Raw genomic sequence first — 42,115 nt, 5'->3', positions numbered from 1 at the left:
CGTGAGCGCGGCGCGCGTCACTTCGTGAGCAGGAATGGTCGGGTGCGCGCGGGCGACCCGACCGTTTTTGCTCACGAAGCGAGCGCGCGAGCGCGCGGGCGCACGCGCGGGCGCACGGGAGGCGCGGCGCACGTCCGTCAGGTCGGGGTGCCCTCGGCCCGCACGCGCGTCACCAGCGCCGCCCACGGGCCGTCGAGGCGGGTGCCGGGGATCGTGACCGTCGTCCGTTCGACGGTGATCGTCCACGTGAAGTCGTCGCGGACGCCAGCCGCAGGGGCACTCGGGGCGTCGCGGGGCAGGGCACCGACGAGCGCTGACCACCCGCCCGGGTCGTCGCAGGCGTCGGTGTCGACGCGCCAACCCCGGGTGGTGCCGGCGATGCCCCCACTGCGGCGGACGTCGATGTGCATGCCCCCGACGGTACGCCGGCAGCCCGGCTCAGTCGAGCACGCCGACCGTGCGCCAGGCGTCCTGCACCGCGGTGTGCTGCGCCGACCCGTCCCCGAAGCGCGTGCGGGCGGCGTCGACGGTGACGGTGGCGAACCCGGCGAAGTCGATCGAGGCGGTGACGGCGTCGGACGTGAGGGCGTCCCACCAGACGGCTCCGGCGCCTTCCCACGCGTTGCCGCCGATCGCCGTGGCGGCCAGGTAGAAGGCGTGGTTCGGGATGCCGGAGTTCGTGTGCACGCCGCCGGAGTCCTCGGTGGTGTCGACGTACCCGGCCATCGTCGCCGGCTGCGGGTCCTTGCCGAGCACCGGGTCGTCGTAGGCGGTGCCGGGGGCCTGCATCGACCGCAGTGCGACGCCGTGCACGGCCGGGGTGAAGAGCCCCTCGCCGATGAGCCACGACGCCTGGTCGGCGCTCTGGCGACGGGCGTACTGGGCGACGAGCGAGCCGAAGACGTCGCTGATCGACTCGTTCAGCGCCCCGGACTGCCCCTCGTACGTGAGGTCGGCGGTGTACTGGGTCACGCCGTGCGCGAGTTCGTGGCCGATGACGTCGACCGCGATCGTGAAGCGGTTGAAGACCTCGCCGTCGCCGTCGCCGAACACCATCCGGCTGCCGTCCCAGTAGGCGTTGTCGTAGTCCTGCCCGTAGTGCACCGTGGCGTCGAGGGGGAGGCCTGCGCCGTCGATCGACACCCGGCCGAAGACCTCGAGCCAGAAGGCGTGGGTGTCGCCGAGGCCCGTGTACGCCTCGTCCACCGCGGGGTCGCCGGAGTCCGGGTCGCCCTCGCGCCGGACCGGGGTGCCCGGAAGCGTGGTGCTGCCGTGCGCGTCGGAGATGGTCCGCTGCGGCGACCGGTCGACCGCGCCGCTCACGCCCTGCGGACGGACCCGGTGCTCGTGCTTCGGACGCTGGACGGTGTCGAGCGACGCCAGCGCCGTCCGTGCCGCCGAGGCCGCGCGTGGGAAGCCCCGGGCATCGGCGACGGCGCGGAGCAGGTAGGGCGGGACGACGGATCGGATGCGGTCGGTCGGGGTCATGGCGTCATGCAACCACCGGGCACCGACACCGCGGTCAGTCCTGCTTGCGGTTCTCCACGAGCCCGAGGGCGTACGACTCCCACCACTGTCCGGCGGCCGGCCCGCCGTTGCAGGTGCCGTCGCTCAGCCCCGGCGTCTTCACCCACAGCAGCGCGTCGAGCCGGGTGGAACCGCGGGTGACGTGCGGGGCCTGGCCGAGGCCGGCGCCGTCCGGGTTGCACCACGTGCCGCGCCAGCCCTGACCGTTGCGCGAGACGTCGATGACGAAGTGCGGGTCGCCGCCGATCGCGTCCGCGAGCCGGTCGGCGTAGGCGCGTTCCTGGTCGACCCGGTAGAAGTTCGAGACGTTCGTGAAGAAGCCCTGCACCCGGTCGACCCCGGCCTCGCGCAGCCACTTCGCCATCGTCGCCGTCGGCACGCGGTTCTCGTTCCCGCCGTCGAGGTACACGGTGAGGCCGTGGCCGCTGAGCTCGTCGACGGCCTTGCGGATCAGGGGCAGGCGGTCCTGCTCGAGGCGCTTGCACACCTGGATCTGGGCGATGGCGTCCGGCTCGACGAGCACGACGGCCCGGGAGCCCGCCATGGCCCGCACCGCCGACCGGACCCACGGCAGGTACTCGTCCGCGGCGGTCCCGCCCTTGGAGTAGCTGCCGCAGTCGCGGTCCGGGACGTTGTAGAGGACGAACACGGGCGTCTTCCGCTGCCGCTCGGCGCTGCGGACGACGTCCCGGATGGTCTGACGCGTCTCCGACACCGAGGTGTTCGTCAGCCAGGTGGCGATCGGCTCGTCCGCGATGACGGCGATCTTCCGGGCCGTGGTGTCGTCGCCGTCGGCACGCGCCTCGGACTCCCGCTTGCCGGGCTGGTTCTCGGCCTCGGGCTGCTCCGCGAGGCCGCCCGGGAACGCCTCGGACGCCGTCTTCCGCTCGGCGATCTGCCTGCCGGTGGGCTCGGTGCCGCGGGGGAGCACCATCACGAGCGTCACGACGAGCGCGGCGACGACGACCGCGGCGAGCCCGATCCACGTCCACTGACGACGGCCGGGGCTGCGGCGTGCACGGGTTCCCTCGAGACTCGGCATGCGCCCATGCTCGCAGGTGCGACCCCGGCGTGCCCAGGCCCGGCCCGTCCCGCCGGGCGTTCACCCAGCGTCGCCGCCGCTTCTTGCCAGGACCGTGTCCCAGACTGGCCGGATGTTCCGGAAGCTCCTCCTCCTCGCCCTGACCGCGGCGTACGCCTGGGTGATCTGGCGGATGACGCTGACCCCGCAGGTCTTCTCGGCGGCGCAGAACTCCCTCGTCCTGCACGCGATCGCCTGGGTGCAGCAGCTCCCGCACGGCACGTGGTTCAGCTACGACCGCGTGGAGTTCCTCGCCAACATCGCGATGTTCGTGCCCGTGGGGATGCTCGCCGCGCTGTGGCTCCCGCGCCGGTGGTGGATCCTCGGTGCGGTCGTCGCGGTCGTGCTCTCCACCGGCATCGAGTTCGCGCAGGCGACCTACCTGCCCTACCGCGTGGCCGATCCGCGCGACGTCCTGTCGAACGGCCTCGGCGGTCTGCTCGGCGCGACGCTCGTCGGCCTCGTCCGCAGTCTCTTGCCGGCACCGCGTCGGCGTCGCCTGCGCGCCAGGACCGTCTAGCGATCTGGTAGTCTTGCGCGGTTGCCGTCGAACGGCCGCGGACAAAGAGCGCTCGTGCATCAGGCACGGGCACCGCGCAACGGACTGAAAGGGGATCTACGCATGGCACTTGACGCGAAGGTCAAGCAGGAGATCATCGAAGAGTACGCGACCCACCCGGGCGACACCGGTTCCCCCGAGGTCCAGGTCGCCGTTCTGACGCGTCGTATCAACGACCTGAACGAGCACCTCAAGGAGCACAAGCACGACCACCACTCGCGTCGTGGTCTGCTGCTCATGGTCGGTCAGCGTCGCCGTCTCCTCGGTTACCTCTCCGACGTCGACATCGCCCGCTACCGTGCGCTCATCGAGCGTCTCGGCCTGCGTCGCTAGTCGACCGACCCACGGCTTGACCGAACGCCCCGGCCCTCACACGAGGACCGGGGCGTTCTCCGTTCCCCCGGGAATGGTTGCGGGGGACGTGCGGTTGGGTACAATGTTCATGCAAACGCATCGAAAGTCGGGACTCACCATGACCACCATCGCCGTCGTCTCCGCCGGGCTCTCCGAGCCCAGCTCCACCCGCCTGCTCGCCGACCGCCTGGGCGTGGCCACGATCGCGGCGCTCGCCGCACCGAGCCCGTCCGGCCTGCCAGGAGGCGCGGCGCACGTCCTGCACGTCGACCTGCGTCCGCTGGCGCACGAGATCACCGACGCGATGCTCACCGGGTTCGCCGCACCGGCGCTGTCCGCCGCGATGGCGACGGTCGTCGAGGCCGACGCCGTGGTGTTCGTCACGCCGATCTTCACCGCCGGCGTGAGCGGTCTGGCGAAGTCGTTCCTCGACGTGCTCGACAAGGACTCGCTCGCCGACATGCCGGTCCTGCTCGGAGCCACCGGCGGCACCGCACGACACTCGCTCGCGATCGAGCACGCGCTGCGTCCGGTGTTCGCGTACCTCCGCGCCGCGGTCGTCCCGACCGGTGTGTTCGCCGCCACCGACGACTGGGGGAGCGAGGGCGACTCGGCCGCACTGGACGGCCGCATCCGCCGGGCCGGTGAGGACCTTGCCTGGGCGATCCGCGCCTCCCGTCGGACCCCGCAGGAAGCCGACGCGCTCCCCGAGACGGCGGACTTCGCGTCCCTGCTCGGTGGGCTCGGCCACTCGGCCGTGCGCTCTTAGGCCGGCCACAGGGGTCGCCGGGCGGGGGTGCAGCCCCCGCCCGGCCCACTCATCGGTGGGCTCGGGAACCTCGTCGTGACGACGGATCGTGACGACGAGGAGGACCGATGGACACCAGGGGCAACGGCCGGCGACCCGGCTGGACGACGAGTGCGCTCGTCAGCGTGGGCGGGCTCGTGGTCGCGGCGCTGACCGGGGCCGGGGTGTGGTTCGGGCACGAGCAGGCCACGACGGGCTCGGCCGACTCGTCGACGAGTGACGCCGGGACCTCGACGGACTCCGGGACCTCGACGGACTCCGGGACCTCGTCCGACGCCGGGACCGCGACCGACTCCGGGACCTCGTCCGACCAGGGCGTGAGCCAGGGCACGACCGGTGGCTCCGGCTCCTCGGACGCGACCACGACGGGATCGTGACCGTGCGTGCCGCAGCCGAGTGGGACCTCTGGACCACCACCGCCCGCGTCGTCCTCGACCACCGTGACCGCCGCCACCTCGCCGCCGCACGGGCGTGCGTCGTCGAGGTCACCGCCGCCGTCGACGCGGCGTGCAGCCGCTTCCGCAGCGACTCCGAGCTCGTCGCCCGCGCCGCCGACCTGGTGCGCGGCGCCGAGGTCTCCCCGCTCCTCGCCGCACTCGTGCACCACGCGCTCGACGCCGCACGTGCCTCCGACGGCGACGTCGACCCGACCCTCGGCGCCCGCATGGCGTCGCTGGGCTACGACGCCGCGTTCGCCGACGCCCCACCCGTTCCGACGCCCGAGGCCGTGGCCCGAGCGCTCGACGGCCGCCCGGCGTGGCAGCGGGTCCTGCTGTCCGGCACCTTCCTGCGCGTGCCCGAGGGCGTCACGCTCGACCTCGGTGCCACCGCCAAGGCCGCCGCCGCCGACATGGCCGCGGCGAGCATCACCGCCCGCCTCGGCATCGGCGCGCTCGTCTCGCTCGGCGGGGACGTCGCGACCGCCGGGCCCGACCCGTCCGGCGGCTGGCAGGTCCGGGTGCAGGACCTCGACGACGACCCCGCCGACCAGGTGCGGATCGCCTCCGGCTGGTCCGTCGCGACCTCGAGCACCCGGAAGCGGCGGTGGGAGCAGGACGGCCACGCCCGGCACCACATCCTCGACCCGCGGTGGGGGCTGCCGGCCGAACCGGTCTGGCGCTCGGTGACCGTCGTCGCGCCGTCGTGCGTCACGGCGAACACGATGACGACCGCCGCGGTCGTCCGTGGACGCGGTGCCACCGAGATGCTCCGGCGGAGCGGTCGCGCGGCACGCCTGGTCGCTGCGGACGGCACCGTCGTCCGGATCGGGGGCTGGCCCGCCGACGACGGCTGATCAGTACCAGTGCGGGTTGACGCTCATCTCGTGGTTCCACGCCCCGCACGGCGAGCCGTAGGCGTCGTGGATGTAGGCGAGGCCCCAGTTGATCTGGGTCGCCGCGTTCGTCCGCCAGTCCGCGCCGGCGACGGACATCTTCTCCGCCGGCAGCGACTGGGGGATGCCGTACGCCCCGCTCGAGACGTTCAGGGCGTTCGCACGCCAGCCGGACTCCTGCGTCCACAGGGACACCAGGCACGAGAACTGGTCCGACCCCCACCCGTACGACCCGATGGCGCTGCGGGCGTAGGCCTGGGCACCCGCCGGATCGACCACGACGCCGCCCGTGCTCGGGTAGGACGAACCGCCGCCGCTCGTCGACGGGACGGCGGGGCTCGGTGCCGCGTCGGCTGCTGCCGCCGCGGCGGCCTCCTCGCGCTTCCGCTGCTGTTCGGCCTTCTGCGCCGCGACCTGCACACCGAGCTGGTACCGCTGCTCGGTCTTCGCGGTGGTGTCCTTGAGCGACGCCAGCTGGGCGTACAGCTCGTCGCTGTGCTGCTGCGTGTCGTCGACCGCGGCGTCGGCGGCGGCCTCGGCGTCCTTCGCCGCGCTCGCCTTCGTCTCGGCGGCGTCGGCCAGGTCGGCGCGTTCGTCCTCGGCACGGGTGGCCTGGTCGTGCAGCGAGGACGCGGTCCTCGCGGCGACCGAGGCGTCGTCCATCACGCCGGCCCACGTCGACGACAGCTGGTCGAGCGCGCCGAGCTGGTACAGCAGCTGGGAGGGGTCCTTCGCCGTCGCGATGCGCGTGGTCATCTGGCTCGAGCTGCCGTCGCGGTAGAGGTTCGCGGCGAGCTGGCCGGCGCGCTGTTGGGCGCGGTCCGCGGTCTTCGCCGCCTGGTCCGCCTGGGTCTGGAGGCTCGTGGCGGCCTGGGTGGCCGACGCCAGTGCCGACTCGGCCGCGTCCGCACGTTGGGACGCCACGAGCGCGGCCTGCGACTTCACGGCTGCGGCCTGCTGGGCGGACTCCAGCGCCGCCTGGACCCTGGCGACCTCGGCCTTCTTGGTCTGCTCGTTGCCCTTCGCGTGCTCGACGTCCTGCCAGCTCGGGTACTCCGTCGCGTTCGCCGGGACAGCGGTGACGACGGGGGCGACGAGCGCGCCGACGACCACTGCGGCCGCGACGAACCAGCCCCGGGAGGGGGTGAGGCGCATGGCAGCAGGCTAGCGAGGACACTCCGGTTCGCCGTGAGCCTCGCCGCCGAATCCCTGAGGACTGGTAAAGTCCATCACGTCCAGGGACCGTTTCCCCGGGCGTTACGACAAACACTGCGCAGGCCGGGCACGGAGCTGGTCATCGGTGGTGGCTCGCGGGCCGGACGGTTTCCCGAGTGCTTCTACTGCTGGCCAGACATGCGTCCCGATCCCTTCGGCGCGCACGCACCATCGGGTGCCGTGGCCCCAGCCTGCCGAACACATCAAGGAGGCACCCTTTTGGAGGGTCCCGAGATCAAGTTCGCCGAGGCCGTTCTCGACAACGGCAAGTACGGCAAGCGCACCGTCCGGTTCGAGACCGGTCGGCTCGCACAGCAGGCGCAGGGCGCGGTCGCCGCGTACCTCGACGAGGACACCATGCTCCTCTCGGCCACCAGCGCCGGCAAGCACCCGCGTGAAGGGTTCGACTTCTTCCCGCTGACCGTCGACGTCGAGGAGCGCTCGTACGCCGCCGGCAAGATCCCCGGTTCGTTCTTCCGTCGTGAAGGCCGTCCCAGCACCGAGGCGATCCTCGTCTGCCGCCTGATCGACCGGCCGCTGCGCCCGTCGTTCGTCGACGGCCTCCGCAACGAGGTCCAGATCGTCATCACCGTCCTGAGCATCGCTCCGGACGAGTTCTACGACGCGCTCGCGATCAACGCGGCGTCCGCGTCGACGCAGATCTCCGGTCTGCCGTTCTCCGGCCCGATCGCCGGTGTGCGCCTCGCGCTCATCGGTGACCAGTGGGTCGCGTTCCCGAAGGCGTCGCAGCTCGCCGAGGCCGTCTTCGACCTCACCGTCGCGGGACGTGTCGTCACGGACGAGGCCGGCAACGAGGACGTCGCCATCATGATGGTCGAGGCCGAGGCCACCGAGCACAGCTGGGACCTCATCCAGGGCGGCGCGACCAAGCCCGACGAGGCCGTCGTCGCGCAGGGGCTCGAGGCGGCGAAGCCGTTCCTCAAGCAGCTCGTCGAGGCGCAGGCGAAGATGGCCGCCCAGTCGGCCAAGGAGATCCAGGACTACCCGGTCTTCCCGCCGTACGCCCCCGAGGTCTACGACGCGGTCGAGGCCATCGCCCTGTCCGAGCTCGGCGACGTCTACAAGATCGCCGGCAAGCTCGAGCGTCAGGACGCCGACGACGCCCTGAAGGCCCGTGTCAAGGAGGCCATCGCCGCCAAGGTGACGGCCGGCGAGCTCCCCGAGAGCGCCAACGGCCAGGTCAGCGGTGCCTACAAGTCGGTCACGAAGAAGGTCGTCCGCGGCCGGATCCTGACCGAGCAGGTCCGCATGGACGGTCGCGGCCTCGCCGACATCCGTCCGCTCGACGCCGAGGTCGCCGTGATCCCGCGCGTCCACGGTTCGGCGATCTTCCAGCGCGGCGAGACCCAGATCCTGGGCGTCACCACGCTGAACATGCTCAAGATGGAGCAGCAGATCGACTCGCTGTCGCCCGTCACGAAGAAGCGCTACCTGCACCACTACAACTTCCCGCCGTACTCGACGGGTGAGACCGGTCGTGTCGGTTCGCCGAAGCGTCGCGAGATCGGGCACGGCTTCCTCGCCGAGCGCGCCCTCGTGCCGGTGCTGCCGTCGCGCGAGGAGTTCCCCTACGCCATCCGTCAGGTGTCCGAGGCCCTCGGCTCCAACGGTTCGACGTCGATGGGTTCCGTCTGCGCCTCGACCCTGTCGCTCCTCAACGCCGGTGTGCCCCTCAAGGCCCCGGTCGCGGGCATCGCGATGGGCCTCGTCTCCGACACCGTCGACGGCCAGACCCGCTACGCGGCGCTGACCGACATCCTCGGTGCCGAGGACGCGCTCGGCGACATGGACTTCAAGGTCGCCGGCACCTCGGACTTCGTCACGGCCATCCAGCTGGACACGAAGCTCGACGGCATCCCCTCGTCCGTCCTCGACGCCGCGCTCAAGCAGGCCAAGGAGGCCCGCTCGGCCATCCTCGGCGTGCTGAACGAGGCGATCGACGCCCCCGACGAGATGGCGGACACCGCTCCTCGTGTCATCTCGGTGCAGATCCCCGTCGACAAGATCGGCGAGCTGATCGGCCCGAAGGGCAAGACGATCAACGGCATCCAGGACGAGACCGGCGCCGACATCTCGATCGAGGACGACGGCACCGTGTACATCGGCGCCGTCGACGGTCCGTCGGCCGAGGCCGCTCGCGCCCAGGTCAACGCGATCGCGAACCCGACGAACCCGGAGATCGGGGACCAGTTCCTCGGCACGGTCGTCAAGATCGCCACGTTCGGTGCGTTCGTGTCGCTGCTCCCGGGCCGCGACGGTCTGCTCCACGTCTCCGAGGTGCGCAAGCTCGCCGGTGGCAAGCGTGTGGAGAACGTCGAGGACGTCCTCGGCGTCGGCCAGAAGATCCTGGTCGAGGTCACCAAGGTGGACGACCGCGGCAAGCTGTCGCTCGCGCCGGTCGTCGCCGACGAGGTGGACACCGAGGGCGGCAAGGGACACGAGTCCCACGCCGAGGCCCCGGCCGAGGGCTGATCCCTCCCGCGTCCTGACGCACGAACGGCCGCCGTCCCTTCCGGGGCGGCGGCCGTTCGCCGTTGCGGGACTACGCGGCGGGGGTCTCCTGGGTGCCGACGAGCTGCGCGCGGCCGAGCAGGTGCTCGCGGAGCACGAAGCCGACCACCGCGGGCGTCGCGTCCGCGGGCGCTTCGAGGACGGGCACGTCGAGCGCGCTCAGCGTGAAGAAGTACCGGTGCGGCCCGTGCCCGGCGGGCGGTGCCGCGCCGAGGAACGTGTCCGTGCCGAACTCGTTGCGGCGGCGCAGCGCCTCGGCGGGGAGCAGCGCGTCGTCGGTCCCGGCACCGGCCGGCAGCGAGGTCGCCGACGCCGGGACGTCCGTGAGGCTCCAGTGCCAGAACCCGGACCCCGTCGGGGCATCGGGGTCGTACACCGTGAGCACGAAGCTCTGCGTGCCCTCCGGAGCGCCGGACCACTCGAGCGCGGGGGAGCGGTCCTCGCCGCCGGCGTCGGTGCCGCGGGCGGACGTCGGGAGCACGCCGCCGTCGGTGAAGTCGGGGCTGGTCAGGGTGAAGGTCGGGACCTCGGGGAGGTTCCAGTTGGGGTCGTTGGCCATGTCCCCAGCCAACACCCGCGTGCTCGGATGTCGCTCGGTGCCCACCGGCGGACGGGAGGCGCGGTGCGGGGCCGACCCGTGCCTCCAGGCCGACAGACGGTCGCGTTCGTCGACGCGACGTGCGTCGTCAGGCGGCGAGCACGCGCTCGACGACGCGTCCGAGGGCCGCCGTCGCCGCGATCGCGTCACCGGCGTACGCGCCGGACATGGCGCCGTCGCGTGCGAGCATGAGCTCGTCCGCACCGTCGCCCGGCAGGGTGTGGCCGGACTCCTGCAGCAGGTCGGCCAGTCGCTCGGTGTACCAGTCGCGGTGCATCGCGACGACCTCGCGCACGGGGTCGCGAGGGTCGTGGTACTCGGCGGCGGCGTTGAGGAACGCGCAGCCGCGGAACTCGGGGTCGTTGACCTCGTCGGCGAGGGCCGTGACCCAGGCCCGGACGGCTGCCTCGGGCGAGCCGGCATCGGCGATGAGCTGTTCCATCCGCTGCTGCACGCGTTCGTGCTGCGTCCGGATGTAGGCCAGGATCAGGTTGTCCTTCGACCCGTAGTGCTTGTAGAACGTCGCCTTCGTGACGCTCGCCTCGGAGATGAGACGGTCGACGCCGACGCCGTGGATGCCCTCTTCGTAGAAGAGCCGCGTGGCGGTCTCGAGGATCCGGACCTTCGCGCCGCCGGAACGGGGAGCCGGGGGGACGCTCGACCCGTCCGGCGACGCGAGGTTCGTGCTCGGGCCAGGGAGACGCTGGACGGTCGGTTGGGGGGAATCGACCGTCACAGCGTGGCTCTCCTTGGGCTCATCGGCTCCGCGGCGGAGCGGGGGGACTCGTGCCGCGTGAGGACTGATGTCCCGAGCCACCGGATCGGAATATAGGGGGGCTTCCGATCCGGTACGAGAACTGTACCACAAGGAGGACAGACAGACGAGTCTTTCTATCCTCCTTATCTGTACCCCACTTCGAGTGACACCGTGAGCGGCTGTGGAAACTGGGCGACGGGCGCTCCGGGGTCAGTAGGCTCGTCTGCGATGAACCACCCAGTGCCGTTGCCGCTCGAGGCCCCGGACACGTCGTTCCTGACGTCCGGGGGCGCCTTCGTCCGCCGAACCGTCCTCCCGTCCGGCGTGCGGGTCCTGACCGAGGCCATGCCCGGAGCGAGTTCGACGAGCCTCGGCTTCTGGGTCGGGGTCGGCTCCCGCGACGAACGCGACGGCCAGTACGGCTCGACGCACTTCCTCGAACACCTGTTGTTCAAGGGCACCCGGACCCGGTCGGCCCTCGACATCGCGATCTCGTTCGACTCCGTCGGTGGCGAGCACAACGCCGCCACCGCCAAGGAGTACACGTGCTACTACGCACGGGTCCGTGACGCCGACGTCCCGATGGCCGTCTCGGTCATCGGGGACATGGTCACCGGCTCCGTCCTCGACGACGCGGCGTTCGACATCGAGCGCGGGGTCATCCTCGAAGAGCTGGCGATGGCGGCGGACGACCCGGCCGACGTCGCCGGCGAGGCGTTCTTCGCCGCGGCCTTCGACGGGCACGCCCTCGGCCGGCCGATCGGCGGCACGCCGGAGAGCATCCGTGCCGTGCAGCGGGACGAGGTCCTCGCCCACTACCGCGAGCACTACGCGCCGAACGGCATCGTCGTCACCGCCGCCGGGGCGATCGACCACGACCGCTTCTGCGAGCTCGTCGAGGCCGTGTTCCAGGGCGCCCCGAACGCTGCTCCGCTGGCACGGCGCACGCCGCAGCCGGTGGCGGACCCGGCGATCCCCAAGCTCTCGGTCGTGCACCGTCCGACCGAACAGGTCTCGATGCTCCGCGGGTCGCAGGGCCTCGACCTCCGCGACGAACGGCGGCCGGTCCTCAGCGTGCTCAACGCCGTGCTCGGCGGCGGCATGAGCTCCCGACTCTTCCAAGAGGTGCGCGAGCGCCGCGGACTCGCCTACGCGGTGAGCTCCTTCGCGCCCGCGTACCTCGACAACGGTGCCTTCGGCGTCTACGCCGGGTGCGCCCCCGACAACGTCGCCGGGGTCGTCGAGATCGTCGACGCGGAGTTCCGCCGGATGGTCGACGACGGGATCACCAGCGACGAGCTCCGCCGCGCGAAGGGGCAGATCGAGGGGGCGCTCACGCTCTCGCTCGAGGACTCCGACGCCCGGATGACCCGACTCGGCCGGTCCGAGCTCGGCACGGGGGAGTTCACCGACCTGGCCACCGCCCTCGAGCGCGTGGACCGGGTCACCACCGACGACGTCCTCGACCTGGCCCGCGACCTCCTGACCCGGCCCACGATCACCTCGGTGGTCGGGGCGGTGCAACAGGACGAGCTCGCGGCCGCGATCGGGATCGGCGGTTGAGCACCGACATGTCGCACTACCTCTACCTCGTCCGGCACGGCGAACACCAGGACGCCGAACACGGGCTGCGGGACGGCAAGCTGTCCGAGCGCGGCAAGCGGCAGGCGATGCTCGTCGCGGACCGTCTCGGGGGCGTGCCGTTCGACGGCGTCTACCACTCGCCGCTCGAAGCGCCGAGCGAGACCGCGTCGTTCCTGTCGCAGCGGCTCCCGGCGATCGAGCCCGAGCCGTCGACCCTGCTCTTCGACTGCATCCCGTCGGGTCCGACGCCGGACATGCCGCACGCCTACCAGGGGTGGTACGGCGGCATCACGGAAGAGGAGATCGTCGCCGGGCAGGCCCAGATGGGCGATGCGGTGGCGGAGTGGTTCACCCCTGCCCGCGAAGACCGGCACGACCTCCTCATCACGCACAACGCCGTCATCGGCTGGTTCGTGCGCGAGGCGTTCCAGGCACCCGAGTGGCGCTGGATGGGGACGAACGTGGCGCACACGGCGTTGACGATCATCCGGATCCGCTCGGCCAAGCCGGCCGAGGTCGTCGCGCTCAACGACCTGGCGCACCTGCCCGTCGAGCTCAGGACGGGCCTGCCGGTCGGTCAGCCCGTCTGACGGGCCCTGCGCACCCGGAGTGCGGCGACCCGCGCTCGGAGCACCCGGTCCAGCCCGAACGGCCCACCGCCGAGCGCGACCAGCACCACCGCGAGGAGCAGGTACAGCACCTCGGGCAGGTACAGCAGGTCGCTGAACCAGGTCACTGCGTCCGCCGGCCCGAGCTGGTGGACCGCCACGGTCGTGAGCGCGACCGTGCTGATCACGGCGAGGACGGCCGCAGCCGCCCGCGTCACGAGGCCGACGGCGAGCAGCACGCCGAAGACGAGCTCGCAGCCCGCGACCACGGTAGCCGTGACGTCGGGCACCGGCGCGCCGATCGAACGGATCGTCTCCGCCATCGCCGCGCGACCCGGAGCGGTCACGGTCTTGTTCCACCCGGACGCGGCGAAGAACAGTCCGAGCGCGACCCGGACGAGCGAGATCGAGAGGAACGGCAGGCGGGTCGGGGAGTCGAGGGCACGGAGGAGCAGGACCATGCCTGCCGTTCGGAGCGGAGGCGCGGATCGCCTCAGCGCACCGGCTTGCGGTACCAGGCGGTCGCGTTCGGGTTCTCGTTGAACGCCGGTACACGCTCGTAGCCCCGACCGCGGTACATCGCACCGGCGGCGACGAGGGAGTCGTTCGTGTCGAGCACGATCGCCGTCGCGCCGAGCTGCGCACCGCGTGCCTCGAGCGCGTCCATGACCGCCGTCGCCACGCCGCGTCGGCGTCCTTCCGGAGTCACGAAGACGTGCTTCACCTCGAACCGGACGTCGTCGCCGTCGTCGGGGATCCGGCGGAGGCCGCCGCACCCGACCGCGCGACCTCCGTCGTACGCGACGACGAAGGTGCCGACCGGCGGCGTGAACTCGGCCGCCGGGGTGCGCTTCCGCGAGTACGACCCCTGCGCGCTCGGGAACGTGGCCTCGCGCTCGTCGAGGTACGCGTCGAGCAGGGCGTCGACCTCGGGGATGTCTGCCGGCACGGTCCTGACCTCGAGCGTCATGCGTCGATCCTAGGATGGTGGACATGGTCACTCCCGTCGCCGTCGTCGGCGCCACCGGTCGTCTCGGGGGCCTCGTGGCCGCCGTGGTCGAGGAACTGCCCGACTTCGAGCTCGTCGCGAGCCTGTCCTCGAAGGACGGGGCGCACGAGGCCGGTCCCGACGTGTTCGGCGGCGCGGCGATCGTGGTGGACGTGACCGTCCCGGCGCTCAGCCCCGCGATCGTCGACAACGCCCTCGTGAGCGGCGCGAACGTGCTCGTCGGCACGTCCGGGTGGTCCGGCGACCGACTCGCGACGCTCCGCGCGGGCCTCGAGTCGCGTCCGGAGCAGGGCGTCTTCGTGGTCCCGAACTTCTCGATCGGGTCCGTGCTCGGCACCCACCTGGCGACGATCGCCGCCCCCTGGTTCCCCTCGGTCGAGATCGTCGAGACGCACCACGCCGGCAAGATCGACTCCCCGTCGGGCACCGCCGTCCGCACGGCCGAGCTCATCGCCGACGCCCGGCGCGAGGTCGGCCCGGTCGACGCACCCCACGTCGACCAGCGCGCGCGGGGGCAGCAGGTCGCGAGCGTCCCGATCCACTCGCTCCGTCTGCCGGGCGTCAAGGCCGTGCAGGACGTGGTGCTGAGCGGCCCCGGCGAGACCCTGACCATCCGGCACGACACGAACGACGACGTCGCCTACGTCGCCGGCATCCGTGCAGCCCTGTCCGCCGTGGGGTCGATGCGCGGCCTCACGGTCGGCCTCGGCAGCGTCCTCGGCATCGGCTGACCGTCGTGCGCCTGACCCGGTCCCTCCGTTCGCCCTTCTGGGGCGCGGCGCTCATGGCGGTGCTGCTGGCGCTGTACATCGTGCTCGTCGGGCAGCGTGCCGTGGCGTTCATCGCGACGGGCATCCCGATCGGCATCGGCATCGGCGTCGCGCTCTTCGTCGTCGCGGCGATCGGTGCGCTGCTGCTCGTGCTCGAGTTCCGCTTCGGCCTGCGCATCACCCGGCTCGGCGCCCGGCTCGAGCAGGAGGGCGGCGCTCCCTCGGACGTCGTCCCGGTCCGTCCCTCGGGGCGTCCCACGCGCGAGGCCGCCGACGAGCTCTTCCCCGAGTACAAGGCCGCGGTCGAGTCCGACCCGGCGGACTGGCGCGGGTGGTACCGACTCGGCGTCGTCTACGACGCCGCGGGTGACCGCAAGCGGGCGCGGGCCGCGATGCGCGAAGCGCTCACCAGGGCACGCGTGTCCTGACAGGAGGCGCGGTGCGGGCCCGCACCGCGCCTCCTGGCACACAGCCGGTCGCGTCAGAACGCGGCGTCGACCGCGTCCTCGGCGCGCTGGTACCGGAACGCGTAGCCGGACTCGAGCAGCTTCGTCGGCACCATCTGCTGGCTCGACAGGAGCATCTCGTCGGCCGCCTGCTGCAGGAGCAGCCGGAGCGCGAACTCCGGGATCCGGAAGAGGTAGGGCCGGTGCAGGTCCTCGGCGACGCGCTTGGTGATGCGGTCGGCGACGGCGGCCTCGGGGCCGGCGAGGTTCACCGGCCCGACGACGTCCGAGGCGTCGGGGCTCGTCGCGAGGTGCACGATCGCGCCCACCTCGTCCTCGAGGGCGATCCACGGCCAGTGCTGCCCACCGGTGCCGAGGCGGCCGCCGAGCCCGGTCTTCGTGAGCGGGACGAGCGGTGCGAGCGCGCCGCCGCCCTTCCCGACGACGATGCCGGTGCGGAGCGTCACGACGCGGACGCCCTCGGGAGCGGCGTTCGCGGCGGCCTCCCACGCGGTGCAGACCTCGGCGAGGAAGCCGGTGCCGGCGGCCGCGTCGTCCTGCAGGACGTCGGCCGGGCGGTCGCCGTAGACCCCCGAGGCCGAGCCAGAGAGGAACAGCGGCGGCGGGTTCGTCGCGTGGCGCATGGCCTCGACGAGGGTCTCGGTGGCGGACACCCGCGACTGCAGGATCTCCTGCTTGTAGGTCTCGGTCCAGGGGAGCTTGCCGATGTTCGCGCCGGCGAGGTTGATCACGACGTCGGCGCCGTCGAGGATCGCCGGGTCGAGCTTCCGGGTGCCCGGGGACCAGCGGAACTCGCTCGCCGTGCGCGGCTCGCGTCGGACGAGGGTGGTGACGTGGTGCCCGGCCTCGCGCAGGGCGTGGACGAGGGGCGTACCGATGAAGCCGGACGCACCGGCGAGCAGGATCGAGAGCGGCGCTGTCGTCATGTCGCTCACGCTACTCAACTGCCCGTGGATGTCTCCGGCTCGTCGTAGGCTCGTGGTCGTGACCGACAGCGAGACCGTGCAGCCCGACCCCACCGTCGCGACCCCCTACGAGGACCTGCTGCGGCGTGTCCTCACCGAAGGGACTCCGAAGGGCGACCGCACCGGGACGGGGACCCGCAGCCTGTTCGGCGCACAGCTCCGGTACGACCTGTCGAAGGGCTTCCCGCTCGTCACGACGAAGCGGGTGCACTTCAAGTCCGTCGCCTACGAGCTGCTCTGGTTCCTGCGCGGCGACGGCAACGCCCGCTGGCTGCAGGAGCACGGCGTCCGGATCTGGAACGAGTGGGCGGACGAGGACGGCGACCTCGGCCCGGTGTACGGCGTGCAGTGGCGCTCGTGGCCGACGCCGTCGGGGGAGCACGTCGACCAGATCGCCCAGGTCATCGAGCAGATCACGACGAACCCGGACAGCCGCCGCCTGATCGTCTCGGCGTGGAACGTCGCCGACATCCCCGAGATGGCGCTCGCCCCGTGCCACGCGTTCTTCCAGTTCTACGTCAACGACGGCAAGCTCTCGTGCCAGCTCTACCAGCGGAGCGCGGACATGTTCCTCGGCGTCCCGTTCAACATCGCCTCGTACGCGCTGCTCACCCACATGATCGCGGCGCAGACCGGGCTCGAGGTCGGCGAGTTCGTGTGGACCGGCGGCGACTGCCACGTCTACGACAACCACGTCGAGCAGGTGGAGGAGCAGCTGTCCCGGACGGCGTACGCGCTCCCCACGCTCGAGCTCGCGCCGCGCGACTCGATCGACGACTACGAGTACGAGGACTTCACGGTCGTCGGCTACCACCACCACCCGGCGATCAAGGCCACGGTCGCCGTCTGATGTCGTCCTCGTGGACCGAACCCGTCCGTGGTGTCGGGATGGTCTGGGCGCGCTCGACGAACGGCGTGATCGGGGCCGACGGCGGGATGCCGTGGCACGTGCCCGAGGACCTCGCGCACTTCCGGCAGGTCACCGGCGACGCGACCGTCGTGATGGGGCGCCGCACGTGGGAGTCGTTGCCGGAGCGCTTCCGGCCGCTGCCCGGGCGGCGGAACGTCGTGCTGACGCGTGACGGCTCGTGGACGGCCGACGGGGCCGAGGTCGTGCACGACCTGGCGACCGCGCTGGACACCGACGAGCCCGTGTGGATCATCGGCGGCGGGCACGTGTACGCGGCGGGGGTGCCCTTCGCCGACCGGGTCTCCGAGACGGTGATCGACGTCGAGGTGCCGGGGGACACCGTGGCGCCGACGCTCGCCGGGGCGGCCGGGTGGTCGCTCGTCGACGAGGGGCCGTGGCAGGAGTCGCGCGTCGACGGGACGCGCTACCGCTTCCTCGAGTGGCGCCGGCGCGCGTAGCGCCGCCGCCGCGGGCGCCGCACAACCAAAGACACGTCGCGCCACGCCTTTCCGCGGTTCCCCGTGACTTCCGTTGTGCGAACCCCGCGAACGCGGCGGCCGCGGCGGCCGCGGCGGGCGCGCCGCGCCAGCGCCGGCCGGCCACGCGCCGCGCGGCCGCAGCGTGCGGGGCGGGGTCGAGCCGCGCCTCCTGGGCCGCACCGTCCACGCGGACGGCAGCCCTCGCGCGCATCCCCGGTACGCTGGTGCCCGTGTCCCCGCGTGAGAATCCCTTCGGTCAGGTCCTCGTCGCCCTCGTGACCCCGTTCACGGCCGACGGCGAGGTCGACTGGCCCGGTGTCGAGCAGCACATCGACGACTGCATCACCGCCGGCGCCGACGGCATCGTGGTCACCGGCACGACCGGTGAGACGAGCACGCTGACCGACCCCGAGAAGCTCCGGCTGGTCGAGGTCGGCAAGTCCGTCGCTGCGGGGCGCGCGAAGATCATCACCGGTGGCGGGTCGAACGAGACCGCACACGCGATCCACCTCTACAAGCAGAGCGAGAAGGCCGGCGCCGACGGTGTGATGATCGTCACGCCGTACTACAACAAGCCGACGCAGTCCGGTGTGCTCACCCACTTCCGGATGATCGCCGACGCGACCGACCTGCCGGTGATCCTGTACGACATCCCCGGTCGCACGGGCATCCCGATCACGTACGAGACGATCGTGCGGGCCTCGCACCACCCGAACATCCTCGCGGTGAAGGACGCCAAGGGCGACTTCGCCGAGGTGTCCCGGGTGCTCAACAACACCGACCTCATGTACTTCTCGGGCGACGACACGAACGTGCTCCCGCACCTGTCGATCGGCGCGACGGGACTCATCGGCGTCACGGCGAACATCACGTCGACGCCGTACCGCACCATCGTCGACGCCGTGAACCGGGGCGACCTGGCCACCGCGACCGCCGAGCACAAGCGCGTCGAACCCCTCGTCCGTGCCGTGATGACGCACGTGCCGGGTACCGTGGCGGCGAAGTACATCCTGCACGGGCTCGGCCGCATCGGCAGCCCGCGCGTCCGGTTGCCGCTCGTCGGCCCCGAGGACTCCGAGGCGTACGCCATCGAGACCTCGCTCGAAGCCGTCCGGGACATCCCGGGCGCCGACTTCTCCAACTTCCGCCCCGACCGCAACGCAGCGGCCGGCGGTGCTCTTCCGAAGGTGCCAGGCACCACCCGCTAGCGAACACGCGGCGCGCAGGACGCGCGTCGCCCGAATCCGTAGGACCGAATGCCCACACAGATCTCCGAACCGCAGCCGCTCGAAGCCGGCACCCTCCGCGTCATCCCCGTCGGGGGACTCGGCGAGATCGGTCGCAACATGACCGTGTACGAGTACGAGGGCAAGCTGCTCATCGTCGACGCCGGCGTGCTCTTCCCCGAGGAGCACCAGCCCGGGGTCGACCTGATCCTGCCGGACTTCGCGCCGATCCGGGACCGCCTCGACGACGTCCTCGGCGTCGTGCTCACGCACGGCCACGAGGACCACATCGGCGCCGTCCCGTACCTGCTGAAGCTCCGCGACGACATCCCGCTGATCGGCTCCACGCTGACCCTGGCCCTCGTCGAGGCGAAGCTCAAGGAACACCGGATCAAGCCGTACACGCTCGTCGTGGCCGAGGACCAGACCGAGCAGCTCGGCCCGTTCCACCTCGAGTTCGTGGCCGTCAACCACTCCATCCCGGACGCCCTCGCCGTCGCGATCACGACCCCCGCCGGTCGTGTCCTGCACACGGGCGACTTCAAGATGGACCAGCTCCCGCTGGACGACCGCATCACCGACCTCCGTGCCTTCGCACGCCTGGGGGAGCAGGGCGTCGACCTGTTCCTGCCGGACTCGACCAACGCCGACGTGCCGGGCTTCACCGCGCCCGAGCGCGACATCGGACCCGTGCTCGAGAACATCATCACGCGCGCCCGCAAGAAGGTCGTCGTGGCGAGCTTCTCGTCGCACGTGCACCGCGTGCAGCAGGTCCTCGACGCCGCTGCCGCCGCGAACCGCAAGGTCGCGTTCATGGGCCGCTCGATGATCCGCAACATGACGATCGCCGCCGACCTCGGCTACCTCCGGGTGCCCGAGAACGTGCTCATCGACACGAAGAAGGCGAAGAACGTCCCCGACGACCAGATCGTCTACATGTCGACCGGGTCGCAGGGCGAGCCGATGGCCGTGCTCGCGCGCATGGCCAACCTCGAGCACCAGATCGAGATCGGCGAGGGCGACACCGTCATCCTCGCCTCGTCGCTGATCCCGGGCAACGAGAACGCCGTGTACCGCGTCATCGACGGGCTCACCAAGCTCGGCGCGAAGGTCGTGCACAAGGGCAACGCCAAGGTGCACGTCTCCGGACACGCGTCGGCCGGCGAACTGCTCTACTGCTACAACATCCTCCGGCCGAAGAACGTGCTGCCCGTGCACGGCGAGCACCGCCACCTGTACGCCAGCGCGGACCTCGCGATCCAGACCGGTGTGCCGCCGCGGAACGTCATCCTCGGCCAGGACGGCATCGTCGTCGACCTGAAGGACGGCGAGGTCCGGGTCGCCGGCCAGCTCGACATCGGGTACGTCTACGTCGACGGGTCGACCGTGGGCGAGATCACCGACGCCGACCTCAAGGACCGCCGGGTCCTCGCGGAAGAGGGCTTCATCTCGATCTTCGCCGCGGTGGACTTCACCACCGGCCAGTGCGTCGTCGGCCCGGAGATCCAGTCGCGCGGCTTCGCCGAGGACGACTCGGTCTTCGACGACGTCCGTCCGCAGATCGCGAAGGCGCTCGCCGAGGCGGCCGCGAACGGCACGCGCGACGGGCACGCCTTCGGGCAGGTCGTCCGCCGGACCGTGGGTCGCTGGGTGAACACGAAGCACCGTCGTCGACCCATGATCGTGCCGGTGGTCATCGAGGCGTAGTGCTCGTCGCGACCACCGCGCACGTCGCGGTGGTCGCAGTGGCCGTGTCCGGGAGGCGCGGTGCACGTTCCTGACGGACGTGCACCGCGCCTCCTGGCACGTTCCGGCCTGTCGGCTGACCGGCGGGCCGCGCTCGGTTTGTCCTGAGGGGGGATTAGGGTTCTGCCCATGGCCGGAGGCACCAAGTCGACCACGCGCTCGCGCGCGTCCTCGTCGTCCCGTGGAAGCGGGACGCGTGGCTCGTCGCGCACCCAGGCCACGACGAAGAAGCTGCCGCAGGCCGCACCGACCCCGGTCTTCCGCGAACAGAACCCCCTCGTGACGTTCTGGCTGGCGATGGCGCACGGCGTCGGCGCGGTCTTCCGCCTGCTCGGCACGGAGACCCTCGAGAAGGACCAGCGGCGCGACGGGTTCCCGTTCCTGCTCTTCGTGCTGGCGGTCGCCGGCGCGGTGGTCGAGTGGCTCAACCCGTCGAACGCCGTCTCGGTGGCGCTCGACGCGTACACGTTCGGCGGGCTGTTCGGCCGGCTGGCCTTCGCGTTGCCCGTCATCATGGTCGTCTTCGCCGGGTGGCTCTTCCGGCACCCGGCGTCCGTGCACGACAACACCCGGATCGGGATCGGTCTCGGGCTGTTGCTCGTGTCCATCGCGGCGCTCTGCCACGTGTTCGGCGGGCAGCCGAGCGCCTCGGACGGCATGCCCGCGCTGGCGACCGCCGGCGGCGTCATCGGCTGGGTCGTGATCGCCTGGCTCGTCGCGGTCGCCACCGAGTGGGTCGCGGTGCCGGTCGCGGTGCTGCTGCTCGTGCTCTCGCTCTTCATCATCACCAAGACGCCGCCGAACAAGATCGGTCGGCGCCTGCACGAGCTCTACGCGTACCTGTTCGGCGCGCCGGCCCCCGCGACGGAGACGGACGAGCCCGTCGCCGAGGCGCCCGCCGCACGGACCAAGCCGACGAAGAAGCGCGGCGCGAAGGGCGACACCGACTTCCAGTTGTTCGACGACCTCGGCTTCGAGGACGACAAGGCCGCCGAGTCCGACGCCGAGGGTGGGACCATCCCGTGGTGGCGCCGGAACAAGTCCGGTCGCGAAGAGGACCCCGCGTACGACAGCCCCGTGATCAGCGGTGCGACGTCGGCCGTGCCCCCGGCCGCCGCAGCCGCGCCGGCACCCGGCCCGAACGCCGGTGCCGCCGCCGGTCTGGTCGACCACACGCCGGCCGAGCCCGGTTCGGTCAACCTCAACGACTCGGTCGAGCAGGACCTGCAGATCGCCGAACAGGCCCTGCGCGACTTCGGGACCCCGGTGCCGGAACGCCCCGCGCCGGCCGAGGTCGTCCGTCCGGACGCCTCGGTGTCGCCGGTGGTCTCGCCGTCGCTCCCCGCCGAGGACCTCGCGGTCGACGCCGGCGACGACGCGGACGGCCTGCCCCCGGTGGCCGGCCCCGATGAAGACCCGGCCGCGCCCTACCGGCTGCCGGCCGCCACGACGCTGAGCTCCGGCACGCCGTCGGTCGCACGCAGCCAGGCGAACGACGACATCGTCGCCGCGATCACGAGCGTCCTCACCGAGTTCAAGGTGGACGCGAAGGTCACCGGGTTCTCCCGTGGGCCGACGGTGACCCGGTACGAGATCGAGCTCGGCCCCGGCGTGAAGGTCGAGCGCGTCACCGCCCTGTCGAAGAACCTGTCGTACGCGGTCGCCTCGAACGAGGTCCGCATCCTGTCGCCGATCCCGGGCAAGAGCGCGATCGGCGTCGAGATCCCGAACACCGACCGTGAAACCGTCTCCCTCGGTGACGTCCTGCGCTCGAACGCCGCTCGCAAGTCCAAGCACCCGATGACGATCGGCGTCGGCAAGGACGTCGAGGGCGGCTTCGTCGTGGCCAACCTCGCGAAGATGCCGCACCTGCTCGTCGCCGGCTCCACCGGGTCCGGCAAGTCGGTGTTCATCAACTCGATGATCACGTCGCTGCTCATGCGCGCGAAGCCGTCCGAGGTCCGCATGGTCCTCGTCGACCCGAAGCGCGTCGAGCTCTCGATCTACGCCGGCGTCCCGCACCTCATCACGCCCATCATCACGAACCCGAAGAAGGCGGCCGAGGCGCTGCAGTGGGTCGTGAAGGAGATGGACATGCGGTACGACGACCTCGCGTCGTTCGGGTTCCGGCACGTCGACGACTTCAACAAGGCGATCGCGAACAACGAGATCGTCCTGCCGGCCGGCAGCGAGCGGAAGCTCAAGCCGTACCCGTACCTGCTCGTCGTCGTCGACGAGCTCGCCGACCTCATGCTCGTCGCGCCGCGTGACGTCGAGGAGTCGATCGTCCGCATCACCCAGCTCGCCCGTGCCGCCGGTATCCACCTGGTGCTCGCGACGCAGCGTCCGTCGGTCGACGTCATCACCGGGCTCATCAAGGCGAACGTGCCGTCGCGGATCGCCTTCGCGGTGACCAGCGTCACCGACTCCCGGGTCATCCTCGACCAGCCGGGCGCCGACAAGCTCATCGGGCAGGGCGACGCGCTCTTCCTGCCGATGGGGTCCTCGAAGTCGCTCCGCGTCCAGGGTGCCTGGGTGCAGGAGAGCGAGGTCGCCGAGGTCGTCCAGCACGTCACCCGCCAGGCCCGTCCGGAGTACCGCCAGGACGTCCAGGCCGTGGTCGAGCGCAAGGAGATCGACGCGGACATCGGCGACGACCTCGAGCTGCTGCTCGCGGCGGTCGAGCAGGTCGTCTCGACGCAGTTCGGGTCGACCTCGATGCTCCAGCGCAAGCTCCGCGTCGGGTTCGCCAAGGCCGGCCGCCTGATGGACCTCATGGAGTCCCGCGACATCGTGGGGCCGTCCGAGGGCTCGAAGGCGCGCGACGTCCTCGTGACGACCGACCAGCTGCCGGCCGTGCTCGCGAAGCTCCGGGGCGAGGAGCCACCGGCGGGTGCTGCCCCGGCCGCCCCCGCCGCCGGCCCGGGTCCCGCGGCGCCGGCTCCGGCGTCGGCCCCGACCGACGACGGCGACCGCTACGGCGCCGACCCGGTGGCGGACATGACGCGCGGGTACGATGAAGCAGACGACGAGCCCGATGAGGACGCGTGGGGACTGACGGGCAGGGAGTGAGTGCGATGACCGCCTCGGACAGCACGGAGACCACGCACGGCGCACGCTTCCCGTGGCGCGGACGACTCCTGCGCAAGGGCCCCGGCCCGGCGTCGACGGGCAACGTCGCGAACATCATCACGGTCGTGCGCATCCTCATGGCGCCGCTGTTCTTCGTGCTGCTCCTGACGGACGCCGGCACCGACGGGCCGCTGCGCATCTGGGCGGCCGTCGTGTTCGTGGTCGCCATCGTCACGGACAGCGCCGACGGCATCATCGCCCGACGGCAGAACCTCGTCACGGACTTCGGGAAGCTCGTCGACCCGATCGCGGACAAGGTCCTCATCGGCGGCGCCCTCGTCGCGCTGTCGATCCTCGGTGAGCTCCCCTGGTACGTGACCGTGCTGATCATGGTGCGCGAGATCGGCATCACGGTCTTCCGGTTCGCGGTGCTCTCGGACCGGGTGATCCCGGCGAGCCGGGGCGGCAAGATCAAGACCGTGCTGCAGGCCGTCGCGTTGACCGCCGCGCTCTTCCCGTGGTGGAACCTCGTGGGGGACTGGGCGCACTGGGTGAACGGCATCCTGATGACCGCGGCCTTCCTGGCGACCATCCTGAGCGGGATCGACTACCTGTACCAGGCGTGGAAGCACAACCGGACCACCGCGTGACGGCGGCCGACGACGTCACCGGCACCGCGCCTCCAGGACACGACACCGGACCCGACGTCCGGACGTCCGCCCGCGACCTCGTCGCGCGCCTGACCGAACGGGGCGACACCGTCGCCGTGGCGGAGTCGCTCACCGGTGGACTCGTCGTCGCGACCCTCGTCGGCGTGCCGGGTGCCAGCGCCGTGGTGCGCGGGGGAGTCGTGGCCTACGCGACGCCCGTGAAGCACACCGTGCTCGGCGTCTCGTCGGCGCTGCTCGCGTCCAACGGTGCGGTCGACCCGGAGGTGGCTCGGCAGATGGCCTCGGGCGTGCGAGCAGCACTCGCGGTCGACGGAGCACCCGCGACATGGGGCATCAGCACGACCGGTGTCGCCGGACCCGACCCGCAGGACGGTCAGCCGGTGGGGACGGTCTTCGTCGGCATCGCGGACGCCGACGGTGCCCAGGCGTACGAGTTGCACCTCGACGGCGACCGCGATGCAATCCGCTGGGCGACCGTCTCCGAACTCCTGGCACGGATGTCGTCCACGATCCGGGCCCGGGAATAGGTCCCGTTTCCACTGGGTTACATCTCACGCAATCTCCAGCAGTAGAGCAGCCGGCGTGGTTAGCATGCTGCAACCGGCAACGCTACTGTTGCTGAACCCGAACTCGGCCATCAGGACCGAGCGGGCGCGGAGACGACAGAGAGGAGGAGTTCTCATGGTTCTCGTTCGTCAGGAAATCGGCGACGTTCTGCGGGACTTCCGCTTGCAGAAGGGCCGGACCCTCCGTCAGGTCGCGTCCAAGGCCAGCGTGGCTCTCGGGTACCTCAGCGAGGTCGAGCGTGGGCAGAAGGAAGCCAGCTCGGAGATCCTCGCGTCCGTCGCGGACGCGCTGGACACCCCCATCTCGACCATCATGCGTGAGGTCGGCGACCGTCTCGCGGTGGTCGAGGGGCTCACCCCGGTGCCCGACACGCTCCCGGACGACCTCGTCGCCGAGTTCGACAACGACCTCGCGGTGCGCTGACGCCACCGCTTCCCGAACGCCCCCGCTGGTCCGCCAGCGGGGGCGTTCGGCGTTCCAGGGCCGTGCTCTGGCCGCGGGGCGGCGCGGTTACGCTGGGATGATGCGTGTGAGTGAGTTCTGGCGGGCCGTCGACCAGGTGTTCGGCGACGCCTACGGTGCCGTCGTCAGTCGTGACGTGGTGCTCGAGGAACTCGGCGGACGCTCGGCGGCCGAGGCGCTCGACGCGGGCATCGATGCGCGCCGCGTGTGGGAGGCGCTGTGCGAGTCGCAGGACGTCCCGCTCGAGAAGCGGCACGGCAAGGGGCTGGCGGAACCGCGGGACTGACGCGCGGTCTCCGTCCGAAACTCTGTTCGGCGTGTTGCTCGAACGGGTGTTCGATCGGTGGTAGCTTCCTCCACAGCGGCGCTGTCCGGAGAGTTCGTCCACAGATCGCGCGGTCGTCGGCAGTGATGTCGGTGGCCCGCCCTAGGTTCGAGTCAACGGGAACAGCCCGAAGCCTTGTCGCTGAAGCACCGGCCCTGCACCACCGGCCGGGTGGACGCGACAGCCTACAGGCGGCCGACACCGAGCACGAAGGAAGCACATCATGCCCTCACCCCAGGACCGCGAGAAGGCCCTCGAGACCGCTCTCGCCCAGATCGACCGTCAGTTCGGCAAGGGCACGGTCATGCGCCTCGGCTCGGACGAGCGCGCCCCCGTCGCCACCATCCCGACCGGTTCGGTCGCCCTCGACGTCGCGCTCGGCATCGGCGGGCTCCCGCGTGGCCGCATCATCGAGATCTACGGCCCGGAGTCGTCGGGTAAGACGACCCTGACGCTGCACGCCATCGCCAACGCCCAGCGCGCCGGCGGCATCGCGGCCTTCATCGACGCGGAACACGCGCTCGACCCCGAGTACGCGAAGAAGCTCGGCGTCGACATCGACGCGCTGCTCGTCTCCCAGCCGGACACCGGTGAGCAGGCGCTCGAGATCGCCGACATGCTCGTCCGTTCCGGCTCCATCGACCTCGTCGTCATCGACTCCGTCGCGGCGCTCGTGCCCCGTGCCGAGATCGAGGGCGAGATGGGTGACTCGCACGTCGGTCTGCAGGCCCGCCTCATGTCGCAGGCACTCCGCAAGCTCGCCGGTGGCCTGAACCAGACGCAGACCACGATGATCTTCATCAACCAGCTGCGCGAGAAGATCGGTGTGTTCTTCGGCAGCCCCGAGACCACCGCCGGCGGTAAGGCGCTCAAGTTCTACGCGTCGGTCCGCCTCGACATCCGTCGCATCGAGACGCTCAAGAGCGGTACCGACGCGGTCGGCAACCGCACCCGCGTCAAGGTCGTCAAGAACAAGATGGCCCCGCCCTTCAAGCAGGCCGAGTTCGACATCCTGTACGGCACGGGCATCTCGCGCGAGGGCTCGTTGCTCGACTTCGGCGTCGACCACGGCATCGTCAAGAAGTCCGGTGCCTGGTACACGTACGACGGCGACCAGCTCGGGCAGGGCAAGGAGAACTCGCGGTCGTTCCTGATCCAGAACCCCGAGATCGCTGCTGAGATCGAGGGCAAGATCCTCGCCAAGCTCGGTGTCGGCGGTGCGTCGGCCGAGGCGGTCGAGGCTCCCGTCGAGTCGATCGCGCCGAAGATCGCGGAGCGCAAGGGCGCGTGACGACCGACCACGACGGCGACGAGGACCTCGCACCGGTCACCGACCTGTTCGGTGCGCGCGGTGCGCGGTCCCGTCGCCGATCCGCGGCTGGGCCGGACACTGCGGGCGACAGGGATGCCGTGACGGACCACGGCGGAGCCGATGCCGACGCGCCGGTCCCGCTGCCGATCCAGGGTGCCCGGGCGCAGGCGGAGTGGCTCTCGCCCGTCGTCGGGGACGGCAGCGGCCGCAGTGCCCCTGCCGAGCAGGACGGCTACGACGACGACCGGACGGCAGACGCCACGACGGCGTCCGTGTTCGCGATCGACGGCGGTGCCGAACTCGACCCCGCGGACGCCCCACGGCCGATCGACGAACAGCGTGCCGACGCCGAGCGGCTCAGCATGCGGGCGCTCGGTCGCAAGGGCGTCAGCGAGTCCGAGCTGCGCACGATGCTGACCAAGAACGAACTCGACCCGGACGTCGTCGAGCACGAGATCGAGCGGCTCACCCGCGTCGGACTCGTGGACGACGTGGCGCTCGCGACCGACCTCGTCGACCGCCTGCACGACCGCAAGGGTCTGGGGCGCCAGGGCGTCGTCGCCGAACTGCGGCGCCGCGGCATCGACCAGGTCGCGATCGACGCGGCGCTCGAGGCAGCCGCCGATGACGAGGACGACGAGTTCGTCCGTGCGATCGACCTCGCGCAGAAGCGTGCCGGGCAGCTCCGCGGTCTCGACCGAGCGACGGCGGAGCGACGGCTCTCGGGCTTCCTGATGCGGAAGGGCTACAACGGGGGCATCGTGCGGATCGCGGTCGAGCGTGCGCTCGACGGCGGTGGGCGTCCGCCGGCAGGACCTCGCGGCTCCGTCCGCTTCGAGTAGCGTCGCGACGGTTTTACACTGGGACGACCATGGCCACCGTCGCAGCGCGCCCCCGCACCTACCAAGTCCGCACCTACGGGTGCCAGATGAACGTGCACGACTCCGAGCGACTGAGCGGGTCCCTCCAGGCCGCCGGGTACGTCGCTGCCGACGGCGAGCAGGCGGACGTCGTCGTCATCAACACGTGCGCCGTGCGCGAGAACGCCGACAACCGTCTGTACGGCAACCTCGGGCAGCTCGCGGGCATCAAGCGCGAGCACCCCGGCATGCAGATCGCGGTCGGCGGGTGCCTGGCGCAGAAGGACAAGAACGTCATCCTCGAGAAGGCGCCGTGGGTGGACGTCGTCTTCGGGACGCACAACATGGGGTCGCTGCCGACGCTGCTCGAGCGTGCCCGCCACAACGACGAAGCGCAGATCGAGATCCTCGAGTCGCTGGACGTCTTCCCGTCGACCCTCCCGACCAAGCGCGACTCGACGCACAGTGGCTGGGTGTCGATCTCGGTCGGCTGCAACAACACCTGCACGTTCTGCATCGTGCCGTCGCTGCGCGGCAAGGAGAAGGACCGCCGCCCGGGTGACGTGCTCGCCGAGATCCAGGCACTCGTCGACGACGGCGCGATCGAGGTCACCCTGCTCGGGCAGAACGTCAACTCGTACGGCGTCGAGTTCGGGGACCGCCAGGCGTTCGGCAAGCTGCTCCGCGCCGCCGGCCAGATCGAGGGCCTCGAGCGGGTCCGGTTCACCAGCCCGCACCCCGCCGCCTTCACGGACGACGTCATCGACGCGATGGCAGAGACGCCGAACGTGATGCCCCAGCTGCACATGCCGCTCCAGTCCGGGTCGGACCGCGTCCTCAAGGCGATGCGTCGCAGCTACCGGAGCGAACGGTTCCTCGGCATCCTCGACCGCGTCCGGGCGAAGATCCCGCACGCGGCGATCTCGACGGACATCATCGTCGGCTTCCCCGGCGAGACCGACGCGGACTTCGAGGACACCCTGCGCGTCGTGGAGCAGTCGCGGTTCGCCTCGGCGTTCACGTTCCAGTACTCGATCCGGCCGGGGACGCCCGCGGCGACGATGGACGAGCAGCTGCCGAAGCAGGTCGTGCAGGAGCGGTACGAGCGCCTCGTCGCCCTGCAGGAGCACATCACGGCAGAAGAGAACGCGAAGCAGGTCGGGCGCACGGTCCAGGTCCTCGTCGCCACCGGTGAGGGCAAGAAGGACGACGCCACGCACCGGCTGTCGGGCCGCGCCGAGGACTCCCGACTCGTGCACTTCTCGGTGCCGGGCGGATCGGACGTGCCGCGCCCCGGGGACGTCGTCACCGTCGAGGTCACCCGCTCGGCCCCGCACTTCCTGATCGCCGACGGGGACGCACCGTTGCGGATCCGCCGGACCCGCGCGGGCGACGCGTGGGACCGTGCCCAGGCGGAGAGCTGTGGCGTCCCGACGCCGGCACCCGTCGGGGCCGCCGACGGCCCGCGGCCGGTGTCGCTCGGTCTGCCCAGCATCCGTGTCGGCCGCTGACGAGGAGCGCGTCGGCGAGGAGCCCGTGGGCCCCGTGCGCGCCGACCCCGACCCCGGCGGCGACCTGATCGCGGTCGTCGGGGCGACCGGCACCGGCAAGTCCGACCTCGGGATCGCGATCGTCGAACGCCTCCGCGCCGCAGGCCGCCCCGCCGAGATCGTCAACGCCGACGCCATGCAGCTCTACCGCGGCATGGACATCGGCACCGCGAAGCTCGGCGTCGAGGAGCGCCGGGGCATCCCGCACCACCAGCTCGACGTGCTCGACGTCACGGACGAGGCCAGTGTCGCCGCCTACCAGCGTGATGCGCGGGCGGAGATCGAGGCCATCCACGGCCGCGGGAACGTCGCCCTGCTCGTCGGCGGCAGCGGGCTGTACGTCTCGGCCGTGCTCTTCGACCTCGCGTTCCCCGGCACCGATCCCGAACTCCGCGCCCGCCTCGAGCGCGAGCACGAGGAACTCGGGCCGGGCATCCTGCTGAAACGACTCCGCGGTCTGGACCCGGCGGCCGCGGCGACCATCGACGCACGCAACCCGCGGAGGTTGATCCGTGCACTCGAGATCGCGAGCCGATCCGAGGTGGTCACGCCGAGCCTCCCGTCCGCGCCCCGCGCCTGGCGACCCGCTCGGATCCTGCACCTGCACCGCGAACGAGCGCAGCTCGTCGCCGCGCTGCACGAGCGCGCGGCGCGCATGTTCGACGCCGGTCTCGTGGACGAGGTCCGGGGGCTGCGCGAGCAGGGCCTCGAGTCGGGGCGGACCGCGCGGGCGGCGATCGGGTACTCGCAGGCGCTCGAGGTGCTCCGCGGGGACGCGACCGTCGACCAGGCGGTGGAGGCGACGGGCATCGCGACGCGCAAGTACGCCCGCCGGCAGGTGTCGTGGTTCCGGCGGTACGCCGACGCGGAGCTCCTCGACGTCACCGGCGCGGACCGGGCTGCGCTGACAGCGGCTGCCCGTAGGATCGTCCCGTGACCGAGCTGCACTTCACCAAGGGCCAGGGGACCGGCAACGACTTCGTCCTGTTCGCCGACCCCGACGCGTCGGTCGACCTGACCCCCGAGCGGATCCGCGCCATCGCCGACCGCCGGTTCGGTGTCGGCGGCGACGGCGTCATCCGGGCGGTCCGGTCCGAGGCGCTGCCGGAAGGGCAGGCGCTCGTCGCCGAGGACCCCGCGGCGACCTGGTTCATGGACTACCACAACGCCGACGGCACGGTCGCCGAGATGTGCGGGAACGGCATCCGCGTGTTCGCGCGCTACCTTACGGAGTCCGGGCTCGTCGACCTCACCCCCGGCGAGACCCTGACGGTCGGCAGCCGCAAGGGCCTCGTCGACATCCAGCGGACGACCAACGGCTTCTCCGCCGACCTCGGGCGCTGGGGACTCGGCATCGAGGGCGGTGGCGCGGACGACGTGCTCGTGCGGGCGAAGAACCTCGACGGAGCACGCCCCGGGCTCGGCATCGACGTCGGCAACCCCCACGTGGTGGTCGCCGTCGCGACCGAGGACGAACTCGCCGAGGTCGACCTCACGTACGTGCCGGTGCTCGATCCGGTCCCCGCGGCCGGAGCGAACGTCGAGTTCGTGCTGCCGGGCGACCCGCTCGTGCAGGACGGCGTCGGTCAGATCACGATGCGCGTCCACGAGCGCGGCAGCGGCGAGACCCTGTCGTGCGGTACCGGGGCCGTCGCCGCGGCCCTCGCGACGCGGTACTGGGCGGGCAACGGGGCGCCGGACACGTGGCGCGTGCGCGTGCCGGGTGGGGTCGTCACGGTTCGCATCTTCGCGGCGGAGGACGGCGAGCACGTCGCGTTGTCCGGGCCGGCGGAACTCGTCTTCTCGGGTGACCTGACGGTCTGAGCCGGGCGGGGCTCCGGCCAGGAGGCGCGGCTCGGCGGGCCGACGCTCGTCACGTGGGTCGCGCCTCCTGGCCACTGCTGTGGTGCGGACGGGCGGGTCGGTCGCGCTGGCCGACTGCGGCGCGCTGGCCGCGCTGCGCGGTCGAGGCCCGCTGGCCGCGCTGGCCGGTCGCGTGACGTGTCGAACCACGTTCCCGACATCGAACCGCGTGCTCGCGCTGGTTCGATGTCGGAATCGTGGTTCCACTCGGACCGCGCGCCCCGCGCGCCGGCGGCACGGCCCGCGCGCCGGCGGGACGCGGCCCGCGGCGCCTACTCGGCTGCGCGGTGCACCCGCAGCACCCGGAACCCCTTGTCCGTCGACGCCCGCGACACGTGGAACCCCGCGTCGAGCGACTCCCGCAACCACCGCTGCAGCGAATCGCCCCCGAGGTCCTTCGACACGACCAACCACGCGTCCCCACCGACCTCGAGCCGGGGGAGCCACGTCAGCAGGATCTGGTGCAGCTCGTCCTTGCCCACCCGGATCGGCGGGTTCGACCAGATCGTCCGGAACCGCAGGTCGGCCGGTACCTCGTCCGGCAGTGCGACGGTGACGTTGTCGGCCCCCGCAGCAGCAGCGTTCGCCCGGGCGAGACCGAGCACCCGCTCGTTCACGTCGACGCCCCACACCTGGGCGGCGGGGGAGTCGAGGGCCATGGTGATGGCGATCGGACCCCAGCCGCAGCCGACGTCGAGCAGTGCCCCCTCGTGCGCGGGCGGCGGCACCGAGCCGAGCAGCACCCGCGTGCCGCGGTCGAGCCCGTCCGGGCTGAAGACCCCCGCGGCGGTGGTCAGCGTGAGCGGGCGACCGGCGAGGGTGACGTGGATCTGGCGTTCGCGGGTGTCCGACGACGGGTTCGCGGAGAAGTAGTGGTCGTTCGCCATGGATGAACCGTACCGGCAACCCCGTGTGTCCCGAGGCCCCGAGCGGTACCCTGTGGAGAAGATGACGGACACCACGAACCGAGACGCAGAGACCACCGACGACAGCGCTGCTGGTGTCGTCGAGCGGGTCCTGCGCAACGCCGACTCCCGCGCGAGCTCCTCGATCTTCGCCCCCGCGCAGGCGATCCAGACCCGATCGGTCGACGATCACGCCTGGACGGGCGACGGCGACCAGTACGACCGCGAAGACCGGGCTGCCCTCCGCCGCGTCGGCGGCCTCTCCACCGAGCTCGAGGACGTCACCGAGGTCGAGTACCGGCAGCTCCGGCTCGAGCAGGTCGTCCTTATCGGCGTGTACCCGCACGGCGACGCCTCGGACGCCGAGAACTCCCTGCGTGAGCTCGCCGCACTCGCCGAGACCGCGGGTGCCGTGGTGCTCGACGGGCTCCTGCAGCGCCGGCCGAACCCCGACCCCTCCACGTACCTCGGCAAGGGCAAGGCCGAAGAGCTCGCGATGGTCGTCAAGGCCACCGGCGCCGACACGGTCATCGCCGACACCGAACTCGCCCCGTCCCAGCGCCGCGCGCTCGAGGACGTGGTGAAGGTCAAGGTGATCGACCGGACGGCCGTGATCCTCGACATCTTCAGCCAGCACGCCAAGAGCCGCGAGGGCAAGGCGCAGGTCGAACTCGCCCAGCTCGAGTACCTCCTGCCGCGACTCCGTGGTTGGGGTGAGTCGATGTCCCGTCAGGCCGGTGGCCAGGTGTCCGGCGGTGCGGGCATGGGTTCGCGTGGTCCCGGTGAGACGAAGATCGAGCTCGACCGTCGTCGCATCCACACCCGGATGTCCAAGCTCCGTCGCCAGATCGCCGGGTTCCGCCCCGCGCGCGAGGCGAAGCGGGCCGACCGCCACCGCAACGACGTCCCGAGCGTCGCGATCGCCGGCTACACCAACGCGGGCAAGTCCTCGCTGCTGAACCGACTGACGAGCGCCGGCGTGCTCGTCCAGAACCAGCTCTTCGCGACGCTGGACGCCACGGTCCGCCGGACCGAGAGCGCGAAGGGCCGCGAGTTCACCTTCGTCGACACCGTCGGCTTCGTGCGCAACCTGCCGCACCAGCTCGTCGAGGCGTTCCGCTCCACCCTCGAAGAGGTCGGCGAGGCCGACGTCATCGTGCACGTGGTCGACGGCTCGCACCCCGACCCGGCCGCCCAGCTGGCGACCGTGCGCGAGGTCATCGGCGACGTCGGTGCCCGCGAGATCCCGGAGATCGTCGCCTTCAACAAGGCCGACCTCATCGACGAGTCGCAGCGGCTCGTGCTCGTCGGCCTCGTGCCGGACGCGGTGTTCGTCTCGGCGCGCACGGGCGAGGGCATCCAGGACCTCCTCGACGTGATCGAGGCCCGTCTCCCCGAACCCGACGTCGAGCTCACCGTCGTTGTCCCGTACGACCGCGGTGACCTGGTGTCGTCGCTGCACGACGCAGGTGCGGTCGAGACCGTCGACTACGTCGAGGACGGCACACGCCTGCGGGTGCGCGTGTTCCAGCGGCAGGTGGCCGAGCTCGACCCGTTCGTGGTCGCGCCCGTCGCGTCCTGAGGCGCGCCCTGCGCTGACGTGCGGTCGCGCGGTCGCGCGGTCGCGCGCGGTGCGGTCGCGCGCGGTGCGGTCCAGGAGGCGCGGCGTACGCCCGCCCCGCACCCACCGCGGCTGCGCGGTTCCGTTCGGCGCCGCACAACGAAAGCCGGTTCGAACCACGTGATCGTGTGGTTCGAACCGGCTTTGGTTGTGCCAGTGCCAGAGCCAGAGGCAGAGGCAGAGGCACGCGGCGCCTGCGCCGTCAGATCGAGCGGAGGACCGCCACGACCTTGCCGAGCACGGTGGCCGCGTCGCCGAGGATCGGCTCGAACGCGGTGTTGCGGGGGAGCAGCCACGTGTGGCCGTCCCGCTGCCGGAAGACCTTGACGGTCGCTTCCTCGTCGAGCATGGCGGCGACGATGTCACCGTTCTCGGCCGTCTGCTGCGACCGGACGACCACCCAGTCGCCGTCGCAGATCGCGGCGTCGATCATCGACTCGCCCACGACCTTGAGCATGAAGAGGTCACCCGTGCCGACGAGCTGCCGGGGGAGCGGCACGATCTCGTCGACGTGCTGCTCGGCCGTGATCGGCACACCGGCGGCGATCCGACCGACGAGCGGGACGAGCGTCGTCGCGTCGACGTCCGGGCCCTCGACGTCGGGGGTCGGCTCGTCGACGAGGACCTCGAGCGCGCGGGGGCGGTTTGGGTCGCGGCGGATCCACCCGCCGAGCTCGAGCTGGCCGAGCTGGTGCGAGACGCTCGACAGCGAGGACAAGCCCGCGGCGTCACCGATCTCGCGCATGCTCGGCGGGTAACCCCGGCTGGCGATCGACGCACGGATCGCGTCGAGGATCGCCTGCTGCTTCGCCGTCAGCGGCTTCTGGCCCCGCAGTTCGTCCGCCACGTCGTCTCGCCCTTCGTCGGTGCCGGGACCGTGCCCGCGGGAATGTCGGTGGTGCCCGCTTGACTTGTCCCAGTCGATCGAAACAGTATCCGACCGGTCATCGCCGGACAAACACCTGTTCGAGCGTGTCGGCAGAAAACCCCCCAGAAATCTCCGCGCAGGACTTGTGCGGCTCGTCATTCGAAACTATGTTCGGTACAGGACTTCGGTTCATCCGAACGGGAAGGCAAGAACGACATGAGCACCATCGCCATCGCTGACATCCAGCGCACCGCGCCCGCCGTGCGTACGCGCCTGCGCCTCACGCGTCGCGGCCGGGTCGTCCTGACGACGCTCGCCGCGATCCCGCTGCTGATCGGTGTGGCACTCGCCGTGCTGAACGGCGGACAGGCATCGGCCGGCAACACCGAGTCGCACGCCCACTTCGAGACCGTGACCATCCAGCCGGGCGAGACGCTCTGGCAGCTGGCGGAAGAGACCGCCCCGAACGCCGACCCGCGCGACTTCGTGCAGGACGTCGTCAGCCTGAACGCGCTCGACGGCTCCGGGCTGCAGGCCGGGCAGGAGATCTCGATCCCGGCGCAGTACACCGCCGCGCACTAGCACCGTCCGGACGGCCGGTCACCATGCCGTTCGAGCGGCCTACGATGGATCGGTGGCATTCACGCTCGAAGACCTCCCGATCCGAGACGACCTGCGCGGGCAGAGCCCGTACGGCGCCCCGCAGAAGCACGTGCGCGTGCAGCTCAACGTCAACGAGAACACGCATCCGGTGCCAGCCGACGTCGCCGAGGACATCGTGTCGTCGATCCGCCAGGCGCTGACGACCGTGAACCGCTACCCCGACCGTGAGTTCACCGAGCTGCGGCAGTCCCTCGCGGACTACCTCCAGCGCGACCTCGCCTCGGGCCAGGCGCTCGGTCCGGAGCAGATCTGGGCGGCCAACGGCTCGAACGAGGTGCTCCAGCAGCTGCTCCAGGCCTTCGGTGGGCCGGGCCGCACCGTGCTCGGGTTCCCTCCGACCTACTCGATGCACTCGATCCTCGCGTCGGGCACCGGCACGACCTGGATCCCGGCGCAGCGCGACGACGAGTTCCGCATCGCGCCCGAGACGGTCGTGGCCGCCATCCGTGAGCACCAGCCGGACATCGTGTTCCTCTGCGGGCCGAACAACCCCACGGGTACGCCGCTCCCGATCGAGACGATCGAGGCCGCCTACGCCGCGACCGACGGCATCGTGATGGTCGACGAGGCCTACGCCGAGTTCATGCCTGCCGAGGCCCCGAGCGCCCTCACGCTGCTGCCCGGGCGGGAGCGTCTCATCGTGTCCCGCACGATGAGCAAGGCGTTCGCGTTCGCCGGTGCCCGCGTGGGCTACATGGCCGCCCACCCGGCCGTCATCGACGCGATCCGACTCGTCCGGCTGCCGTACCACCTCTCCGCACTGACCCAGGCGGCAGCGGTGGCGGCGCTCCGGCACGCCCCCGCGATGCTCGCGATGGTCGACGACATCACGCAGCAGCGCGACCGCATGGTGACCGAACTCCGGGCGATGGGCTACCGCACCTACGAGACGTGGTCGAACTTCGTCCTGTTCGGCGGCGTCGCCGACCCGCACGCCGCGTTCGAAGCACTGCTCGAGCAGGACGTCATCGTGCGCGACCTCGGCATCCCGAACCACCTGCGGGTCAGCGCAGGCACGGAAGAGGAGACCACCGTGTTCCTCGACGCCATGCGCCGCGTCGCCGCCGATCAGCCGCCGGTTAGGGTTGCAGCATGACCGCGCGCACCGCCACGATCAGCCGGAGCACGAGCGAGTCGAGCATCGAACTCGAACTCGACCTCGACGGCACCGGCACGTCCGACATCTCGACGAGCGTGCCGTTCTTCGACCACATGCTGACGGCGTTCAGCAAGCACTCGCTCATCGACCTCCGCGTGCGGTCGACCGGCGACACCCACATCGACGTCCACCACACCGTCGAGGACACCGGCATCGTGCTCGGCCAGGCGCTCAAGCAGGCCCTCGGCGACCGTGCCGGCATCGGTCGGTACGGGGACGCCCTCGTGCCGCTCGACGAAGCGCTCGCCCAGGCAGTGGTCGACGTCTCCGGCCGGCCGTTCCTCGTGCACTCTGGCGAGCCCGCGGGCTTCGAGTTCCACCGGATCGGCGGCCACTTCACCGGCTCGATGGTCCGCCACGTGTTCGAGGCCATCACCTTCAACGCCGGCATCACGGTGCACGTCCGTGTGCTCGAGGGCCGCGACCCGCACCACATCGCCGAAGCCGAGTTCAAGGCGTTCGCCCGGGCGATGCGCACGGCGGTCGAACTCGACCCCCGCGTGGACGGCATCCCGTCCACCAAGGGCACGCTGTGACCGCCGGGGCGAAGCCGAACGTCGTCGTCCTCGACTACGGGTCGGGCAACGTCCACTCCGCCGCCAAGGCGCTCGAACGCGCCGGCGCCGACGTCACCCTGACGTCGGACAAGCAGGCGGCGCTCCGGGCCGACGGACTGCTGGTCCCCGGCGTCGGGGCGTTCGGAGCCGTGGTCGAGCAGCTCGAGGGTGTCCGGGGCGGCGAGATCGTCGACCACCGTCTCGCCGGCGGCCGTCCGGTCCTCGGGATCTGCGTCGGCATGCAGGTGCTCTTCTCGCGCGGCATCGAGCGCGGTGCCGACGTCGAGGGGCTCGGTCAGTGGCCGGGCACGGTCGAGCAGATCCAGGCCGACGTCCTGCCCCACATGGGGTGGAACACGGTCGACGCTCCTGCGGACTCGGTGTTGTTCGAGGGCCTGCACGACGAGCGCTTCTACTTCGTGCACTCGTACGGCGTGACCGACTTCCCGCTCGAGGCGTACGGGCCGTTCCGCGCACCGCGCCTGACCTGGGCCGAGCACGGGCAGCGGTTCGTCGCCGCGGTCGAGAACGGTCCGCTCACCGCCACCCAGTTCCACCCCGAGAAGTCCGGCGAGCCGGGCATCCGACTGCTCCGCAACTGGGTGCAGTCGCTCTGAGACCCGCGGCGACACGTCGCGAACGACGACGCGCCCGACGACCCCCGCAACGAAGACAGGACCATGACCGAGCTCTCCACCACCCCGCCCCTCGTCCTGCTGCCCGCCGTGGACGTCGTCGACGGCCAGGCGGTGCGCCTCACCCAGGGCGAGGCCGGCAGCGAGACGTCCTACGGCGACCCGGTGTCAGCAGCCCGGACGTGGCGTGACCAGGGTGCCGAGTGGATCCACCTCGTCGACCTCGACGCGGCGTTCGGCCGCGGTGACAACCGCAAGGTCATCGCACACGCCATCCGCGAGGTCGAGGGCGTCGCCGTCGAGCTCTCGGGCGGCATCCGCGACGACGCCTCGCTCGAGGCAGCCCTCGCGACCGGTGCCGCACGCGTGAACCTCGGCACCGCCGCGCTCGAGGACCCGGAGTGGGCGGCCCGCGTGATCCGGACGTACGGCGAGCAGATCGCCGTCGGGCTCGACGTGCGCGGCACGACGCTCGCCAGCCGGGGTTGGACGGAGGACGCCGGCGACCTGTGGGAGGTCCTCGACCGCCTCGAGGAAGCCGGCTGCGCCCGCTACGTCGTGACCGACGTGACGAAGGACGGCACGCTGCAGGGGCCGAACGTCGACCTCCTCCGCGAGGTCTGCGACCGCACCGACCAGCCCGTCGTGGCCTCCGGCGGGATCTCGACGCTCGACGACCTCCGTGCACTGCGTGCGCTCGTGCCGCACGGACTCGAGGGCGCGATCATCGGCAAGGCGCTCTACTCGGGGGCGTTCACGCTCCCGGCCGCGCTCGACATCGCCTCGGAGTAGGCGCGTGGCGGGCATCTCGAACGGTCGCGGCACCGGACCCGACGGGCCCGCGGGCGACGGGCACCCGGACGACGCGCACACCCCCGGTGGGGCTGCGGACTCCGCGGGCTTCGCCTGGGCGGGTCGCACGTTCGACCAGCACAACACGACGTTCGACGACGACGACGGTCTGGCCGACCCGGCCGTCGTCGCCGCGATCACGGCGCTGCCGGACGGGGGGTCGCAGCGGGCGGTCGTCGACGCGCTCCGCACCGCACGGCTGCTCATCCCGCTCATCGCCGAGGCCGGAGACATCGGGCACACCGACGCCGGCAAGCTCGTCGACAAGACGCAGGAGCTCTCCATCGTGACGGTCGCCGGCCCGGACGGTCGCAGCGTCATGCCCGCCTTCACCTCCGTCGAGGCGATGCGCTCCTGGGATCCGGACGCCCGACCGGTCCCCGCGGCCTCCCGCCGCGTGGCCATGGCCGCGGCGAGCGAGGAGACCCAGCTCGTGGTCCTCGACCCGACGGCGCCGACCGAGTTCGTGCTCCGTCGCCCCGCGGTGTGGGCGATCGGGCAGGACCTGCCGTGGACGCCCTGCTTCGAGGACCCGGAAGTGGCCCGGGCCTTCGCCGACTCCGTCGTGGGGGAGCCTGCGGTGGCGCGGGTCGAGCTGGCCCCGGGGGACCCGCTCGGACGGTTCGCCGGTGCGGAACTGACGGTGGGGCTGGCGCTCCACCCCGGACTCGACCAGACGCAGGTGCAGGAGCTCGTGGGGCGCCTCCAGCAGCGCTGGACGGCGGACGCCGTCATCGCGGAACGCGTGGACAGCATGCGGGTGGCGCTGCGCCCAGCGTGAGTCGCGCCTCCTGGCCCCGACCTGCGGCGGTGCGGCCCGGCCCGGCGGTGCGGCCCGGCCCGGCGGCCGGTCGCCGGTACGATGACGGGGTGAGCACGAACCCGACGACCACCCCCGGAACCGGCGAGACCACCTACGGTCCGACCGGACGGCCCGTCCGGCAGTTCGCGGTGCCCGAGGAGCTCGACGGCCACGGTCCCGCTCGCATCATCGCGCTGTGCAACCAGAAGGGCGGCGTCGGCAAGACCACGACGTCGATCAACCTCGGCGCGGCGCTGGCGGAGTACGGGCGCAAGGTCCTCGCGGTGGACTTCGACCCGCAGGGCGCGCTGTCGGCCGGCCTCGGCGTGCGGACCCACGACATCCCCACCGTCTACGACCTGCTGATGGGGTCGATCAAGGACCCGAACCAGGTCATCCAGCCGACGAACACGCCGTACCTCGACGTGATCCCGGCGAACATCGACCTCTCCGCGGCCGAGGTGCACCTCGTGAACGAGGTCGCGCGCGAGCAGATCCTCGCGAGCGTGCTCCGGAAGGTCGCGAACGACTACGACGTGATCCTCGTCGACTGCCAGCCGTCGCTCGGGCTGCTGACCGTGAACGCCCTGACGGCCGCGCACGGCGTCCTCATCCCGCTCGAGTGCGAGTTCTTCGCCCTGCGTGGTGTGGCGCTGCTCATCGAGACGATCGACAAGGTGCGCGACCGCCTCAACCCGGCGCTGCAGCTCGACGGGATCCTCGCGACGATGTACGACTCGCGCACGCTGCACTCGCGCGAGGTCATGGAGCGCGTCGTGGACACCTTCGACGACCGCGTGCTCGACACCGTCATCGGTCGGACCGTGAAGTTCCCGGACGCCACGGTGTCGGCGCGGCCGATCACGCAGACCGCGCCGGACCACGCGGCCGCACACGCGTACCGGCAGCTCGCCAGGGAGCTCGTCGAGCGTGGCGCCGTCGCCTGACCCCGGAACTGCCGGGCAGCCGGCCCCCGCCGGCACGCAGACCGCGGCCGGCTTCCGGGTCCGGCTCCGCAACTTCGACGGCCCGTTCGACCTGCTCCTCTCGCTCATCACGAAGCACGAGCTCGACATCACCGAGGTCTCCCTCGGCGCCGTGACGGGCGAGTTCATCGAGTACGTGCGCCAGGCCGAATCCCAGGAGGAACTCGACGAGGCCAGCGAGTTCCTCGTCGTCGCCGCCACGCTGCTCGACCTCAAGATCGCCGGACTCCTGCCGCAGGGCGAGCTCGTCGACGCCGAGGACGTCGCCCTGCTCGAGGCCCGCGACCTCCTGTTCGCCCGACTGCTGCAGTACCGGGCGTTCAAGCAGGCCGCCGACTGGTTCGGCTCCCGCTGGCTGACCGAGTCCCGACGCCACGTGCGGAGCGTCCGGCTCGAGGAGCGGTTCCGCGCCCGGACCCCCGAGCTCGTCTGGACCCTGTCGGTGCAGGACTTCGCCGCGCTGGCGACCCTGGCGTTCGCCCCGCGGGAGCTCCCGACGGTCGGACTCGACCACCTGCACGCCCCGCTCGTCAGCATCCGGGAGCAGGCCGCGATCGTCGTCTCGATCCTCCGCACGCGTGCCGACGAGGACGTCTCGTTCCGCGAACTGGTCGCCGGCGTCTCGGAGACGGGTATCGTGGTGGCTCGCTTCCTCGCGATCCTGGAGCTGTACCGGAACGCATCCATCTCGTTCGAACAGTTCGAACCGCTCGGGGAGCTGACGCTGCGCTGGACCGCCGAGGACTGGTCCGACGAGAGCCTCGCCAACCTGGGAGCCGACTATGACGGATGACGTGCACGACACGTCCAGTGCCGAACCCGGCGGCGCCGACGAGATGGCCGACGCCCGCGCGATCGAGCGCGAGATCCACGAGGCGCACGAGCGTGCCGCCCGGCCGGAGATCCCCGTCGACCGACAGCTCGAGGCGATCCTCATGATCGCCGACGAACCCCAGTCGCTCGTGTCCCTCGGCGCGGCCGTGGGGGCTCCCGTCCCCGTGGTCAGGCAGGCCATCGAGCGTCTCGTGGCGGACTTCGACGGGGTCGACGGCACGATCCGCCGCGGGTTCGAACTCCGCGAGGTCGGCGGCGGCTGGCGCTTCTACGTCCGGCCGGACCTCGACGACGTCGTCGAGCAGTTCGTCGAGGCCGAACGCCCCTCCCGCCTGTCGCAGGCCGCGCTCGAGACCCTCGCGGTCGTCGCGTACAAGCAGCCGATCACCCGGTCGCAGATCGCCTCGATCCGCGCCGTCAACGTCGACGGCGTCGTCCGCACGCTCGTCGCGCGCGGCCTCATCGAGGAGTCGTTCACCGACGCCGAGACCGGCGCCATCAACTACGTCACGTCCGACCTGCTCCTGCAGCAGCTCGGCATCAACTCGCTCGACGAGCTGCCGCTCATCTCGCCCCTCCTGGACGACGGTGCCGGCGGCTTCGAGCAGAACGAAGGGATCCCCGATGGCCGCGTATGAGGAAGAACGACGAGGCGGCCCACGGGGTGGCGCGGGCCGGGACGGCGCGGGTCGCCGGGACGGCGCAGGTCGTCCTGGAGGCGCGTCACGCGACCGCACCGCCGGCTCCGGCCGTGCGGGTGGCCGGTCCGAGGGCGCTGGTCGCGACGAGCGCGGTGGGTACCGTGGGCGCGAAGACCGTCCTGCTTCCGGTGGGTACCGGGGTCGTGACGAGCGGCCGTCCTCCGGTGGCGGGTACCGGGGTCGTGACGACCGTGCGGGGTCCGGCCGGCGTGACGACGACCGCGGGGGCTACCGCGGCCGTGACGACCGTCCGTCGACTGGCGGGGGGTACCGCGGCCGTGAGGAGCGTCCGTCGTCCGGTGGTGGGTACCGGGGTCGTGAC

At 71.6% G+C, this 42,115-nt stretch carries 45 protein-coding genes; 34 read left to right on the top strand and 11 right to left on the bottom strand.

Annotated elements, in window-relative coordinates:
- Nucleotides 1-137 precede the first annotated feature (137 nt).
- From BIV01_RS01260 to BIV01_RS01250, 3 genes are read right to left on the bottom strand one after another with little or no spacing between them, the layout of a single operon-like run.
- Nucleotides 138-410, bottom strand: coding sequence for a protealysin inhibitor emfourin (locus tag BIV01_RS01260; RefSeq protein ID WP_071301684.1), 273 nt, complete (start codon nt 408-410; stop codon nt 138-140).
- A 28-nt stretch (nt 411-438) separates the two neighbouring features.
- Nucleotides 439-1,488, bottom strand: coding sequence for a M4 family metallopeptidase (locus BIV01_RS01255; RefSeq protein ID WP_071301683.1), 1,050 nt, complete (start codon nt 1,486-1,488; stop codon nt 439-441).
- A 34-nt stretch (nt 1,489-1,522) separates the two neighbouring features.
- A complete protein-coding gene (locus BIV01_RS01250) occupies nt 1,523-2,569 on the bottom strand; it encodes a glycoside hydrolase family 6 protein (RefSeq protein ID WP_083413693.1) in 1,047 nt (348 codons plus the stop codon).
- A gap of 112 nt (nt 2,570-2,681) precedes the next feature.
- Between BIV01_RS01250 and BIV01_RS01245 the strand changes: the two genes are divergently transcribed.
- The 5 genes from BIV01_RS01245 to BIV01_RS01225 all read left to right on the top strand — a co-directional run bounded on the left by BIV01_RS01245 (nt 2,682) and on the right by BIV01_RS01225 (nt 5,623).
- A complete protein-coding gene (locus tag BIV01_RS01245) occupies nt 2,682-3,128 on the top strand; it encodes a VanZ family protein (RefSeq protein ID WP_175473608.1) in 447 nt (148 codons plus the stop codon).
- A 102-nt stretch (nt 3,129-3,230) separates the two neighbouring features.
- The gene (rpsO, locus tag BIV01_RS01240; protein ID WP_070416523.1) at nt 3,231-3,500 is read left to right on the top strand and encodes a 30S ribosomal protein S15; all 270 of its coding nucleotides are present in this window, start codon (nt 3,231-3,233) and stop codon (nt 3,498-3,500) included.
- A gap of 139 nt (nt 3,501-3,639) precedes the next feature.
- Complete coding sequence (locus BIV01_RS01235; RefSeq protein WP_071301682.1) at nt 3,640-4,290, top strand: CE1759 family FMN reductase; 651 nt, start codon at nt 3,640-3,642, stop codon at nt 4,288-4,290.
- 107 nt (nt 4,291-4,397) lie between these two features.
- Entirely contained in the window at nt 4,398-4,706 is a 309-nt protein-coding gene (locus BIV01_RS01230) for a hypothetical protein (protein WP_071301681.1), read from the top strand.
- A complete protein-coding gene (locus BIV01_RS01225; RefSeq protein WP_217642525.1) occupies nt 4,703-5,623 on the top strand; it encodes an FAD:protein FMN transferase in 921 nt (306 codons plus the stop codon). Before BIV01_RS01230 ends, BIV01_RS01225 begins: the two co-directional genes overlap by 4 nt.
- Here the strand turns inward: BIV01_RS01225 and BIV01_RS01220 are convergent, their stop codons facing one another.
- Nucleotides 5,624-6,817 (bottom strand): coiled-coil domain-containing protein, encoded by a 1,194-nt coding sequence (locus BIV01_RS01220; protein ID WP_071301679.1) that lies wholly within the window; start codon nt 6,815-6,817, stop codon nt 5,624-5,626.
- Nucleotides 6,818-7,096: 279 nt separating this feature from the next.
- Here BIV01_RS01220 and BIV01_RS01215 point away from each other — a divergent pair, with 279 nt between their 5' ends.
- Entirely contained in the window at nt 7,097-9,370 is a 2,274-nt protein-coding gene (locus tag BIV01_RS01215) for a polyribonucleotide nucleotidyltransferase (RefSeq protein WP_071295422.1), read from the top strand.
- A gap of 70 nt (nt 9,371-9,440) precedes the next feature.
- Here BIV01_RS01215 and BIV01_RS01210 read toward each other — a convergent pair whose 3' ends face one another.
- Both BIV01_RS01210 and BIV01_RS01205 read right to left on the bottom strand, forming a co-directional pair.
- Nucleotides 9,441-9,968 (bottom strand): YbhB/YbcL family Raf kinase inhibitor-like protein, encoded by a 528-nt coding sequence (locus BIV01_RS01210; RefSeq protein WP_071301678.1) that lies wholly within the window; start codon nt 9,966-9,968, stop codon nt 9,441-9,443.
- 127 nt (nt 9,969-10,095) lie between these two features.
- The gene (locus BIV01_RS01205; protein ID WP_071301677.1) at nt 10,096-10,743 is read right to left on the bottom strand and encodes a TetR/AcrR family transcriptional regulator; all 648 of its coding nucleotides are present in this window, start codon (nt 10,741-10,743) and stop codon (nt 10,096-10,098) included.
- Between the two features lie 249 nt (nt 10,744-10,992).
- Here BIV01_RS01205 and BIV01_RS01200 point away from each other — a divergent pair, with 249 nt between their 5' ends.
- Complete coding sequence (locus BIV01_RS01200) at nt 10,993-12,327, top strand: M16 family metallopeptidase (RefSeq protein WP_070416515.1); 1,335 nt, start codon at nt 10,993-10,995, stop codon at nt 12,325-12,327.
- An 8-nt stretch (nt 12,328-12,335) separates the two neighbouring features.
- Complete coding sequence (locus BIV01_RS01195) at nt 12,336-12,938, top strand: histidine phosphatase family protein (protein WP_070419134.1); 603 nt, start codon at nt 12,336-12,338, stop codon at nt 12,936-12,938.
- Here BIV01_RS01195 and BIV01_RS01190 read toward each other — a convergent pair.
- Nucleotides 12,926-13,417, bottom strand: coding sequence for a DoxX family protein (locus BIV01_RS01190; protein ID WP_071301676.1), 492 nt, complete (start codon nt 13,415-13,417; stop codon nt 12,926-12,928). The genes BIV01_RS01195 and BIV01_RS01190 overlap by 13 nt on opposite strands.
- Before the next feature lie 32 nt (nt 13,418-13,449).
- The gene (locus BIV01_RS01185) at nt 13,450-13,926 is read right to left on the bottom strand and encodes a GNAT family N-acetyltransferase (RefSeq protein ID WP_071301675.1); all 477 of its coding nucleotides are present in this window, start codon (nt 13,924-13,926) and stop codon (nt 13,450-13,452) included.
- Between the two features lie 23 nt (nt 13,927-13,949).
- On the opposite strand from BIV01_RS01185, the gene BIV01_RS01180 reads away from it, so the two are divergent.
- Nucleotides 13,950-14,696, top strand: a complete 747-nt coding sequence (locus BIV01_RS01180; RefSeq protein WP_071301748.1) for a 4-hydroxy-tetrahydrodipicolinate reductase — start codon at nt 13,950-13,952, stop codon at nt 14,694-14,696.
- A 5-nt stretch (nt 14,697-14,701) separates the two neighbouring features.
- Nucleotides 14,702-15,163, top strand: a complete 462-nt coding sequence (locus tag BIV01_RS01175) for a tetratricopeptide repeat protein (RefSeq protein ID WP_402736958.1) — start codon at nt 14,702-14,704, stop codon at nt 15,161-15,163.
- A 53-nt stretch (nt 15,164-15,216) separates the two neighbouring features.
- Here BIV01_RS01175 and BIV01_RS01170 read toward each other — a convergent pair whose 3' ends face one another.
- On the bottom strand, nt 15,217-16,128 hold the full coding sequence (locus BIV01_RS01170; protein ID WP_175473607.1) for a TIGR01777 family oxidoreductase: 912 nt from the start codon (nt 16,126-16,128) through the stop codon (nt 15,217-15,219).
- 58 nt (nt 16,129-16,186) lie between these two features.
- Between BIV01_RS01170 and BIV01_RS01165 the strand changes: the two genes are divergently transcribed.
- The 14 genes from BIV01_RS01165 to dapF all read left to right on the top strand — a co-directional run bounded on the left by BIV01_RS01165 (nt 16,187) and on the right by dapF (nt 31,171).
- Entirely contained in the window at nt 16,187-17,017 is an 831-nt protein-coding gene (locus BIV01_RS01165; protein ID WP_071301747.1) for a thymidylate synthase, read from the top strand.
- Entirely contained in the window at nt 17,017-17,535 is a 519-nt protein-coding gene (locus BIV01_RS01160) for a dihydrofolate reductase (RefSeq protein ID WP_071301672.1), read from the top strand. Before BIV01_RS01165 ends, BIV01_RS01160 begins: the two co-directional genes overlap by 1 nt.
- Nucleotides 17,536-17,786: 251 nt before the next feature.
- Entirely contained in the window at nt 17,787-18,764 is a 978-nt protein-coding gene (gene dapA / locus BIV01_RS01155; protein ID WP_071295500.1) for a 4-hydroxy-tetrahydrodipicolinate synthase, read from the top strand.
- 48 nt (nt 18,765-18,812) lie between these two features.
- On the top strand, nt 18,813-20,489 hold the full coding sequence (locus BIV01_RS01150; RefSeq protein ID WP_070416509.1) for a ribonuclease J: 1,677 nt from the start codon (nt 18,813-18,815) through the stop codon (nt 20,487-20,489).
- 168 nt (nt 20,490-20,657) lie between these two features.
- Nucleotides 20,658-23,600, top strand: coding sequence for an FtsK/SpoIIIE family DNA translocase (locus BIV01_RS01145; RefSeq protein WP_071301671.1), 2,943 nt, complete (start codon nt 20,658-20,660; stop codon nt 23,598-23,600).
- Nucleotides 23,597-24,250 (top strand): CDP-diacylglycerol--glycerol-3-phosphate 3-phosphatidyltransferase, encoded by a 654-nt coding sequence (pgsA, locus tag BIV01_RS01140; protein WP_083294987.1) that lies wholly within the window; start codon nt 23,597-23,599, stop codon nt 24,248-24,250. The genes BIV01_RS01145 and pgsA overlap by 4 nt, the downstream gene beginning before the upstream one ends.
- A complete protein-coding gene (locus tag BIV01_RS01135; protein WP_302847417.1) occupies nt 24,223-24,798 on the top strand; it encodes a CinA family protein in 576 nt (191 codons plus the stop codon). Before pgsA ends, BIV01_RS01135 begins: the two co-directional genes overlap by 28 nt.
- A 154-nt stretch (nt 24,799-24,952) precedes the next feature.
- Nucleotides 24,953-25,261 (top strand): helix-turn-helix domain-containing protein, encoded by a 309-nt coding sequence (locus BIV01_RS01130; RefSeq protein ID WP_058742950.1) that lies wholly within the window; start codon nt 24,953-24,955, stop codon nt 25,259-25,261.
- Nucleotides 25,262-25,361: 100 nt separating this feature from the next.
- Entirely contained in the window at nt 25,362-25,586 is a 225-nt protein-coding gene (locus tag BIV01_RS01125) for a DUF3046 domain-containing protein (protein WP_022907383.1), read from the top strand.
- A 262-nt stretch (nt 25,587-25,848) separates the two neighbouring features.
- Nucleotides 25,849-26,916, top strand: coding sequence for a recombinase RecA (gene recA / locus BIV01_RS01120; RefSeq protein WP_070416506.1), 1,068 nt, complete (start codon nt 25,849-25,851; stop codon nt 26,914-26,916).
- Nucleotides 26,913-27,779 (top strand): regulatory protein RecX, encoded by an 867-nt coding sequence (locus BIV01_RS01115; protein ID WP_083413691.1) that lies wholly within the window; start codon nt 26,913-26,915, stop codon nt 27,777-27,779. The genes recA and BIV01_RS01115 overlap by 4 nt, the downstream gene beginning before the upstream one ends.
- Before the next feature lie 29 nt (nt 27,780-27,808).
- Nucleotides 27,809-29,308 (top strand): tRNA (N6-isopentenyl adenosine(37)-C2)-methylthiotransferase MiaB, encoded by a 1,500-nt coding sequence (gene miaB / locus BIV01_RS01110; RefSeq protein ID WP_071301670.1) that lies wholly within the window; start codon nt 27,809-27,811, stop codon nt 29,306-29,308.
- A 34-nt stretch (nt 29,309-29,342) separates the two neighbouring features.
- On the top strand, nt 29,343-30,284 hold the full coding sequence (gene miaA, locus BIV01_RS01105) for a tRNA (adenosine(37)-N6)-dimethylallyltransferase MiaA (RefSeq protein WP_083413708.1): 942 nt from the start codon (nt 29,343-29,345) through the stop codon (nt 30,282-30,284).
- Nucleotides 30,281-31,171 (top strand): diaminopimelate epimerase, encoded by an 891-nt coding sequence (gene dapF / locus BIV01_RS01100; RefSeq protein WP_070416504.1) that lies wholly within the window; start codon nt 30,281-30,283, stop codon nt 31,169-31,171. The genes miaA and dapF overlap by 4 nt, the downstream gene beginning before the upstream one ends.
- A 311-nt stretch (nt 31,172-31,482) precedes the next feature.
- Here dapF and BIV01_RS01095 read toward each other — a convergent pair whose 3' ends face one another.
- Nucleotides 31,483-32,097 carry a class I SAM-dependent methyltransferase gene (locus BIV01_RS01095; RefSeq protein ID WP_071301669.1) on the bottom strand — a complete coding sequence of 205 codons (615 nt, stop codon included), beginning with the start codon at nt 32,095-32,097 and terminating at the stop codon, nt 31,483-31,485.
- Between the two features lie 61 nt (nt 32,098-32,158).
- On the opposite strand from BIV01_RS01095, the gene hflX reads away from it, so the two are divergent.
- Nucleotides 32,159-33,697 (top strand): GTPase HflX, encoded by a 1,539-nt coding sequence (gene hflX / locus BIV01_RS01090; protein WP_070419127.1) that lies wholly within the window; start codon nt 32,159-32,161, stop codon nt 33,695-33,697.
- Between the two features lie 241 nt (nt 33,698-33,938).
- Here hflX and lexA read toward each other — a convergent pair whose 3' ends face one another.
- Nucleotides 33,939-34,583, bottom strand: coding sequence for a transcriptional repressor LexA (lexA, locus tag BIV01_RS01085; RefSeq protein WP_070416502.1), 645 nt, complete (start codon nt 34,581-34,583; stop codon nt 33,939-33,941).
- A gap of 237 nt (nt 34,584-34,820) precedes the next feature.
- Here lexA and BIV01_RS01080 point away from each other — a divergent pair, with 237 nt between their 5' ends.
- From BIV01_RS01080 to scpB, 9 genes are all read left to right on the top strand, one after another.
- A complete protein-coding gene (locus BIV01_RS01080) occupies nt 34,821-35,186 on the top strand; it encodes a LysM peptidoglycan-binding domain-containing protein (protein WP_070416501.1) in 366 nt (121 codons plus the stop codon).
- A 52-nt stretch (nt 35,187-35,238) separates the two neighbouring features.
- Nucleotides 35,239-36,363: a histidinol-phosphate transaminase gene (locus BIV01_RS01075; RefSeq protein ID WP_071301668.1), complete on the top strand. Its 1,125-nt coding sequence runs from the start codon at nt 35,239-35,241 to the stop codon at nt 36,361-36,363.
- Nucleotides 36,360-36,962, top strand: coding sequence for an imidazoleglycerol-phosphate dehydratase HisB (gene hisB / locus BIV01_RS01070; protein ID WP_071301667.1), 603 nt, complete (start codon nt 36,360-36,362; stop codon nt 36,960-36,962). Before BIV01_RS01075 ends, hisB begins: the two co-directional genes overlap by 4 nt.
- The gene (gene hisH, locus BIV01_RS01065; RefSeq protein WP_070416498.1) at nt 36,959-37,600 is read left to right on the top strand and encodes an imidazole glycerol phosphate synthase subunit HisH; all 642 of its coding nucleotides are present in this window, start codon (nt 36,959-36,961) and stop codon (nt 37,598-37,600) included. The genes hisB and hisH overlap by 4 nt, the downstream gene beginning before the upstream one ends.
- A 63-nt stretch (nt 37,601-37,663) precedes the next feature.
- Nucleotides 37,664-38,410, top strand: coding sequence for a bifunctional 1-(5-phosphoribosyl)-5-((5-phosphoribosylamino)methylideneamino)imidazole-4-carboxamide isomerase/phosphoribosylanthranilate isomerase PriA (gene priA / locus BIV01_RS01060; protein WP_071301666.1), 747 nt, complete (start codon nt 37,664-37,666; stop codon nt 38,408-38,410).
- A 4-nt stretch (nt 38,411-38,414) separates the two neighbouring features.
- Entirely contained in the window at nt 38,415-39,251 is an 837-nt protein-coding gene (locus tag BIV01_RS01055; protein WP_083413690.1) for an SseB family protein, read from the top strand.
- Between the two features lie 89 nt (nt 39,252-39,340).
- The gene (locus tag BIV01_RS01050; RefSeq protein ID WP_070416496.1) at nt 39,341-40,219 is read left to right on the top strand and encodes a ParA family protein; all 879 of its coding nucleotides are present in this window, start codon (nt 39,341-39,343) and stop codon (nt 40,217-40,219) included.
- Entirely contained in the window at nt 40,203-41,051 is an 849-nt protein-coding gene (locus tag BIV01_RS01045; RefSeq protein ID WP_071301665.1) for a segregation and condensation protein A, read from the top strand. Before BIV01_RS01050 ends, BIV01_RS01045 begins: the two co-directional genes overlap by 17 nt.
- Before the next feature lie 43 nt (nt 41,052-41,094).
- A complete protein-coding gene (scpB, locus tag BIV01_RS01040; protein WP_441294366.1) occupies nt 41,095-41,730 on the top strand; it encodes an SMC-Scp complex subunit ScpB in 636 nt (211 codons plus the stop codon).
- Nucleotides 41,731-42,115 lie beyond the last annotated feature (385 nt).

The organism is Curtobacterium sp. MCBA15_013, from assembly GCF_001865095.1.
In the GTDB taxonomy this organism is placed as follows: domain Bacteria; phylum Actinomycetota; class Actinomycetes; order Actinomycetales; family Microbacteriaceae; genus Curtobacterium.
This window is presented reverse-complemented; position numbering and strand designations above follow the sequence as displayed.

Excerpts from the sequence above, each read along its gene's own strand:
- BIV01_RS01260 (WP_071301684.1), bottom strand. The coding sequence starts at position 410 with ATGCACATCGACGTCCGCCGCAGTGGGGGCATCGCCGGCACCACCCGG.
- BIV01_RS01255 (WP_071301683.1), bottom strand. The coding sequence starts at position 1,488 with ATGACCCCGACCGACCGCATCCGATCCGTCGTCCCGCCCTACCTGCTC.
- BIV01_RS01250 (WP_083413693.1), bottom strand. The coding sequence starts at position 2,569 with ATGCCGAGTCTCGAGGGAACCCGTGCACGCCGCAGCCCCGGCCGTCGT.
- BIV01_RS01245 (WP_175473608.1), top strand. The coding sequence starts at position 2,682 with ATGTTCCGGAAGCTCCTCCTCCTCGCCCTGACCGCGGCGTACGCCTGG.
- rpsO (WP_070416523.1), top strand. The coding sequence starts at position 3,231 with ATGGCACTTGACGCGAAGGTCAAGCAGGAGATCATCGAAGAGTACGCG.
- BIV01_RS01235 (WP_071301682.1), top strand. The coding sequence starts at position 3,640 with ATGACCACCATCGCCGTCGTCTCCGCCGGGCTCTCCGAGCCCAGCTCC.
- BIV01_RS01230 (WP_071301681.1), top strand. The coding sequence starts at position 4,398 with ATGGACACCAGGGGCAACGGCCGGCGACCCGGCTGGACGACGAGTGCG.
- BIV01_RS01220 (WP_071301679.1), bottom strand. The coding sequence starts at position 6,817 with ATGCGCCTCACCCCCTCCCGGGGCTGGTTCGTCGCGGCCGCAGTGGTC.
- BIV01_RS01210 (WP_071301678.1), bottom strand. The coding sequence starts at position 9,968 with ATGGCCAACGACCCCAACTGGAACCTCCCCGAGGTCCCGACCTTCACC.
- BIV01_RS01200 (WP_070416515.1), top strand. The coding sequence starts at position 10,993 with ATGAACCACCCAGTGCCGTTGCCGCTCGAGGCCCCGGACACGTCGTTC.
- BIV01_RS01195 (WP_070419134.1), top strand. The coding sequence starts at position 12,336 with ATGTCGCACTACCTCTACCTCGTCCGGCACGGCGAACACCAGGACGCC.
- BIV01_RS01190 (WP_071301676.1), bottom strand. The coding sequence starts at position 13,417 with ATGGTCCTGCTCCTCCGTGCCCTCGACTCCCCGACCCGCCTGCCGTTC.
- BIV01_RS01185 (WP_071301675.1), bottom strand. The coding sequence starts at position 13,926 with ATGACGCTCGAGGTCAGGACCGTGCCGGCAGACATCCCCGAGGTCGAC.
- BIV01_RS01180 (WP_071301748.1), top strand. The coding sequence starts at position 13,950 with ATGGTCACTCCCGTCGCCGTCGTCGGCGCCACCGGTCGTCTCGGGGGC.
- BIV01_RS01170 (WP_175473607.1), bottom strand. The coding sequence starts at position 16,128 with ATGACGACAGCGCCGCTCTCGATCCTGCTCGCCGGTGCGTCCGGCTTC.
- BIV01_RS01160 (WP_071301672.1), top strand. The coding sequence starts at position 17,017 with ATGTCGTCCTCGTGGACCGAACCCGTCCGTGGTGTCGGGATGGTCTGG.
- BIV01_RS01150 (WP_070416509.1), top strand. The coding sequence starts at position 18,813 with ATGCCCACACAGATCTCCGAACCGCAGCCGCTCGAAGCCGGCACCCTC.
- BIV01_RS01145 (WP_071301671.1), top strand. The coding sequence starts at position 20,658 with ATGGCCGGAGGCACCAAGTCGACCACGCGCTCGCGCGCGTCCTCGTCG.
- BIV01_RS01130 (WP_058742950.1), top strand. The coding sequence starts at position 24,953 with ATGGTTCTCGTTCGTCAGGAAATCGGCGACGTTCTGCGGGACTTCCGC.
- BIV01_RS01125 (WP_022907383.1), top strand. The coding sequence starts at position 25,362 with ATGCGTGTGAGTGAGTTCTGGCGGGCCGTCGACCAGGTGTTCGGCGAC.
- recA (WP_070416506.1), top strand. The coding sequence starts at position 25,849 with ATGCCCTCACCCCAGGACCGCGAGAAGGCCCTCGAGACCGCTCTCGCC.
- miaB (WP_071301670.1), top strand. The coding sequence starts at position 27,809 with ATGGCCACCGTCGCAGCGCGCCCCCGCACCTACCAAGTCCGCACCTAC.
- BIV01_RS01095 (WP_071301669.1), bottom strand. The coding sequence starts at position 32,097 with ATGGCGAACGACCACTACTTCTCCGCGAACCCGTCGTCGGACACCCGC.
- hflX (WP_070419127.1), top strand. The coding sequence starts at position 32,159 with ATGACGGACACCACGAACCGAGACGCAGAGACCACCGACGACAGCGCT.
- BIV01_RS01080 (WP_070416501.1), top strand. The coding sequence starts at position 34,821 with ATGAGCACCATCGCCATCGCTGACATCCAGCGCACCGCGCCCGCCGTG.
- hisB (WP_071301667.1), top strand. The coding sequence starts at position 36,360 with ATGACCGCGCGCACCGCCACGATCAGCCGGAGCACGAGCGAGTCGAGC.
- priA (WP_071301666.1), top strand. The coding sequence starts at position 37,664 with ATGACCGAGCTCTCCACCACCCCGCCCCTCGTCCTGCTGCCCGCCGTG.
- scpB (WP_441294366.1), top strand. The coding sequence starts at position 41,095 with ATGGCCGACGCCCGCGCGATCGAGCGCGAGATCCACGAGGCGCACGAG.